This is a genomic window from Streptomyces sp. NPDC001714 (assembly GCF_042892755.1).
Taxonomy (GTDB): domain Bacteria; phylum Actinomycetota; class Actinomycetes; order Streptomycetales; family Streptomycetaceae; genus Streptomyces.
Genome location: NZ_JBIAUL010000031.1, coordinates 1 through 55,943, shown reverse-complemented (window position 1 = coordinate 55,943; position 55,943 = coordinate 1). Strand labels below are relative to the sequence as shown.

At 68.5% G+C, this 55,943-nt stretch carries 50 protein-coding genes and 6 pseudogenes; 27 read left to right on the top strand and 29 right to left on the bottom strand.

Features of this window, described 5'->3' with window-relative positions; genetic code table 11:
* Window positions 1-85 precede the first annotated feature (85 nt).
* The 4 genes from ACFY0P_RS46750 to ACFY0P_RS46735 form a co-directional block, all read right to left on the bottom strand.
* Entirely contained in the window at window positions 86-1,057 is a 972-nt protein-coding gene (locus tag ACFY0P_RS46750) for an STAS domain-containing protein (protein ID WP_388928505.1), read from the bottom strand.
* Window positions 1,058-1,363: 306 nt separating this feature from the next.
* Entirely contained in the window at window positions 1,364-1,633 is a 270-nt protein-coding gene (locus ACFY0P_RS46745) for a hypothetical protein (protein WP_388928503.1), read from the bottom strand.
* Window positions 1,634-1,721: 88 nt separating this feature from the next.
* Entirely contained in the window at window positions 1,722-1,967 is a 246-nt protein-coding gene (locus ACFY0P_RS46740) for a hypothetical protein (protein ID WP_388928555.1), read from the bottom strand.
* A 223-nt stretch (window positions 1,968-2,190) separates the two neighbouring features.
* A complete protein-coding gene (locus ACFY0P_RS46735) occupies window positions 2,191-2,739 on the bottom strand; it encodes a DUF5994 family protein (RefSeq protein WP_388928501.1) in 549 nt (182 codons plus the stop codon).
* Window positions 2,740-3,225: 486 nt separating this feature from the next.
* Here ACFY0P_RS46735 and ACFY0P_RS46730 point away from each other — a divergent pair, with 486 nt between their 5' ends.
* From ACFY0P_RS46730 to ACFY0P_RS46705, 6 genes and pseudogenes are all read left to right on the top strand, one after another.
* Window positions 3,226-4,200 (top strand): magnesium transporter CorA family protein, encoded by a 975-nt coding sequence (locus tag ACFY0P_RS46730; RefSeq protein WP_388928499.1) that lies wholly within the window; start codon window positions 3,226-3,228, stop codon window positions 4,198-4,200.
* A gap of 310 nt (window positions 4,201-4,510) precedes the next feature.
* Window positions 4,511-5,302, top strand: a complete 792-nt coding sequence (locus ACFY0P_RS46725) for a phosphotransferase enzyme family protein (protein ID WP_388928497.1) — start codon at window positions 4,511-4,513, stop codon at window positions 5,300-5,302.
* Between the two features lie 62 nt (window positions 5,303-5,364).
* On the top strand, window positions 5,365-7,242 hold the full coding sequence (locus ACFY0P_RS46720; RefSeq protein WP_388928495.1) for an ATP-binding cassette domain-containing protein: 1,878 nt from the start codon (window positions 5,365-5,367) through the stop codon (window positions 7,240-7,242).
* 623 nt (window positions 7,243-7,865) lie between these two features.
* Window positions 7,866-9,341, top strand: a complete 1,476-nt coding sequence (locus tag ACFY0P_RS46715; RefSeq protein ID WP_388928493.1) for a glycosyltransferase family 39 protein — start codon at window positions 7,866-7,868, stop codon at window positions 9,339-9,341.
* Between the two features lie 441 nt (window positions 9,342-9,782).
* Window positions 9,783-10,763, top strand: a complete 981-nt coding sequence (locus tag ACFY0P_RS46710) for a PQQ-binding-like beta-propeller repeat protein (protein ID WP_388928491.1) — start codon at window positions 9,783-9,785, stop codon at window positions 10,761-10,763.
* Window positions 10,764-11,188: 425 nt separating this feature from the next.
* Window positions 11,189-11,846 (top strand): annotated as a pseudogene (locus tag ACFY0P_RS46705) (transposase family protein); the annotation flags it as partial.
* Between the two features lie 35 nt (window positions 11,847-11,881).
* Here the strand turns inward: ACFY0P_RS46705 and ACFY0P_RS46700 are convergent.
* Both ACFY0P_RS46700 and ACFY0P_RS46695 read right to left on the bottom strand, forming a co-directional pair.
* Window positions 11,882-12,352 carry a GNAT family N-acetyltransferase gene (locus tag ACFY0P_RS46700; protein ID WP_388928489.1) on the bottom strand — a complete coding sequence of 157 codons (471 nt, stop codon included), beginning with the start codon at window positions 12,350-12,352 and terminating at the stop codon, window positions 11,882-11,884.
* Window positions 12,353-12,516: 164 nt separating this feature from the next.
* Window positions 12,517-13,095 carry a chloramphenicol phosphotransferase CPT family protein gene (locus ACFY0P_RS46695; RefSeq protein ID WP_388928487.1) on the bottom strand — a complete coding sequence of 193 codons (579 nt, stop codon included), beginning with the start codon at window positions 13,093-13,095 and terminating at the stop codon, window positions 12,517-12,519.
* 239 nt (window positions 13,096-13,334) lie between these two features.
* Here ACFY0P_RS46695 and ACFY0P_RS46690 point away from each other — a divergent pair.
* A pseudogene (locus ACFY0P_RS46690) lies at window positions 13,335-14,403 on the top strand (IS701 family transposase); the annotation flags it as partial.
* 234 nt (window positions 14,404-14,637) lie between these two features.
* Here the strand turns inward: ACFY0P_RS46690 and ACFY0P_RS46685 are convergent.
* On the bottom strand, window positions 14,638-15,042 hold the full coding sequence (locus ACFY0P_RS46685) for a type II toxin-antitoxin system PemK/MazF family toxin (protein WP_388928485.1): 405 nt from the start codon (window positions 15,040-15,042) through the stop codon (window positions 14,638-14,640).
* Window positions 15,043-15,463: 421 nt separating this feature from the next.
* Between ACFY0P_RS46685 and ACFY0P_RS46680 the strand changes: the two genes are divergently transcribed.
* On the top strand, window positions 15,464-15,694 hold the full coding sequence (locus ACFY0P_RS46680; RefSeq protein ID WP_388928483.1) for a hypothetical protein: 231 nt from the start codon (window positions 15,464-15,466) through the stop codon (window positions 15,692-15,694).
* Window positions 15,695-15,828: 134 nt separating this feature from the next.
* Here ACFY0P_RS46680 and ACFY0P_RS46675 read toward each other — a convergent pair whose 3' ends face one another.
* The gene (locus tag ACFY0P_RS46675) at window positions 15,829-16,614 is read right to left on the bottom strand and encodes an amidohydrolase family protein (RefSeq protein WP_388928481.1); all 786 of its coding nucleotides are present in this window, start codon (window positions 16,612-16,614) and stop codon (window positions 15,829-15,831) included.
* A 107-nt stretch (window positions 16,615-16,721) separates the two neighbouring features.
* Between ACFY0P_RS46675 and ACFY0P_RS46670 the strand changes: the two genes are divergently transcribed.
* The gene (locus tag ACFY0P_RS46670) at window positions 16,722-17,075 is read left to right on the top strand and encodes a MerR family transcriptional regulator (protein ID WP_388928479.1); all 354 of its coding nucleotides are present in this window, start codon (window positions 16,722-16,724) and stop codon (window positions 17,073-17,075) included.
* Between the two features lie 44 nt (window positions 17,076-17,119).
* On the opposite strand, the gene ACFY0P_RS46665 is transcribed toward ACFY0P_RS46670, so the two are convergent.
* Entirely contained in the window at window positions 17,120-17,497 is a 378-nt protein-coding gene (locus tag ACFY0P_RS46665) for a MerR family transcriptional regulator (RefSeq protein WP_388928477.1), read from the bottom strand.
* A 75-nt stretch (window positions 17,498-17,572) separates the two neighbouring features.
* Between ACFY0P_RS46665 and ACFY0P_RS46660 the strand changes: the two genes are divergently transcribed.
* Window positions 17,573-18,301, top strand: a complete 729-nt coding sequence (locus ACFY0P_RS46660; RefSeq protein ID WP_388928475.1) for an SDR family oxidoreductase — start codon at window positions 17,573-17,575, stop codon at window positions 18,299-18,301.
* 596 nt (window positions 18,302-18,897) lie between these two features.
* Here ACFY0P_RS46660 and ACFY0P_RS46655 read toward each other — a convergent pair.
* On the bottom strand, window positions 18,898-19,224 hold the full coding sequence (locus tag ACFY0P_RS46655; RefSeq protein ID WP_388928473.1) for a hypothetical protein: 327 nt from the start codon (window positions 19,222-19,224) through the stop codon (window positions 18,898-18,900).
* 422 nt (window positions 19,225-19,646) lie between these two features.
* Here ACFY0P_RS46655 and ACFY0P_RS46650 point away from each other — a divergent pair, with 422 nt between their 5' ends.
* Window positions 19,647-19,769 (top strand): hypothetical protein, encoded by a 123-nt coding sequence (locus ACFY0P_RS46650; protein ID WP_388928471.1) that lies wholly within the window; start codon window positions 19,647-19,649, stop codon window positions 19,767-19,769.
* Window positions 19,770-19,877: 108 nt separating this feature from the next.
* On the opposite strand, the gene ACFY0P_RS46645 is transcribed toward ACFY0P_RS46650, so the two are convergent.
* Entirely contained in the window at window positions 19,878-20,783 is a 906-nt protein-coding gene (locus ACFY0P_RS46645) for a LysR family transcriptional regulator (protein WP_388928469.1), read from the bottom strand.
* Between the two features lie 146 nt (window positions 20,784-20,929).
* On the opposite strand from ACFY0P_RS46645, the gene ACFY0P_RS46640 reads away from it, so the two are divergent.
* The 3 genes from ACFY0P_RS46640 to ACFY0P_RS46630 all read left to right on the top strand — a co-directional run bounded on the left by ACFY0P_RS46640 (window position 20,930) and on the right by ACFY0P_RS46630 (window position 24,069).
* The gene (locus ACFY0P_RS46640; protein WP_388928467.1) at window positions 20,930-22,048 is read left to right on the top strand and encodes a PrpF domain-containing protein; all 1,119 of its coding nucleotides are present in this window, start codon (window positions 20,930-20,932) and stop codon (window positions 22,046-22,048) included.
* Complete coding sequence (dctA, locus tag ACFY0P_RS46635; RefSeq protein ID WP_388928465.1) at window positions 22,045-23,442, top strand: C4-dicarboxylate transporter DctA; 1,398 nt, start codon at window positions 22,045-22,047, stop codon at window positions 23,440-23,442. Before ACFY0P_RS46640 ends, dctA begins: the two co-directional genes overlap by 4 nt.
* Before the next feature lie 408 nt (window positions 23,443-23,850).
* Window positions 23,851-24,069, top strand: a complete 219-nt coding sequence (locus ACFY0P_RS46630; RefSeq protein ID WP_388928463.1) for a transposase family protein — start codon at window positions 23,851-23,853, stop codon at window positions 24,067-24,069.
* Window positions 24,070-24,483: 414 nt separating this feature from the next.
* Here the strand turns inward: ACFY0P_RS46630 and ACFY0P_RS46625 are convergent, their stop codons facing one another.
* Window positions 24,484-25,290, bottom strand: a complete 807-nt coding sequence (locus ACFY0P_RS46625) for an HD domain-containing protein (protein ID WP_388928461.1) — start codon at window positions 25,288-25,290, stop codon at window positions 24,484-24,486.
* Window positions 25,244-26,443, bottom strand: a complete 1,200-nt coding sequence (locus tag ACFY0P_RS46620; RefSeq protein WP_388928459.1) for an RNA-guided endonuclease InsQ/TnpB family protein — start codon at window positions 26,441-26,443, stop codon at window positions 25,244-25,246. The genes ACFY0P_RS46625 and ACFY0P_RS46620 overlap by 47 nt, the downstream gene beginning before the upstream one ends.
* Window positions 26,444-26,494: 51 nt before the next feature.
* On the opposite strand from ACFY0P_RS46620, the gene tnpA reads away from it, so the two are divergent.
* Window positions 26,495-26,923: an IS200/IS605 family transposase gene (tnpA, locus tag ACFY0P_RS46615; RefSeq protein ID WP_388928457.1), complete on the top strand. Its 429-nt coding sequence runs from the start codon at window positions 26,495-26,497 to the stop codon at window positions 26,921-26,923.
* 189 nt (window positions 26,924-27,112) lie between these two features.
* On the opposite strand, the gene ACFY0P_RS46610 is transcribed toward tnpA, so the two are convergent.
* Window positions 27,113-27,445 carry a PadR family transcriptional regulator gene (locus ACFY0P_RS46610; RefSeq protein WP_388928455.1) on the bottom strand — a complete coding sequence of 111 codons (333 nt, stop codon included), beginning with the start codon at window positions 27,443-27,445 and terminating at the stop codon, window positions 27,113-27,115.
* Between the two features lie 577 nt (window positions 27,446-28,022).
* Between ACFY0P_RS46610 and ACFY0P_RS46605 the strand changes: the two genes are divergently transcribed.
* On the top strand, window positions 28,023-28,802 hold the full coding sequence (locus ACFY0P_RS46605; protein ID WP_388928453.1) for a methylenetetrahydrofolate reductase: 780 nt from the start codon (window positions 28,023-28,025) through the stop codon (window positions 28,800-28,802).
* A gap of 273 nt (window positions 28,803-29,075) precedes the next feature.
* Entirely contained in the window at window positions 29,076-29,567 is a 492-nt protein-coding gene (locus ACFY0P_RS46600) for a nucleotidyltransferase domain-containing protein (protein WP_388928451.1), read from the top strand.
* Here the strand turns inward: ACFY0P_RS46600 and ACFY0P_RS46595 are convergent.
* Both ACFY0P_RS46595 and ACFY0P_RS46590 read right to left on the bottom strand, forming a co-directional pair.
* Window positions 29,486-30,079, bottom strand: coding sequence for a transposase (locus tag ACFY0P_RS46595; protein WP_388928449.1), 594 nt, complete (start codon window positions 30,077-30,079; stop codon window positions 29,486-29,488). The two genes, ACFY0P_RS46600 and ACFY0P_RS46595, sit on opposite strands and share 82 nt — an antisense overlap.
* Window positions 30,080-30,626: 547 nt before the next feature.
* Window positions 30,627-31,349 carry a hypothetical protein gene (locus ACFY0P_RS46590; protein WP_388928447.1) on the bottom strand — a complete coding sequence of 241 codons (723 nt, stop codon included), beginning with the start codon at window positions 31,347-31,349 and terminating at the stop codon, window positions 30,627-30,629.
* 431 nt (window positions 31,350-31,780) lie between these two features.
* On the opposite strand from ACFY0P_RS46590, the gene ACFY0P_RS46585 reads away from it, so the two are divergent.
* Window positions 31,781-31,963, top strand: a complete 183-nt coding sequence (locus ACFY0P_RS46585; protein ID WP_388928445.1) for a hypothetical protein — start codon at window positions 31,781-31,783, stop codon at window positions 31,961-31,963.
* Window positions 31,960-32,301, top strand: a pseudogene (locus tag ACFY0P_RS46580) ((4Fe-4S)-binding protein); the annotation flags it as partial. The gene ACFY0P_RS46585 and the pseudogene ACFY0P_RS46580, both read left to right, overlap by 4 nt.
* Before the next feature lie 189 nt (window positions 32,302-32,490).
* Here the strand turns inward: ACFY0P_RS46580 and ACFY0P_RS46575 are convergent.
* The 3 genes and pseudogenes from ACFY0P_RS46575 to ACFY0P_RS46565 form a co-directional block, all read right to left on the bottom strand.
* A pseudogene (locus ACFY0P_RS46575) lies at window positions 32,491-32,706 on the bottom strand (transposase); the annotation flags it as partial.
* 112 nt (window positions 32,707-32,818) lie between these two features.
* The gene (locus tag ACFY0P_RS46570) at window positions 32,819-33,340 is read right to left on the bottom strand and encodes a VOC family protein (protein ID WP_388928443.1); all 522 of its coding nucleotides are present in this window, start codon (window positions 33,338-33,340) and stop codon (window positions 32,819-32,821) included.
* Between the two features lie 354 nt (window positions 33,341-33,694).
* Entirely contained in the window at window positions 33,695-34,444 is a 750-nt protein-coding gene (locus tag ACFY0P_RS46565; protein WP_388928441.1) for an SDR family oxidoreductase, read from the bottom strand.
* 421 nt (window positions 34,445-34,865) lie between these two features.
* On the opposite strand from ACFY0P_RS46565, the gene ACFY0P_RS46560 reads away from it, so the two are divergent.
* A complete protein-coding gene (locus ACFY0P_RS46560; protein ID WP_388928439.1) occupies window positions 34,866-35,447 on the top strand; it encodes a TetR/AcrR family transcriptional regulator in 582 nt (193 codons plus the stop codon).
* A 223-nt stretch (window positions 35,448-35,670) separates the two neighbouring features.
* Here the strand turns inward: ACFY0P_RS46560 and ACFY0P_RS46555 are convergent, their stop codons facing one another.
* Window positions 35,671-36,498, bottom strand: coding sequence for an alpha/beta fold hydrolase (locus tag ACFY0P_RS46555; RefSeq protein WP_388928437.1), 828 nt, complete (start codon window positions 36,496-36,498; stop codon window positions 35,671-35,673).
* Window positions 36,499-37,020: 522 nt separating this feature from the next.
* On the opposite strand from ACFY0P_RS46555, the gene ACFY0P_RS46550 reads away from it, so the two are divergent.
* Window positions 37,021-38,511 (top strand): FAD-dependent monooxygenase, encoded by a 1,491-nt coding sequence (locus tag ACFY0P_RS46550; RefSeq protein ID WP_388928435.1) that lies wholly within the window; start codon window positions 37,021-37,023, stop codon window positions 38,509-38,511.
* Window positions 38,512-38,562: 51 nt separating this feature from the next.
* Here ACFY0P_RS46550 and ACFY0P_RS46545 read toward each other — a convergent pair whose 3' ends face one another.
* Window positions 38,563-39,570 (bottom strand): TDT family transporter, encoded by a 1,008-nt coding sequence (locus ACFY0P_RS46545; protein WP_388928433.1) that lies wholly within the window; start codon window positions 39,568-39,570, stop codon window positions 38,563-38,565.
* 300 nt (window positions 39,571-39,870) lie between these two features.
* Here ACFY0P_RS46545 and ACFY0P_RS46540 point away from each other — a divergent pair.
* The 3 genes and pseudogenes from ACFY0P_RS46540 to ACFY0P_RS46530 all read left to right on the top strand — a co-directional run bounded on the left by ACFY0P_RS46540 (window position 39,871) and on the right by ACFY0P_RS46530 (window position 43,602).
* Window positions 39,871-40,547 (top strand): annotated as a pseudogene (locus ACFY0P_RS46540) (cysteine hydrolase family protein).
* Window positions 40,548-40,779: 232 nt separating this feature from the next.
* The gene (locus tag ACFY0P_RS46535; RefSeq protein WP_388928431.1) at window positions 40,780-42,225 is read left to right on the top strand and encodes an aldehyde dehydrogenase family protein; all 1,446 of its coding nucleotides are present in this window, start codon (window positions 40,780-40,782) and stop codon (window positions 42,223-42,225) included.
* Between the two features lie 371 nt (window positions 42,226-42,596).
* Window positions 42,597-43,602 (top strand): annotated as a pseudogene (locus tag ACFY0P_RS46530) (IS5 family transposase).
* 10 nt (window positions 43,603-43,612) lie between these two features.
* Here ACFY0P_RS46530 and ACFY0P_RS46525 read toward each other — a convergent pair.
* Window positions 43,613-44,026 (bottom strand): cytidine deaminase, encoded by a 414-nt coding sequence (locus ACFY0P_RS46525; RefSeq protein ID WP_388928429.1) that lies wholly within the window; start codon window positions 44,024-44,026, stop codon window positions 43,613-43,615.
* 153 nt (window positions 44,027-44,179) lie between these two features.
* On the opposite strand from ACFY0P_RS46525, the gene ACFY0P_RS46520 reads away from it, so the two are divergent.
* The gene (locus tag ACFY0P_RS46520) at window positions 44,180-45,376 is read left to right on the top strand and encodes an RNA-guided endonuclease InsQ/TnpB family protein (RefSeq protein WP_388928427.1); all 1,197 of its coding nucleotides are present in this window, start codon (window positions 44,180-44,182) and stop codon (window positions 45,374-45,376) included.
* 28 nt (window positions 45,377-45,404) lie between these two features.
* On the opposite strand, the gene ACFY0P_RS46515 is transcribed toward ACFY0P_RS46520, so the two are convergent.
* From ACFY0P_RS46515 to ACFY0P_RS46500, 4 genes are all read right to left on the bottom strand, one after another.
* Window positions 45,405-47,870 carry a SpoIIE family protein phosphatase gene (locus tag ACFY0P_RS46515; RefSeq protein WP_388928425.1) on the bottom strand — a complete coding sequence of 822 codons (2,466 nt, stop codon included), beginning with the start codon at window positions 47,868-47,870 and terminating at the stop codon, window positions 45,405-45,407.
* 46 nt (window positions 47,871-47,916) lie between these two features.
* A complete protein-coding gene (locus ACFY0P_RS46510) occupies window positions 47,917-48,630 on the bottom strand; it encodes an HD domain-containing protein (RefSeq protein WP_388928423.1) in 714 nt (237 codons plus the stop codon).
* 24 nt (window positions 48,631-48,654) lie between these two features.
* Window positions 48,655-50,478 carry a PEP-utilizing enzyme gene (locus ACFY0P_RS46505; RefSeq protein WP_388928421.1) on the bottom strand — a complete coding sequence of 608 codons (1,824 nt, stop codon included), beginning with the start codon at window positions 50,476-50,478 and terminating at the stop codon, window positions 48,655-48,657.
* Between the two features lie 93 nt (window positions 50,479-50,571).
* On the bottom strand, window positions 50,572-51,651 hold the full coding sequence (locus tag ACFY0P_RS46500; RefSeq protein WP_388928419.1) for a PEP/pyruvate-binding domain-containing protein: 1,080 nt from the start codon (window positions 51,649-51,651) through the stop codon (window positions 50,572-50,574).
* Between the two features lie 98 nt (window positions 51,652-51,749).
* Here ACFY0P_RS46500 and ACFY0P_RS46495 point away from each other — a divergent pair, with 98 nt between their 5' ends.
* Window positions 51,750-52,415 carry a PP2C family protein-serine/threonine phosphatase gene (locus ACFY0P_RS46495; RefSeq protein WP_388928417.1) on the top strand — a complete coding sequence of 222 codons (666 nt, stop codon included), beginning with the start codon at window positions 51,750-51,752 and terminating at the stop codon, window positions 52,413-52,415.
* Here ACFY0P_RS46495 and ACFY0P_RS46490 read toward each other — a convergent pair.
* The 3 genes from ACFY0P_RS46490 to ACFY0P_RS46480 form a co-directional block, all read right to left on the bottom strand.
* Window positions 52,363-53,325, bottom strand: a complete 963-nt coding sequence (locus ACFY0P_RS46490) for an RNA polymerase subunit sigma-70 (RefSeq protein WP_388928415.1) — start codon at window positions 53,323-53,325, stop codon at window positions 52,363-52,365. The two genes, ACFY0P_RS46495 and ACFY0P_RS46490, sit on opposite strands and share 53 nt — an antisense overlap.
* 41 nt (window positions 53,326-53,366) lie before the next feature.
* Window positions 53,367-54,107, bottom strand: a complete 741-nt coding sequence (locus ACFY0P_RS46485; RefSeq protein WP_388928413.1) for an SDR family oxidoreductase — start codon at window positions 54,105-54,107, stop codon at window positions 53,367-53,369.
* 536 nt (window positions 54,108-54,643) lie between these two features.
* The gene (locus ACFY0P_RS46480) at window positions 54,644-54,970 is read right to left on the bottom strand and encodes a hypothetical protein (RefSeq protein WP_388928411.1); all 327 of its coding nucleotides are present in this window, start codon (window positions 54,968-54,970) and stop codon (window positions 54,644-54,646) included.
* A gap of 255 nt (window positions 54,971-55,225) precedes the next feature.
* Here ACFY0P_RS46480 and ACFY0P_RS46475 point away from each other — a divergent pair, with 255 nt between their 5' ends.
* Window positions 55,226-55,765 (top strand): AAA family ATPase, encoded by a 540-nt coding sequence (locus tag ACFY0P_RS46475; protein WP_388928409.1) that lies wholly within the window; start codon window positions 55,226-55,228, stop codon window positions 55,763-55,765.
* Window positions 55,766-55,943 lie beyond the last annotated feature (178 nt).

The window sequence follows — 55,943 nt, the reverse complement described above, 5'->3', positions numbered from 1 at the left end:
CGGCAGACGGTGCGGCGCTCAACCGTCGTGCAGGTGGCAAGCGGCTCGGCCGTCCCGGCTGCCGGCGCATCGTCCCTGTGCTTGATCACCGGCTCGCCGGGGACGGCCTTTCCACGGGCAGTATCAGCACGCACGGGGCGACCGGGCCGGGCAGCCCGACGATCTCTCCGAGGTTCCGCCAGCCCCAGGACTCGAGGGCGGCTTGTCCGGCCTGGTCGAACGGATGGAGCAGGGCGACTCCCATGGCTGCATGCCGGTCGGTGAGCAGGCGCTGCTGCAGGCGGCGGGCGATGTCGCGGTACTGAAGGTGCGGATGGGCGACGACCTGAGTGAGTACGACGAATCGTGCGCAGGCGGTGAGCCGTTGGATGCTCTCCTGCAGCGTTCGGTCGAGCCCTCTGCGGCCGGGGCCGTCAGGGCCCACCGGAAATCCGAAGGAGCAACCGACCAGCACCGTCGTCTCGGCGACCAACAGGGCGAAGCCGGGACGGTGGGCACTGACCGCCAGGCGGTGCACGAAGCCCCCACGGTCGTGGAACGCCTCACCGGGGGTGCCCGCGACGGACGCCATGGCCAGGTCCGCGATGTCCTCCCGCACCCCCTCGACCTGCCAACGGGTCAGCCGGCGCAGACGGATCCCGTCCTCGAGGGCCGGCTGATCCGGCCCACGAGCGGGTTCATCAGGCGTCCGCGTCCCGGTACGCATGAGGTCGCCGACCAGCCCCGGTGGCGCGGGACTCGTGGGGGGCGCGAGGAGCAAAGTGGATCCGGTGGCGGAGAGGAGCCGGGTGATCTGTGCGCACGGGTGGTGCAGTTGCAGGGAGGCGTGCACCCGGCCGGCGCGGTGGGACGCCCCCAGGAAGACGTCCAGGCCCTTGGAGTCGCAGGAGTTGACCGTGGTCAGGTCGATGTCGATGATGGTGACTCCGTCGCGCAGACACTGCTCCAGTGCGGCCCGCAGCAGCGGCACCGTTGCCGGTCCGATCGTACCGGCGAGCGTGACGAGCGCCTGCTCCCCGCGGTTCCGCCGGTGGATGTCCAGCCGGGAAAGGACCATCACGCCTCTCCTCGGCAGGGGCACAGGCCAGCAAGGGCGCGCGGAGCGAGCGCGGCTATGGTGAACGTGCGCAAAGTTGCTTCGACCGCGGCGCCCATGATCGCGACCCGTCTCCGCACCGACCGCTCGGACGGCCCGGGGTTGATCTCTAGCCGAGGACGACCTCAGCGTGGCAGCTGGAGTGCGTGACGCCCTCAGTACCTCCACCGTACGCCGCCCGCAGCCCGCCTCGACGTGCCGCGAGCACCTCGTCACGGCCCCCACCACGCAGGAAACCAAATTCACGCACAGCACCTCCGCGCCGCGTCAGCCCCGCGCCTCCTGGGCCTCCATGAACTGAATCCCCTTGTGCGTCAGTGTGACCATCGCGGGTGTGTTTCCGCGTGCCCAGTCGACCTCGATCAGCCCTTCGACCGCCAAGTACGTGCAGGCCGCCGCCAGGTCCTCCGCGGGCATGGCGAGATCGTGGCACAGCTTCACCCCGGTGGTGCCGAGGAGGCGATTACCTTCCATGGCCTCATACAGAGTCTGCATGATCGCCTCGCGGTAGTGCTTCCGCTCTTGGAGTGTCGCCATGGCTGCCTGCCTTTCGTGCCGGCACCTCCGCACAACGTCTGACCTTCCTTGGCCTCCGTCGAGGGCCTTCGCCTCGGATTTCGTCCGGCTAAGTGTGATCGCCCGAGGAGGACCGGCTGGTCACCAGCCAGGAGCGCGCCGGCTCTGCCATGCGCGTGGTGTCCACCGTGAGGTGGAGACATGTTCCGCCGTCGGCGCCCGCTGGGTAGCTGCGCTGTTCGGTGGCGTCGAAGCAACGGCGGAGGACCTCCGCGACATGGCGAGCCGCCTCCGGGGTCGCGGCGAGGATCCGGACCTGCGCGTGCCCGGTCGGCGGCCGTTCCGGTGACTTCATGGTGCCCTCTTGGTCCTCACGGAGTGTGGCGCCGCCAGGGGGCCCACTCGAGGCGGCCGCCCCCGGGCTCTTCCGGTTCCGCCGACCGATTCCCGGTAGGGCGTCGCTGTAGTGGAAACCACCGATCCTTTCGGCATGCTGAGCGTTGAGCCGGTGGATCACGAACATTCCCGCGCTGATCACGACGATGAGCACGGCGATCATGACGACTGTCTCCACGTCCTCACCTCCTCGGGTCGGAACTCAAGAGCCCAGCCGCCGAAGCGGCTCCGCCGTCGGTCTCCCATTCCTCTTCCCGGCTCCGGACCTCTGCCGCGTTGCGGCTCATGGCCTCGTCGGCCATCAGACCGCTGGCGGTGCAGAGGCTTCCCGGAACGGCTGCTGCCGCCATCAGCCGGGCGGCGGCGGTCGGCTCCGTCTCCGGTGGGATCACCAGCAGGTCCAGGCGGCCCACCGTGTAGGAGAGGAGGATCAGTTTGTTCGGGTCCTGCTCGGCGGCGAACCAGCCGATGTGCACGATGTGCCCGGTGACAGGCACCTTGTGCGGGATGACGGGCCAGTGGGCTGGGTTCACGATAACGCGAGTGATTCGGCCCCAGCGCGCGTCCAGCGCGTCCGTCAGGCCGGGGATCTCCCGGAGGAGATCGCGGGAGCGGGGCCACCAGGCACCGTCCAGGAGACCTGGAGCCGAGGCCGGCGGGGTCAGGGACAGCCGGGTCGGCGCTGAGGACAGCCGCTCTTCGGTGATCGCATGGTCGATGGTCGCAGTCATGACGCGGACCTGTCCCCGGGGCTGGTCTTCGACGTCCCGGTGTTGTTGCTCGCCAGAAACGACACCGACATGGCGGCCGGTGTGCGAAGTACTCCCGGTGCTTTCACTCTACGCCGTTGCGAGGTCCCCAGACGTGTATGTGACCAGGCATTTTCCCGAGAGGGCGCTGTCCGGAGCCGCTGGTGAGCGGCGCCGGCGCGGCCCGTGCCGCGATGGCCAGGGCTCTGCGGACCGGCACCGTCATCCAGACCGAACAGATCCCGGCCGACTCCAGCAGTCATCAGCCACACAGGGGCCCACGAAAGCCCCTCGGACGGGCCGGGAACACCACACGCCCAGGGAATGACGTCTGGAGGTACGGCGCCCGTAGTGTCCTCCCGCTGGGAGGCGCCGATTTCAAGGCAGCCGAGGCCGTGCCGCCCGTGGGGGTGGATGTCCGGTAGCGATGCCCGCCTTTGTTCCACTGGTGCCGTTAGGGTGCGCGACATGGCCCGTACTCGGCTGTACCGCGACGGCATCCTGGTCGAGGAGGACTTCCCGGTCCGGGACATCTCCCGGCACCTGGCGGATCCGTCCTCGACCGTGTGGCTGGACCTGCGTCGGCCGACCCGCGCCGAGTTCACGGAGGTCGGCGAGGAACTCGGGCTCCACGAGCTTGCTCTTGAGGACGCGCTGCACGAGGGACAGCGGGCGAAACTCGACAGCTACCGCACCCACCACTTCCTCAGCGTCTACGCTGTGGCCGTCGACCCGGACGACGCCGCACTGACGATGAGGGAGCTCGCGGTCATCCTCACGCCGCAGGCGCTGATCACCGTCTGCAAGGACGTCGAGTTCGCCCTCGACGAGGTGGTCGCCCGCTGGGACCGTACCCCGGCTCTCGCGGCACACGGGGTCGCCTTCCTGTTGCACGGACTGCTCGACCATGTCGTCGACGGGCACTTCGCCGCGGTGCAACAGCTCGAGGAGCGTATCGAGGAACTGGACGATCTGCTTTTCGCCGAAAGCAGTCGGCAGATCCAGACCGTTCAGCGCCGTTCCCACGCCCTGCGGAAATCACTGGTTCGGCTTCGTCGCGTCGTGCTGCCCATGCGGGAGGTCGTCAACGCCCTCATGCGCCCCGACCTCAAGGTCGTCGACGGCCCCCTGCTGCCGTACTACCGCGATGTGTACGACCACGTGCTGCGTGCCAGTGAGTGGACGGAGTCACTGCGCGACCTGGTGGCCTCGGCGATGGAGACCAACCTTTCCGTGCAGGCCAACGCGATGAACCTGGTCATGAAGAAGGTGACGAGTTGGGCCGCGATCATCGCCGTGCCCACGGCCATCACCGGCTTCTACGGCCAGAACCTCCCCTACCCCGGCTTCGCACACCAGTGGGGGTTCATCGTCTCCAGCGCCGTTATCGCCGTTGCCTCTCTCATGCTGTATTTCGCTTTCAAACACTGGGACTGGCTCTGACCGCACACGCTCCTGCGCGCTCGTCGGCAGATGAACCACCACCAGGGAGCGTCTGCGTCCACAACGCCGGCCGCCCCCAGATGGCCGCCGCCTACCGTGTGCCGCGGAAGGAGTCCTCGGAGCGCGACCCCGGTATGCGAAGCGGATCTGAGGCGGTCAGCTCAGGGAATCCGATAAGGCGGTCGCGATCACCTTGGATCACAGCAGGCGGGGCGAGGGGTGAGGCAGCGTGCGGACCTTGGCCGTTGCGGCATCCTGTCCCGTGAGCGCGGCGTTCCTCAGGGCGAGCAGGTTGAGGGCGGTGGCGTAGGTGTGGAGCCGGGGAGCTTCCCGGAACCGGCAGTGCCCTTGCCTCGGTGCGGCAAGTGGTCAATGGTCTACGGCAAACCCTGTCCACAACCTCGCCCTGCGCCATGCGGTCCCCGCCCTCGGCGCCGGCCGCACGCCGCAGCTGCGCGCCTCCAACGCGGACCACCTGGCCCTGGTCCTGACCTCGGTCCCTGGACGGCCACTCAAGCAGCAGCCGCTGACACCCGCCGAGGAAATCCGCGCCCACCGGCAAGCCGGCGCCCTGCTGGCCCGCCTCCACACAGCCGGTGACCTGTCCGGCCCCCGGCGTGCCGAGGCCGAGCAGCCGCTGCAGGCTGTGGCGGACGGCGCCGACACCCACCTGTGGGAGGCCGGGGACCGGGTGAGTGCGGCGGGGCAGAAGCTGGTGCGCGAGCTGGCCGATCAGCTTCGCGGCCTTCCTCCACTGCCGCTCGCCTTCATCCACGGCGACGCCTGGGAACGCAACCTTCTGTGGTCGAAGGACCTGGGACAGGCCGGGTGGATCGACTTCGAGCGGCCCCGGTTCGCGGCCGCGGTGCAGGACCTCGTGCCGATGGCCTGCGGAACCTGGACAGATCGGCCCCATCTGCGGACCGCGTGCCTGCAGGGCTACGGCCGTGACCTCATGCCCGAGGAGCAGCACGCGCTGAGGTGCCAGGCAGCGCTGGACGCGGTGAGCTGCCTGATCTGGGGGCCGAAGCTCGACGACCCCCAGATCACCGCGCGCGGGCGGCGCACCCTGCACGGGCTCCTCGAGGAGGTGTTCGCGTGACGGCGCCACACGAGAAGACGGCCCAGGCGGAAACAGGCGAGGGGGATGCGTCCGATGCGGCAGTGTCCGTTCCCGCGGCCCGGCCGGGGGTTCCGCAGCCGTCCGCGCCGCCGGAGCTCGACTACAACGGGCGCAAGCACCGGCGGGCGATGGACGACGCCACCTTGTGGGACATGGCCCGCCGCATCCCGGCCGCGCTGACCCAGACAGCCCGACTGGCGTGGCGGGTCGACCGGCGCATGGCCCTCACGATCGTCGGGTGCCAGCTGCTGTCCGGCATCGGCACGGCCGTGATGCTCGGCGCCGTCGCTCAGGCCCTGCCGCAGCTCATGGTCGCCGATCCCCGTGCGGGCCTTGCCCGCGCGTGGCCGGCGCTGACCGTCGCTGTCGTGGCGATGGCCACGGGCGCAGCCATGTGGATCCTCGCGGACTGGGCGACCCGGCGCCTGAATCCGAAGATCGCCTCAGCCGTGGATCTGGAGCTCGTCGATCTCCACATGCGGGCCGAACTCGCCGCGTACGACGCGGAGGGCTTCGGCGACCGGAGCCAGGCAGCGGAGATCGGCGCGCTGCGCGCCGTCGACCTCGCCGACGACGCCAAGACCCTCACCAACGGGCTTGTCCAGCTCGCCTCGGCGGCCGCGGTGCTCACCTCCCTGCACCCGCTGCTGCTCGGTGTGCTGCTGCTGTCCGTCGTCCCCCGGGGGCTGGGCGGTGTGATCACCGCGCGGGTCGACTACCGAGTCCACGACCGGACGATCTCCGCCCGCAATGTCCGCGGGATGATGCGCTGGTGGCTGACGACGGCCGAGCTCGCCGACGAGCTGAGGGCCAACACGATGCGCGGCTACCTGCATTTCTGGTACCGGGCGATGTGTGACCGCGTCGAAGGACGCGAGCTGGAAGGGGCGAAGCCCTACCTGCGGATCACGCTGCTCGCCGCTTCGCTGGGCGGCCTGTTCACGCTCGGCATGTGGGCCTCGCTCGCCGGGCTGGTGCTCGCGGGCTCCATGTCGACGGCGATCGCCGGCACCGCTGTCGTCGCCTCCCAGAGCGCCGGCCGCGCCCTGAACTCGATCATCCGGTACAGCACGGTCATGTTCCACCACGGCCTCTACCTCTCCGACTACTACGACTTCACCGACGAGGTCCGTGCCATGACCACGACCCGGGGCACCGCCCAAGCCAGGGCCCCGCAGCAGATCCGGATGGAGAGCGCCTCCTACACCTATCCGGGCAAGGAGACCGCGGCCGTCCACTCGATCACCCTCACGCTGAACCGCGGCGAGGTCGTCGCCCTGGTCGGGGAGAACGGCGCCGGCAAGTCAACGCTGATCCGCATGCTCACCGGGCTGACCGTGCCCACCGACGGCACGGTGCTGTGGGACGACACCGATCTGGCCGGTGCCGACGCGGAGACGGTTTGGCGGCACGTGGGCCTGGTCCCGCAGAAGAACGGGCACTGGCCACTCGCCGCCCGGGAGAACATCACCCTGGGCCAGCCCCGGGAGCACGGCGACGAGCAGATCTGGGACGCGGCAGAGCGGGTCGGCATGACCAAGGCCCTGCGTGAGCTGCCCGATCAGCTGGAGACGCTGCTCGCCCGGTCCGTGTGGGGCGGCCACGAGCTGTCCGGCGGCCAATGGCAGCGACTGGCGTGCGCGAGGGCGATGTACCGGCAGCCGGCCGTGCTCGTCCTGGACGAGCCGACCAGCGAGATGGATGCCCGTGGCGAGCACCAGATCTTTCGTGAACTGCGGGCGATGGCCCCGGACCGGATCACTGTGGTGGTCACACACCGGCTCGACAACGTACGTATGGCGGACCGGGTCATCGTCCTTGACCAGGGCACCGTCCGGGAACAGGGTTCCTTTGATGATCTCGTGGCGACCGAGGGAAGTCTGCTCGGCGAGCTGTACGCCCTAGCCCAGGACCGCTGACTGGCGGCCACCCACAGCGGGCGCGGGGCCGCGCAAGCCGGCGCGGCCCTGCTTCTCCCTCCGGCGCCGCCTACGCCTGCACCGATGACTGGTCCGAGGGCTCATCGCCACGCCCATTCAGCCGCCCGTGCCCGACGTCGCACCGGTGGAGGGCGGCGCTGGCTGTCACGTTCCTGAGACGACGCAGTCCTCCAGTTCCGCGGCTCCTCGGCGTTTCTGGCATGGTCGAGAGCCGCTTGTGCCTCCTGTTGATGCGGACAGGCTCGGGGCCGGGGCTGCCGTCGTGGCGGGGCTGGCACGGCTGCACCCTCACCGGCGCACGGTCGGCACGGCCAGCGTGTCGGCCCGGGGCTCCACCGCAACCTGGACGGACCCTTCACCACGTGGTGCGCGGACGCGGCTCCGGCACACCGACGACCGCACCGCCTCCGCCGTGACGGTCACGAACACCCCACCTACCCAACCTCGCTGCCCCTCCCCGGTACCGCCGCTTCATCGACGACGGCGACACGCGAGGCAACAAGCCCGCCGGCCGAGCGGCACCGAGCAACAATTGACATTGCGTCATACCACTTACGCCATACGGCTTCCGTACCCGTGCGGTGCGCGGCTACGGTCGCGCCGTGACGGACACCGGCCCGCAGCGTCATGCGTTCGCCCGGCTCCCGGTCGGGGTGGTGGCATTCGCGGTGATGGCGGTGCTGCTGATGACCGCCTCGCGATACGGCTATCACCGGGACGAGTTGTACTTCCGGGTGCTGGGCCGCCATCCCGCGTGGGGGTACGTCGACCAGCCGCCCGCCACTCCGCTGCTCACCCGCGCGTCGATCGCCCTGTTCGGGGACACCGTACGCGGGCTCCGGGTCCCGGCGATCCTGGCGGCGGGCGCGGTGGCGTACCTGTGCGCGCTGGTCGCCCGGGAGACCGGCGGCGGGCCCGGCGCCCAGACGCTGGCGGCCGCGGCCTCCTCGGGGACGCTCGTACTGACCTTCGGTCACCTGTTCGTGACCACATCGCTGGACATGGTCGTGTGGCTGGCCGTCGCGTTGTTCGCCCTCCGGGCTCTGCTGCGTGACCGGCCGAGGTGGTGGCTCGCCGTCGGCGCGGTGGTCGGCGTGGGTCTGTACAACAAGCTGCTGGTTCTGCTGCTCCTGGCCGCGCTGGCCGCCGGCCTGCTCGCGGTCGGACCGCGCCGGGTGCTGTTCTCGCGGTGGCCGTGGGCGGGGATGGGGCTGGCCGTGCTGATCGGCGTACCGAACCTCGTCTACCAGGTCACCCACCACTTCCCGGTGCTGACCATGGCCGGCGCACTCCGCACGGACAAGGGCGCGCTGGGCGGCGTGCTGAACATCCCGTTCCTCTTCCTGACGGTCGGCCCGCCCCTGTCGTACATAGCCGTGGCGGGCCTGTTCCGGGTGCTGCGCGATCCGGTGCTGCGACCCGTGCGCGCCTTCGGTGCCGGATACCTGCTGCTGCTGGTGCTGCTCTGCGCCGTCGCCGCACAGCCCTACTACGCCATGGGCCTGGTGCTGACCCTGCATGCCGTGGGTTCCGTGCCGGTGGCGCGAGCGCTGGCCGAGCGGCGGCACAGCCGGGTGCTGTTCGCGCTGCTCCTCGGCCTCAACCTGGCGACCTCGGTGGCGTTCGCCCTGCCGGTGCTCTCTCTCCACAGCCAGCAGAGCCTGCGTCTCGCCGACGCCAACCAGGGCCTCGGGGACGAGATCGGCTGGCCACGCTATGTCTCCCAGATCGCCGCCGTCTACCGCCCGGGCGCGATCATCATCACCGGCAACTACGGCGAGTACGGCGCCCTCGACCGTTACGGCGCCGCCTACGGCATTCCCTCGCAGGCGCTCTACAGCGGCCAGAACGCCCTGCGCAACCTGGGCACCCCGCCCGACTCCGCCCGTACCGCCGTCGTCGTCGGCTACGACGACCGGGCCTGGCTGTCCGCCCAGTTCGCCGACTGCCGTATCGAAGGCCGGCTGGACAGCGGCTACCGCATCGACGGCGAGGAACAGCAACGCGCCGTCTACCTCTGCCACGCCCCGGTGAAGCCGTGGCACACGCTGTGGCACCGCTTCCTCCACTACGACTGACCGGACCGGCACCGCTTTCAGGTCACTCCGGCGGACCTGCGTGCACGGCAGTCGCGCCACCGGGTGACCACCCACAGCACGTTGACTCCGCCCAGGGTGACCGGCACCGCAACCGAGTCGGCGGTGAGATCGCATGAGAAGCGGCGGCTGCCATGATCGCGCACTGCGGTTCAAGTACCGTCTCCGCACCCGCCGTTCGGGGCGGCCTCTCCGAAAGCAACCTGGTCATCTTCGGTGCGTGCGGCTGGGAGGACGCGTGCGACTTGTCAGCCCGTGACGAGGGAAGACCTCTACTGACCAAAAACGTCGGACACAAGGCGTGCAATGACGAACAGAAAGCGCCTCCGGCGCAGAAACTGGCGCCCGGAGCAAGGGATACGGCTGCGCGTGCCGAGACCGTCGGCGGGCACGGCGGGGTCTGGCATCACAGGAACCGGAACCGTGCGCTGGCGGGTGCACGTCGGAAGCGTCTACTCGGCGCCGTGCGTCGCCGAGGGGACCGTCTATGTCGCCGGCAACGGGCTGTGGGCCATCGACACGGCTGACGGCACCGTTCGGTGGACCCGGCCCGACGCGGGGTTCATGAGCGCGCCCGCCGTGGTCGACGATACCGTCTACGTCGCGGGCCAGGACCGGTTCTTCGCCCTGGACGCCGCCGACGGCCGCACCCGCTGGCGCCGCCGGATGGACTGGTGGTCCTATACCCCGCCCGCGGTAGGCGGCGGCCTGGTCCACTTCGTCAACGGCAGCCGGTACCTCCGTACCCTCGACGCGGCAAGCGGGCGTCGCCGCTGGCGGAGGAAGTACCGTCGCGCCGGCTGGAACCACTCCGCCCCCGTGCTCGCCGACGGCACCCTCTACGCGGTCGACGAGCGAGGCACGATCCGGGCCTTCGACCCGGCCACCGGCAGGATCCGCTGGCAGCAGTCCACCTTCGCCCTTGAGTCCCGTACCCCACTCGTGCACGACGGCAGCCTTTATCTGGCAGACGGACTCGGCCATGACGTGTTCGCCCTCGACGCCGCCACCGGCGAGCACCGATGGCAGGCGTGGCCCGACGTCCAGAGCGTCAGCAGCATCGCGACCACGCCCGCGATCCACGGCAACACTCTGTACGTCGGCTCCCAGGATCACCGCCTCTACGCACTCGACGCGACCACCGGCAAAACCCGATGGCACGTCGTCACGGGCGGCTGCGTCGGCTCCTCCCCGGCGGTGGCGGACGAAACGGTGTACTTCGGCAGCGACGACGGTCATCTGTGGGCAGTGAGAGCGGAGAACGGCCGGGTCCGCTGGAAGGTACAGACCGGCGGACGGGTGGAGAGCCCTGTCGTCGCGGACGGCGTGGTCTACGTCGGCACCCGGGACGGATACCTGTACGCCATAGACGCGGTGCCGGCACCAGGAGCGGTGTCGTCATAGAGCACACAGAGCTCAGACCCGAAGAAACATGGGTTGATGAAGAAGTCCGCGGAGAAGTCGAACTGCTTCCAATCTCGTGCAGAGAAGTCGGAGCAGCTTCGAGACGGAAGTCGGGCGCCCCGACCTCACCGAAACCACCGAGTCCGGCGAAGAGATCAAGGAGAAGATGCTTCGTCTTCGGTGCTCCGCGAAGTTCTCGACTTCACTTCTGAGTTCGTAAAGGATTCTGCAACACAGATCCCGGACACGTTCAACGCCTTGTCGGCGCCATTCGGAATCGACTTCCCGCCGCCGTACACATCTGGCTCCCACACACCACATGCGGCATTGTCGCAGGTAGATGGCTTGCAACCGCGGTGATTGGACCACTTGAGGGCCCAGGGGTTGCCCCGTAACTGGTAGGGGCGGTTGGTGCGTTGGCTGAGCTGGGTGGGGTGATCTCAGCGGATGATCCGAAGTGGATCGAGACTTTCTCCGGGCTGGCCGAGGTGCAGTTCGCCAGACTGGTGGCGTTGGTACGGCGTCGGGGCGGTGATGTGCGGCGCGGTCGTCCCTGGCGGCTGTCGCTGAAGGACAGGGTGTTGCTGGTGGCGACGTACTGGCGCGCAAACCTCACGTCGCGGCAGGTGGCGCCGTTGTTCGGGGTCTCGAAGTCGGCGGCCGACCGCATCGTCGATCACCTGGCGCCCGTGCTGGCCATCTCACCGGGCCGCCGGCCGCGCAAGGACACGGTCTACATCGTCGACGGCACTCTGGCCCACCCGCGACCGCAGCGTGGCCGCCTCCAGCAAGAACTATCGGTACTCGACCAACCTGCAGGTCGTGATTGATGCCAACAGTCGCCCGGTGGTGGCGATCGGCCTGGCGTGGCCCGGCAGCCGCAACGACTGCCGGGCGTTCACGGAGTCCGGCGTCGACCGGGCCTGCCGCGGTGCCCCGGTCATCGCCGACGGCGGCTACCAGGGCGCCGGACTGCTCATCCCGCACTGCAAACGACGAGGTCAGACGCACCTCAGCCCGCAACAGGAAGCGGAGAACGCCGTCCACCGCCGGGCCCGAGCGCGCGTGGAACATAACCTCGCGTTGGCCAGTTGAGCAGCCTGCGTCGGCTGTCTGGCTCAACTCAGCGTCATGTGCACGAGATCAATCTCGTGCTCCCGAGCACGGGCAAAGCACCGGCTGTGCCCGGTTATGACGAAGCCGCACTTTTGCAGTACACGAATGGATCCAGCGTTGTCAGCAGCGGCGTCGGCGTGCAGTGGACGGCTGCCCTCCAGCTTGATCAGCTCAGCGAGCGCCCTGGATGCGATGCCTCGACCCCAGTGAGTTCGCCCGACGACATAGGTGACCTCACGCTCGGAGGGTGAACCGAATACTGCGGCATGCCCGACTACGACGCCGTCGGCGACAACGGTTCGCACGATGACTGCCGGATCGGACCGCACTTTGGCCCAGTGCTGGTCGAAGTGGCGGCGGTCGTAGTGGTACTTCCTGGTCACGGCTGCCATCTGCTGCAGTTCGGGGTCCGTCAACTGTTCCCAGAAGACGGGCAGGTCGCTGTCCTGAAGTTCGCGCAGGGATATCTCCATGAGTGAGGTGTCAGCCTCCGCAAGATCGTCACGAAAGGGGTCGGCTCAGCCTAGGACCAGCTCCCACTTGCGGAACAACCTTTAATACTCCAGCCGTAGATGTGGATCTTCACCCGGTGCTCGGGCGCCGGCCACGAGTGAACCAACGGCCGAGTCGGCATGCCTTACCCCGTCAGCGGTTCCCGGCCGTCAGTCAGGTGGCGTCGGCGGAGGCGGGTGAAGGCGGTGGGGCTGGGGCGGTGCGGGAGAAACTCCTTGATCTGCAGTGCGCATTCACGTGGGCTTGCCGAGCTGGTGTCGCACTCCAGGTCGTAGTCACCGTGGACGTGGACCAGGTCGTACTGGTGCGCCGCGAGGCCAGGCGGGCGGTCGCCCCGGGCCAGTTCGCGGCGGGCCAGCTCGTCCAACGGGCAGCGGACACCGACGAACAGCACGTCCTCAGGCCGCAGCACCGTCAGGCAGTCGAGCAGCCGCCACGGCTCGCTCAGCACATGGTCGACCACGATGTCGTTGCCCGCCTCCGCCATGGCCGCAATCGAGCGGTGGAAGCCCATCCTGGTCCGCCGTAGCGCGGCATCGAGTTCCTCCGCCCCGAGCTCCCGCTTACTGCGCATCGCGTTGAAGGCGTCGACTGCCAGGTGGAAGAAGACGCCGTCGTCCAGGATGTCTAGAAGCTCCCGTGCGATGCTCGACTTCCCTGAGCTGGAGGTGCCGTTGAGGAAGATGATCCGACCGGATGCCATATCGGCATGATCACATGGTGCCGACGCCGCGCTCAGGAGATCTCCAGCGGATGTCGGCGACCAGCGGCTTTCGCAAGAGACCCCGATCCTCACATGGAATGTGATCGAGTCGGTGGGACCTGGTGCGGAGACGGCTGCGGCCACTGGTGATCATCGTGAGGTGTGTGGACTGACGATGAAGCAGTGGCCGCAGGTCAGAGCGCAGTGCCTGCCGCTGGCGGGCGACGTTCGAGGGCCTGATGGAGCGGATCGCGGGACAATTCTGCCGGGTCGAACCCCCGGCTTCGCGCCAGGCAGTTGGTGCTCCGAATTGTTGGCGGACCTGCCGCGCAAGAACTGCTGGACGATCGCCGAGCACGCCGGGGACGCCACCCCGACGGCCTGCAGCACCTGCGCGGCCGCGCCAAATGGGACGCCGACCTCGTCCGGGACGACCTGCGGGCGTTCGTGCTGGAGCACGTGGCCGACGACCAGGCCGTGCTGGTGATGGACGAGACTGGCGATCTGAAGAAGGGCACCCGCACCGTCGGCGTCCAGCGCCAGTACACCGGCACCGCCGGGCGGATCGAGAACGCCAGGTCGCCGTCTACCTCACCTACGCCTCCCGCCACGGACACGCCGTTGTCGATCGCGCGCTCTACCTGCCCAAGTCCTGGACGAGCGACCTGGACCGCTGCGGAGAGGCCACTGTCCCCGACGACGTCGGCTTCGCCACCAAGGCGCAGCTCGCCCGACAGATGATCGAGCCACCCTGGACACGGGAGTTGCGGCCGCATGGGCGGCCGGCGACGAGGTCTATGGCGACAACCCGCACCTGCGCGCCGCCCTGGAGCGGCGGCAGCTCGGCTACGTGCTCGCGGTCTCCAGCACCCACCGCGTCCCCACCCCGGTCGGAGGACAGCGCGCCGACCACCTGGCCAAGAAGACCCCAAGCGGGCTGACAGAAACTGTCCGCCGGACGCGGTGCGAAGGGGCACCGCTGGTACGACTGGGCCCAGATCGCCATCACCGCCCCGGCCTTGGCCGCCATCAGCACCTGTTGATCCGCCGCAACCGTCGCACCGGCGGACTCGCCTACTACCGCTGCTATGCGCCCCGCCCGGTGCCGCTGTCCACCATCGTCAAGGTCGCCGGAAACCGCTCGACGGTGGAGGAGACGTTCCAGAACTCGAAGACCCTGGCCGGGCTGGACGAGCACCAGGTCCGCCGCTGGGACTCCGGCACCGCTGGGTCACCCTGGCCCTGCTCTCCCACGCCTTCCTCGCGGTCACGGCCGCCCACGAACGCCGCGACCAAGCCCTGGCCGACGCAGCCACTACCGACGCCAGGCCGCCCTTCAACTATGAAGATCACGTCTACGGCTGGAGTACCAGCACATCTTGATTGACTGCTCCGGGGTGTCTTCCCCCCGGCCGCCGATGGTCGGTACTCCAGCCGTAGATCGTGATCTCGGTGGTGAGGGGCGCCGAGGCAGCAGGTGGCCAGTGTCGATCATCTCGCCCGAGATCGCCCACGCCGTCCGGGCGTCGGCTCCTTCTCCGTCTACCCGAGTTCACCGAGACGGAGGGCATCCCTCATCTCGCTGAGCTTCGCGGTCGTGGCCGGGGTCCGCTCCTGCGCTTGTTCAGCGAGTCGGAGGGCGTCGTCAATCTCGCTGAGCTTCACGGAGGACAGGACGGCCGCCCGCTCTATCAGGTCGTCCCGGGACACAGTGGTCAGCCACGTGCACGGGGTGAAGCCTGGACGCGGGAACGCGAGCCGCAGCACGCCTTCGAACGGCAGTCCTTCACCGGCGCCGACCGTCACTTCGATACCCAGACCGCTGATGTCGATGCCCGCCGGAGCGACGACCTGCATCACCCGGATCCCGGACGTGTCGTCTCCCGACAGCAGTACGACCAACCTCCGCTCGTCGAACTGGACCCACCAGACTTCACCACGTTGCACAAGTCCTCCAGACACATGACGGCAGACAGACGCTGCGCGACCCTGACGCGTTGTGGAGACGGGTGCGGCCACCGTTGATCATCGGTGTGTGAAGACTGAAGATCATGCGGTGGCCGCAGGTCACAGCGTAGACCCTGCCCGCTGGCAGGAGGCGTTCGAGGGCCTGACGGCCCGGATCGCGGGCCGGTTCGCACAGGTCGAACCCCGACGTCGATTCGGGCGGTTGGTGCTCGGGCTGCTGTCGGACCTGCCGCGCAAAAACTGCTGGCTGAGGCAGGAAGGAACACCCTGTGCTCGGCTCCGGCCTGCAACCTGAGACACCGCCCTGAGTCGCTGCACCGGCGCGATCTCGGTTCGTCACCTGTACGTGGCCGGACTGAGCGCGCCCGCTCTGTCCGACCTTGTCGAAAGGATGGGACGGATGGACGAGGTCAGGATCGGTGTGCTGGCGCTGTTCGGTTTTCTCAGCATCGCTCTCACTCATGGCGGTGGCGTCGGCGGTGACGCGGCCGGCGCTCATGCTGCTGCGTGCCTGGAGTCAGCCGGGGTGCGCGGTTACCGGAAAACGGTGCTGTCGGGCGCGACGGCAGCCCACGGGTGGCTGCGGCCCGCTGGCACGCCGCCGGGAGTTCTGCTGTCCGACACCGGGTGATCGTCTGCTGGGGCGGCAATGCTCCGGGGGTCGAGGGGCGCTGGATCCGGCCGTGAGACTTGGCTCTGATCCACTTGGTGTGGTCCGGTCGCAGAGCGTCACGGTGGGCTCTATCAGTGAGGAGTGGGTGCTGTTCAGAGTCCAAGCAGCTCGGCGAGGGTGTCGCCGAGTACGCGGTCGCGCAGTGTTCCCGGACGAGTGACGCGTTCGACGGTCAGGCGGGAGAGAACCGGGTCGCCGTATGGGGCGTCCGAGCCGAAGAGCGTGCGGTCGGGTACTTCGTTGATCGCCAGTCGGACTGCGAAGATGATGTTGGCTGTGGACAGCTCGAGGAACATGTTCGGGGTGTCCCGTACCGCCTCGATTGCGGTCAGCCAGTGCTGGCCGCCGAGTTGGCTGATCACCAGGGGAACGGTCGGATAGCGGAGCGCGAGGCCGACCATGGTGGTCAGGTCGCCCTCGGTGGCCGGTGCGGCTCCGTGCACGACCACCGGGAGCCGCCCGTGATCGGCCGCTGCGCGCAGGACCGGCTCGATCCGGCTGGCCTGGCCGGGGGGTGGGGTCAGCTCACCGATGCCGTGGAAGCCCCGGCCGACGACGTCTCGTTCGACATCCACGGCGATCTGCTCGGCGGGCAGATCGAGCCTGACGGAACGGAAGCCGATGAATCGGTCAGGATGTGCTGCGAGAGCGGCGTCGAGTTCCTGCCACGCGGTCTGGTAACCGTCGAGGGCATTGGCGCGGCCACCGACCGCACCGGCCAGTACGTTCATCTCGCGTCGCAACGAGGCCAGGTCGCTGGCCCGTTCAGGATGTGGCCGGGTGGCGAACACCACAGCGCGATCCACGCCTGCTTCATCCAGCAGGGCAACTTGGCTGTGTAGAGGGTCGTGGACATGACTGTGCGCATCGATGATCACGGGGCTCTCCTGGTCATGGCAGCGACCTGGGGAAGTACGGCCGCGCGCCCAGTGTTGAACATTGACACCGTGGGAAGGTCAAGTGCACCGGAGAGACAAGGGTACGGATGCTGATCGGGCAGTTGGCGAGGCGGACCGGCACGAGTGAGCGCCGGCTCCGCTACTACGAACGCGTCGGGCTGCTGACCCCGAGGCGGCAGGTCAACGGGTACCGCGACTACGACGACGATGCCGAGCAGACGGTCGCGCAGGTCCGCGCCCTGTTGGCTGCGGGACTACCAACCCAGGTGATCCGGCAGGTGCTGCCTTGCGCACTCGCCGACGGTTCACTGCGGCCGTGCCCGGGAGTAGTGGACACCCTCCGCACCCAGCTTGCCCGTCTTGATCAGCGCGCGGACGAACTGGCCCAGGCTCGACAGACGCTGCAACGGGCCATTGCGCTCGCCGAACGCGCCGGCTAATACCCCCGTCGTAGATCGCTGGTGCGACGTCCGACCGACCGCGCCTACGGGTGCGTGTCCGTGATAGCGATGACCTCGTCGAGGCGCTCCAGGGCGGCCTGCAGGTCGTCGACCTTGGCCTGGATGCGGTCGCGCTCGGCGCGCAGCATGGCTCGTTGCTCGGCGTCGGTGTGCCCGGTGTCCCAGCATGGAAGGAGTTCCGCGATCCTTCGGCTGGTCAGACCGGCGGCGAACATCTGCTGGAAGAAGCGCACCAAGGTAACGGTGTCCTGCCGGTAGAGGCGCTGGCCCGACGGGCTGCGCTCCGCGATGAGCAGCCCCTGCTGCTCGTAGTAGCGCACGGCGCGTACCGAGACGCCGGCGCCCCGTGCCACCTCGCCGATGCGGACCAGCCGCTCGGCCGCAGCCTCCGTGACGGTCATGGTGATTCCTTTCGCCCCGGTCCTGACGGCCAGCACTTGCCTCTGACGCCAGCGTCAGGTTTTAGCGTACCGGGCATGGACATCAACAACTCCGTCGCCCTTGTCACCGGAGCCAACCGCGGCCTGGGCCGCGCCTTCGCCCAGCGCCTGCTCGAACGGGGCGCCCACAAGGTCTACGCGACGGCCCGCCGACCGGAGACCGTGGACCTGCCCGGGGTCGAGGTACTGCCCCTCGACATCGCTGATCCCGCATCCGTGAGGGCCGCCGCCGCGGCCGCCCCGGACGTCTCGCTGCTCATCAACAACGCGGGAATCAGTACGGGGACCGACCTGGTGACCGGTTCGCTGGACGCGGTGCGGCACGAGCTGGAGACCAACATGTTCGGCCACCTGGGAATGATCCGGGAGTTCGCGCCGGCGCTCGCCAGGAACGGCGGGGGCGCGATCGTCAACGTCCTCTCCGCCATGTCGTGGTTCGGGGGCAAGGGCGCCAATGCCTACCACCTGACCAAGGCCGCCGCCTGGGCCATGACCAACGGCGTCCGTCTGGAGCTCGCCGAGCAGGGCACGCTCGTCACAGCGGTACACCTCGGCCTGGCCGACACCGACATGGCGGCGGGCTGGCCGGTGGACAAGATCGCTCCGTCGGACCTGGCCGACGCGGCGCTCGACGGTGTCGAGGCGGGCTCCGCCGAGGTCCTCGCCGACCAATGGAGTCGGGACGTCAAGTCCCGGCTGCCGCTGACGCCGGAAGAGTTCAACGCCGCGATGGACCGCGCCCTGGCGGCGCTGATGGCGGCCTGAGGGGCCCTCGGGCCGCGCTGACTTCGGTCGGTTGCTTCTTACGGTCGGTCAAGAGCAAGCCGATGAAGTCAGCCCCGGCGTCTACCGGGTACGCAGCGGGCAGGCACGCGACCGATCAGGATCCGTGCACGTCTGACGCACCGCCCGCGAACTGCAGCCCACAGCACGGCGCCGAGTCGAACCGCGGCTACAGGACCGCCGCGCGTCCGGCAACACGCTCTGTCGTCGGCCTCAGACCGGCAGTCCGCAGGGCGTCGCGTGCACGCTGGAGCCGCTCCCGCCGACGACCTGGGCCGTCTACCGGGGACCTGTCTCGGGCTGTGCCGTCCCTACGGCTCCGCCCGCCCGAAGCCGAGCGAGCGGAGCAGCAGCAAGGCCCACCGGCACAACGGTGAGAGGCAGGCTCCGTCATCTCCCCGTATCCGGTGCGGGCGGCGCCGCCAGCGCCCACGGCACTCCCGAGGGTTCCTCGAGGCCCGCTGCCCGATCGCCGACGGCGTCGCGGACGCCTCGCTCACCACGCCGGCCCTCCTTGCCGACCGTGGGCTCTGAGTCATGACAGCCCGCAGGGACGCCGCGGCACGCGGGCACCTGTCTCACATCCCGCGTCTCTGCCGGCCCTCGAGTTCCCGCCGGGCAGCAAACGCCTTCGCCAGCACCCTGGCCCGGTAGGGATTCGCAGCGTCCAGGGCCGACGCCACCGCAACCGCCTCGTCCAACAGCGCCAGCCGCTGCCCGGGCAGCTCCCGCACCAACCACGACGCGCTGGCCTCCACCAGAACGTACGCCAGCTTCGACCCGTACACCTCCGGCTCCACCTGCGTCAGCAGGCGGTAGATCCGCAGCCCTTCGGCGCCGCGTACCACCCGCCGGTTGGCACCGAGCAACTCGACCCTCGCCCGCATGACCATGTCCTGATCCATCGATCCCCCTCCGTTCCCCCACCCCCACCGGCACCCGTCCCACCACGAGACAGCACGACGAACGCGTCGACACCCCACAGGGGATGCCGACACGGACGTCGGAGAGTGGATGACGACGAGTCTGCGGGCCGGCCATCACTCCGGACAAGCCTGAACGGACGTGCGCTCGGTCCTACCGCAAACCACGCCCGAGCAGGCATGATGGACCTGACACTCACTCAAACCCCCGGCCTGGGTGATCGAGGCACCTGCAGGCCGGGGCCGGGCCGGCAGCATGCGGCTGTCCCGGAAGACGACCGGGAGCTCGCACCAGCCCACGGTCTGGTCGATGGGCTCGTCCGGGAGGGTGGGGGTGCGGCGGCCCAGGCAGTAGCGATCTCGATGTTGGTCAATACGAGCAGGGCGCGCAGGAGCGTAGTGGCGTGACGGACGTGCAGGCGGAGCTTGGTGAGGATGCGCCAGTTCTTCAGGTGGGCCACCCCACGAGCGCCGTCAAGTACGTGCAAGCCGCGCACCCGGACAAGGCGCTGCCCCGGATCCGCTGACAGGGTTGCTTGGCGCCGCCCGTTGCCCACGTCCAACACCGAAGTGCGGGGGCCTGGGTTCCCCGTGGTGAGCGCGACGGTTCCATGACCGGCGGGCGTGGTTCGGTGTCAGAGGGTTCGGGCCGCAGCGGCGCCGCGGAGGAGTCCGGCGAAGGCCAGGGCGGCGGGGGTGAGCGAGTGGTCGGCCATGCGAACCAGGAGGATGCGGCGGATGGGGGCCGGCGGCTGGAGGGGCAGGACGTTGACGGCGGGTCGGATGCCCTCCAGGGCCAGGGTGGGGGCGAGGGCGACGCCGATGCCGGCGGCGACCATGGCCTGGGCCTCCTGGTAGTCGTGGGCCTCGTAGGCGATGTGGGGCTCGAAGCCGACGGCGCGGCAGCCGCGGACCAGGGCCTCGGCCACCGGGTGATGGTCGGCGCGGGTGATCCAGGAGTCGTCTGCGAAGTCGGCGAGTGAGGCGGCGTCACGGCCGGCGAGTGGATGGTGGTCGCTGACGAGAAGGGCAGGCGGGTCATCGAGGAGTGGGGTGACGACGATGTCCTCCCGGTCGATTCGGCTCCAGTCGTAGTCCCACATCAGCGACATTTCGACCTCCCGGTTCTCCAGCATCGTCCAGAGTCCGGCGATGCGGGCGCTGCGGACAGTCAGCCGTACGTCGGGGTGGGCGTCCCGGAAGGCGATCACGGCCTGTGGGAGGAGCGAAGCGCCGACGGTGGGGAAGGTGCCGATGCGCAGGGTGCCCGCGCGCAGGCCGGCGTAGTCGGCGAGTTCGTTTTCCGCGGCCTGCAGTTCGCGTTCGATCCGTTGCCCTCGTTCGGCCAGCGCCCGTCCGGCGTCGGTGAGGGTGACGCCCCGGGCGTGGCGTTCCAGCAGGGGCTGTCCTGCCTCCGCTTCCAGGCGGCTGACCTGCTGCGATACCGCTGACGGGGTGTAGTTGAGGGCACGGGCGGTCGCGGTCACCGAGCCGCGCCGGGCGACCTCCGTGAACAACAGGATGCGCCGGACGTCGAGCATGCCACCACCTCCAGCGTTCACTTGAGCTTAATAGCCATGCAGATTTCCGAGATTGTACTTCACGCTGCTGTAACCCACCGTGGAGGACACCACGCACGGCGAGACCGTCGGCGGGCTTTCCCTTCCACGTCTGTGAGGAGTCAGTTGTGCTGCGTCTGCAGGGCGAGATGATCCGCGGAGGAACCAGCAAGTGCTGGATCTTCGACCACCGCGACGTGGTCGCCACGGGCGTGGACGTCGATGCCCTGCTGCTCGCCGCCTTCAACGCCGCCGACCCCCGCCAGATCGACGGCGTGGGCGGCGCTTCCTCCACCACCTCCAAGGCCGCCGTCGTACAGGCGTCGTCCCAGCCCGGTGTGGATGTCGAGTACGCCTTCGCACAGGTCGGTATCGGCGACGAGCGCGTGGAGTGGGCCAGCAACTGCGGCAACTGCGCCACCGCCGTGGCCCTGTACGCCGTCCACCACGCTCTCGTGCCGATCGCGTCGGACACCACCACGGTCCGCATGCTCAACGTCAACACCGGGGCCCGCCTCACCGGCACGATCCCCACCCCGGCGGGCGTGGCACCGGAGCAGGGCACGGCCCTGGTGCCGGGCACCGCGGCGCCGGGCGTGCCGGTCCTGCTCGGGTTCCAGGACCCGGCGGGCTCTACGACCGGCAACGCTCTGCCGACCGGCCGGGCGCTGGACGAACTGACCGGCCCGGACGGCCCCGTCGAGGCGTCCCTGGTGGACGCCGGCGCGCCGGCCGCGCTGTTCGAGGCCAAGGCGTTCGGCCTCGACGGCACGGAATCCCTCACCGCGTTCGCCGCCGCAGTGCCCGCGCTGACCCTGCTACGCCGCCAGGCAGCGCTGGCCATGGGCCTGGCCCGCGAGGGCGATCCGGTCAGCCACGCGGTGCCGAAAGTGGGCATCATCGCCCGGCCTGCCCCCTATCGCACCACCCAGGGCATCCTCGTCGACCAGGACGAGTACGACCTGGCCGTGCGCATGGTCTCCATGCACGCCCCGCACCCGGCGATCGGCCTCACCTCCGCCGTGGCCCTGGCCACGGCCGCCGCCACCCCCGGCACCCTCGCCCACCGCGTCGCCCGGCAGACCGCCGACGGCACGCTGCGCCTGGGCACCCCCGCCGGCGTGATCACCACCCAAGCCGTCCCCGCACCGGACGGCGCGTCCCCCACGGTGCTGCTGCACCGCGCCGCCCGGCGCATCGCCCGAGCCGAACTCCTCGTTCCCGTCCTGGAAGGACGCCCCGCATGAGCCGCAACGACGCCGCCCCGGGTACCGTCACCGCACCACCGGGCCGCATCCGCCGGATGCTGTCCCACCTGTACATCCAGTGCCTGATCGCCGTCCTCCTCGGCGCCGCCGTGGGCGGGCTGTGGCCGTCGGTCGGCGCTGACCTCAAGCCGCTGGGCGACGGCTTCATCGCGCTGGTGAAGATGTTCATCGCGCCGATCATCTTCTGCACGGTCGTCCACGGCATCGCCTCCATGGGCAACGCCCGCGCGGTCGGCCGCGTGAGCCTGAAGGCTCTGGTCTACTTCGAGGTGCTGACCACCGTGGCCATGGTGATCGGCCTGGTCGTCGTCAACGTCGTCAAGCCGGGCAGCGGTCTGCACGTCGACCTCGCCACCCTGTCCACCAAGGGCCTGCCGCCGGAGGCGACCACGGCCCACGAGGGCTTCGCCGAGTTCGCCCTCGCCATCATCCCGGCCACCCTGGTCAGCGCCCTGACCGGCAACGAGATCCTGCCGGTGCTGCTGGTGTCGGTGCTGTTCGGCTTCGGCCTGCACGCCAGCGGGGAGGCCGGCCTGGGCATCGCCCGCGGCATCGAGAAGTTCTCCACGGTCCTGTTCACGCTCATCCGCTGGATCATGCGGCTCGCCCCCATCGGCGCGTTCGGCTCGATGGCCTTCACCATCGGCAACTACGGCCTGGGCACCCTGCGCCACCTGGCCCTGCTGGTCGGATCGTTCTGGCTGACCGCCCTCTTCTTCGTCCTGGTCGTCCTCGGGACCGTGATGCGCCTGAACGGACTGCGGCTGCTGCCCTTCCTGCGCTACATCAAGGAAGAACTGCTGATCGTCCTGGGCACCTCCTCCACCGAGCCCGTCCTGCCGCGCATGATGGCCAAGCTCCAGCACGCGGGCGCCTCGAAACCGGTCGTCGGCATCACGCTGCCCGCCGGGTACTCCTTCAACCTCGACGGCACCGCCATCTACCTGACCATGGGCTCGGTCTTCCTCGCCCAGGCCCTCGGCATCGACCTCAGCCTCACCCAGCAGCTGACCATGCTCGCCGTCATGCTGCTCACCTCCAAGGGCGCCGCAGGCGTCACCGGCTCCGGCTTCATCGCCCTGGCCGCCACCCTCAGCGCCGTGCCGCACGTCCCACCCGCCGCCCTGGCACTGATCTTCGGCGTCGACCGGTTCATGTCCGAAGCCCGCGCCCTGACCAGCCTGGTCGGCAACGGCGTCGCCACCCTGGCCGTCGCCCGCTGGGAGGGCGAGCTGGACGAGGACCGCGCCAAGGCCGTCCTGCGCGGAGAGATCCCCTACGCCCCCGCCCCCGCTCCCTCCGCGGTGACAGCCCAACCCGATCCGAAGGAGACACCCGCACCAACCCACGACCCCGTCCCCGCCGCACACTGATAGTGCGTGGGCGGGCCGGCCCGGAGCAGATACTCCGGGCCGGCCCGCCCACGTCTCAACAGGACGTCGTACTCGCCGCCCGGGCTGATCAGGAACGTTTGACCCTCCGGTACGCCCAGTCCTCCAACCACTGCTCAAGTCCGGCGAACGCCGCACTGAACTCCCGCATCGTCTGCCGTTCAGGTGATCAGAGATCCACGGATTCCCCGACGGAGTACCTGTCCGTACGATCCGGGCGGGAGGTGCGTCAGGTGGCCGGGGATACAGAACCGGACCTTCACGGACTGATCACGGCCCGCAAGGCCGAACTGCAGCTGCAGGCAGAGAAGTTGAGCCAGCAGCTTCATCCGCGCCCGGCGCCGCACAGGAGCGGACAACCGCCGCGACTACAGCGGGAGACACAACCCCGTGGTCATCACCGGCTCCAAAGCCGCCCGCACCAAGCCACTCATTCCTGCGAGGAAGCAGGTCAATAAGCTGATCGCGTCTGTCCGCGCGGCCTGCGAGCACGCCTTCGCGCACCTGAAGAACTGGCGCATCCTCACCAAGCTCCGCCTGCACGTCCGTCACGCCACCACGCTCCTGCGCGCCCTGCTCGCATTGACCAACATCGAGATCGCGCGCTGACAGACGATCTCGACGCCAGACAATCGCCCCCGACCAGCACGAGGACACAACCCACCACACACACCAGCCCCGTGACCAGCGAATCCAAGCTGGCAGACGTTCAATGCCACCAACGCGCCCAGTCACAGGGGGCTGCCTGCCGGCGAGGTCAGGAGCTGCCGTTCCGGGCAGGCGGAGACGACGCGCTGGTGGATGGGCCTGGGCGTGGACTGGCGGGGTTGCGCCAGGCCTGGATGAGTTGGACCAGGCGGCGGGCTGGTGTCTCGCTCGGGAGGAACAGGACGAGCACGAGCAGGACGAGCATGCTTGCCGTGAGTCCTGTGGCCATCCAGGCGGGTGGGCCTGCATCCACAAGGGCTGTCCCGAAGGCGGCCGCCGCCCCGAGCAGGCCGCCGATGCGGGCCGCCCAGCTCCTCATCGTGGTTCCTGGCAGGCAGGGCGGCGCAGGGTCAGGGACAGGCGGGGCGTGCTGAGCAGCACCCGGAAGGTGAAACAGGTGCGGGTGCGGCGGGTGGGCAGAACGGCCAGTTCCGCCTGCCATTCCTGCCGCCATCGGGCTCGCTGTGTGCCGGGCAGCAGCAGGGTGAGCAGGGACAGCACGCGGATGGTGACGGCGAACGCGGCGGGTGCCGGCTGGAGCACGGCCGCGGAAAGGTCGTCCAGTTCACGGCTGACGTCGGCCAGGCCTGCCGCGCGGGCCAGGGGTGCGAAGAGTTCGATGGTCTCGCGGGCTTTGCCGTGTTGCTTGGCCGGGTCGACGAATTCGATGGTGCGCATGTTGTGGAGTCGGTCGGCCAGGCGGATGACCAGTACCGCCTCGTCATGCAGCGGCCGGGCGGCCGGCTGTGCCGCGTCCGGGTGGAGCCGCCCGCGCGGGGGGATCGCACGCAGATCGACGGTACTGACGTCTGCCACCAACCGGGCGACATCCGATCCGAATTGCTCAGCCAGACGGCCCGGCGGACACGGTGTGTCATCGATGATGTCGTGCAGCAGGGCGGCGCAGACCACGGGCGGCGGCATGCAGGCGCCGGCGACGATGCACGCGACGGCAAGGCAGTGAGTCAGGTACGGGTCACCGCTGCGGCGGGTCTGTCCCGCGTGCCAGCGGGCGGCCGCCTCGTCGTGGGCGAGCTCGGTGACTCCTCCCCCTCGTGAACGAGGGGGCTTCTCGCTATGCCAGTGCGGCTTCGCGACGGACCAGCCCGGCCCGTAGGACATTGATGGCGCCCACCGTGTCAGCGTGCGCGTTGTGCCCGCACGAGACGCAGTGGAACTTCTCCTGCGTGGGCCGGTTCTCCTTGGCGGTGTGCCCGCATTCGGGGCACCGCCGGGAGGTGTTGCGGGGGTCCACCGCCATCACCTGCCGTCCGGCTCCTTCCGCCTTGGCGGCCAGGATCGCGAGGAACACCCCCCATCCGGCATCAGAAATCGAGCGGTTGAGCCCGGTCTTCGCTCCGGCCCCGTTGGGCAGGAAGTTGCCCGGCTGTTCAGGGTCCGGCTTCGGTGCGGGGGTCTTGCCCATGTTGCGGATCTTGAGGTCTTCGTGCGCGATGAAGTCGTGTTCCCGCACGAGACCGAGCGCAGTCTTGTGCGCGTGGTCCAGACGCTGACGGCGCACCTTGCGGTGAAGTCGGGCGACGGTCTCCACGGCCTTGCGGCGGCGCTTCGAGCCTCGCTTGCAGCGACTGAGGGACTGCTGTGCGGCTTCAAGCTTCGCGGAGGCCTTCCGGCCGTGGCGGGGGTTGGGTACGAACTCGCCGTTGGAGTCGGCAAGGAAGTTGGATATACCCATGTCGACGCCGACCACACTGCCGGTCACCGGAAGCGGCTCGGGTACGGTCTGCTCGGCGGTCAGGACGACGTACCAGCGGCGCCCTTCACGCTTGACGCTGATCGTCTTGACCTTGCCGATCACGGGCCGGTGCCGGTGCACCTTGACGTGCCCGATGCCCTGGAGCCGGACGCGGGTGACGGGGTCGTGCGGGGTGGAGTCCCAACGGCATCCGTCGCCGTCCTTGGGGAAGTCCACGGTGTCGAACCGCTTGCCCGACCTGAAACGCGGATAGCCCGGCGCGTCTCCTACCATCACCCGCCGGAAGAACGCAGTGAACGCCTTGTCCAACCGGCGCAAGGTGGCCTGCTGAGACGAGAACGACCAACGCCCGTGACGCTCCGGGTCGAAAGCGCGGATGTCCTTGAGCTGGGCGGACTGCTGCCCGTACCGGACGGTGGTCTTCGAGGCGTGTCGGTAGGCGTCGCGGCGTTCCTGCAACGCTCCGTTGTAGAGCGAGCAGTGATCGCGCAGCATCTCGGCGAGCGCGCCCGCCTGGCCCACGGTGGGCCGCATGAGGAACTTGTACGCACGGATCATCCGGCTCACCCCGTCCCTGGTCAGCTTCGAAGATCCTACTACGCTTGGCGTATGCCACCACGTTGGGAACCAAACCTCGATATCCGCACTGGCCGTCACGTCACCTACAACCTGCATGCACACTTGGTGTTCGTCACGAAGTACCGGCGCGGCGTCTTCGACGACGGCATGCTGAAGCGTTGTGAAGAGATCATGCGTGAGGTCTGCGGCAGTTTCGAGGTGGAACTGCGGGAGTTCAACGGCGAAGCCGATCATGTGCATCTACTGGTGCACTACCCGCCGAAGGTTGCCCTGTCGAAGCTGATCAATAGCCTCAAGGGCGTGAGCTCCCGGTATCTGCGGGCTGAGTACACCGGCCGCATCAACCGGATCGGGATGGGCTCCGTCTTCTGGTCCCGCTCCTACTTCGCCGGCTCCTGTGGCGGCGCACCGCTCACCGTGATCCGTCAGTACATCGAGCAGCAAAAACGTCCTCTGTGACCTGCGCGTCAGAGCGGTCCTGAGATGCGTTTCCCTCCCCGGCTGAAGCCGGGGATACCCACGCAAGATCAGGGATGGGAGCGAGGTCGGCATCGGGGTGGTGTGCACGCACGACGCCCAACAGCCCTGCGAGGGACGGCCTGTTGCCATGGCGCACGCTCAGCCCGAGCACTAACCGGAGTCGGGCTTTCATGACGCTCCCCCATCGCCGACCGGGTGCACGGCCGCCCAGCCCGGCAGCGGCTGCCTACGGGCGCGGTAGGCACGGGCGAGGGCCAGGCGGGCCTGTTCGGCGCCGTCCTCGCTGATCCGGTAGAAGCGGCGGCGGGGCCGGCCGGCTTCCTCGTGGACGGCCGGGTCCTCCCAGGTACTGTCCACCCAGCCGACCTGTTCCAGCCGCGCCAGGATCGGATAGATGGTGCCCGACGGCAGCCCCGCCAGCCCGCACAGCTCAAGGCCGTAGCGCTCCTTGGCGGGATCCTCCAGCAAAGCCCGCAGCACCAGTTGGGTCTGCAGGGTCATACGCGGACTCCCCATACTCGTACTCTACATAGCCTATATACGACACGTCTAGAGAACGTGACGGTCCCCCCTGGTTCTGCTCCCAGCAAGGCGGAGCGCCACCCCGACCAACAGCCGGCTCGCGCCGGCGCGGCCGTCGACGGCTGCAGTGCGCTCCTGACGGCCGTTGAGGACCGTCTTGGCCGCGACTACGCCGCATGGTTGACCGTGCTCGACAAACTCGCCATGTGGAGGGGACACGCGGGTGACCCGGCAGAGGCCATCCATCTCCTGACTCGGATGCCGGACGGCGCTCGTCGGCTGCTGGGTGACCAAGATCCCGTCGTCCAGTCGTTGAGGGCAACATCGCCCCCTGGTCCGGCCAGTTGCCGACGACTGCCGCATCGCTCCATCAGCCGCGGGAACATCAGATCTCCCTCGGCACTGAGCCCTTTCCAGTCCGGGAGGCAGCCGATCCGTGCCGTCCGCGTCGTCCGACGAGCCTGGGATGATGACGTCCCTGGCGGCGCTAGGGTCCCGTCCCACGCGCTGGCCCGAACTCTCTGAGCCTCAACCGAGGCGTCGATAGGATCCGGGCATGGCTGATCGTCGTTTCGAGCTGATCTGTGAGGTCGAGCCGCCCACTCGCCCCGACCTGACCCGCGTACGTCACCAGATCGGCGTATTGAGCCCGATCGCCGACTCGTTCCTGATCCCCGACAACCACATCGGCCGGGCGACCGTGTCGAGTGTCGCGGTGGCTCACGAAGTCCAGGCCATGGGCGCACGCTCGATCGCCTGTCTGAACTCGCGGGATCGTAACTTGCTGGGTTTCCAGCGCGACCTGTTGACGGCCGCCGCTTATGGGGTGGAGCGGTTCCTGTTCGTCCACGGCGACAAACCCAGTGCGGGAGGCCGAACCAGCGAGCTGACCGTCCGCGCCATGATCGAACAGGTGCGGGCAGCGGAGCAGGACCCGGCATTCGGCGGCTGCGGCCCCTTCCGGGCCGGGGTCACCTCCGGGCTGCGTCCGCTGCCCGGGTGGAAGAGCGCTGCCGACTTCGTCTTCGCCCAGGTCAGCTACTCGTTGGAGAGTCTGCTGCGCTGGCGCGACAGCGTCTCGCTGAGCGTGCCGGTGTATGCAGGGGTGATGGTACTGGCCAGCGCCGGCATGGCCCGCAACCTCGCAGCCAAAATCCCCGACATCGACATCCCCGGCCAGTTGGTCGCAGACGTGGAACGCGACCGCGACGCCGGCGTCGCAGCAGCATGCGAACAGATCCTGGCCATCCGCGACAGCGGCGCATTCGACGGTGTCCATCTGGTGCCGGTCAGCCGGTATCGGCAGGTCGCCGCGCTGCTGGAACGTGAACTGTGACCGGGGACTGAATTCTCAGACGAAGGCCGAGCAGGGCCGCGGACCGGACGCTGAGGACCCCTTTTCCCCGCAAGCCCCCCGGCGTCGCCGAAACTCGGCTCTGGCACAGATCTTGGGGAGCGGTCGCGGAGAGTAACTTGCCGAGCCCCGGCCAAGGGCCGAAGGCCGCTGAGTCGCAGACGTAGCGCGCCTCCCCTGCGCGGGACATGCCCTGCTTCTTCCGAGAGAATTGACTCGCTGCCTGACGCTGACGCTCCTAGCCTGCGTCGGGTGATGACAGCTGATGACGTGTTGTTCGTCCTGGCCCTGTTACAGCGAGCTGAGGCTGATGTCTGGGTCGGTGGCGGATGGGGAATCGACGCTCTGATCGGCGAGCAGACCCGAGACCATCGCGACTTGGACTTGATGCACCGGCAAGACCAGGAAGCCGCCGTGCTGACGGCCCTCTCAGCGGCAGGTTTCGTGGAGAGCCTGAACTGGAGGCCCATCCGGTTCGTCGTGAAGGCTCCGGACGGCCGGGAGATCGACCTTCATCCGCTGGTCTTCAGTGATGACGGCTCTGCGGTGCAGGCGTCACCTGACCCGCAACATCCCTTCGCCTATCCCTCGTCCTGCTTCTTGACGGGCACCATCCGGGGAACGCTCGTCCCGTGCTTGTCCGCCGAACAGCAGGTCTACTTCCATCAGGGGTACGAACCGACGGAACGCGACCGCCAGGACATGGCGCAACTCCGCCGCGTCTTCGGGATCGCCACGCACTTTTGATCCACGTCGAAGCGGGGGCAAGACAGGCAGTGCTCTGAGATCTTGGCGAGCGACAACGGAGGGTTATTGGAGCAGGATCGACTTGCGGAGTAGTTCGAATCCGGCGCGTCCGTAGAGCTGCCTTTGATCTTCTTGATGCGGTCAACGGCGCCTTCCGTACCGCCGGAGCTCCAGTGAAGGGTGAGGCCGGCGGTCACGGCGTCGAGGTCTCGGAGCAGGTGGAGTGCGCAGCCTGTGAGGCCGGGCAACTGGCTGGCTTCGACGGCGTCGATCCAGGCCGGGAGCGTGGAGCCGAGGCGGCAGGTGAGGATCTCGCCGAAGTTGCGGACGCCTTCGGCGGCGGCATCCAGTTCGGGGCAGCGGGCCAGTACGTCCTTCATCGCGGCGTGCTCGTGTTCGCTCAGGGCCGCGGGGTGGCGGGTGAGCCAGCCGGTGACCCGCCGCACGGTCGGCGGAGGCGGCGGCGCCTGCGGCGGTGCGGCGCGCAGGGTGGCGATGTAGGCGCGGACCATCTGGTACGTGACGGGGGCGTTCTCGGCGATCAGCTCGCGGTGCAGGCGGGTGACGTTCGTGCAGCCTGCGGTGAACCGCCGCTCCAGGCAGGGCCTGTAGGGGTCCAGTCGGCTGGGGCGGGGTCGGTTCTCAACATCGGGCGAGCACCCAACACGGTCGACGCGTACGGACGGGCGGTCGAGGACCACCTGCGGTTCTGTGCAGCTGAAGGCATGGACCCGCTGCTGGCCCGCGCGGACACCGTCGCCGAGCGTGTGGACTGTCCGGGCAGGACAGTTCGTTCGTGCCGGTGACGTCCCGGGCCTGAGCCGCCTGTGTGGAACGGGGTGAGCAGGTGTGAGGGGCCCGGCCCGGCGAGCGCCGGAACGCTCGCCGGGCCCTTGGTGCCGAAGCGTGAGTGAGCGCCACACGTATATCCGATTCACCGGGCGACCGGTTCGAACGCGGGCCTGCTCCGGAGGTCCTGTCCCTGCGCCACCCGAACGGTCGAACGCAGCACGAGTGGCAACACTGCTGTCGCTTTCGGACAGTAGGAACCATGAACCGTCACCGGCGCCCATCCCGGCGTGCCCCGTGGATCGCGGGCGGTGCAGCCGTGCTCATCTTCGGTGGCATCGGCATCTGGGCCTTGGTGACGCAGGAACACGGCACGCCCCGGCCGACGCCGTCGGGACTCACACTGCCCACGCCGCCCCGAACACCGACGCCCATCCCCACTCCGTCCAGCAGCCCTCCCCGGCAACCGGCGCCGTCCAGCAAGCGACCCCAGCCGACACAGGGCAGGACGACAGCCGCCCCGCAGCTCCCACCGAAGCCGACGCCGCCGAAGCCGGTGCCGACTCCGGCACGGTCCGCGGTGGCCGAGCCGCCGGTGACGACCCCGCCGACGGCCATCCGGGTGTCACCAGTGTCACCAGTGCCGCCGATCTCGCCAGTGACACCGACGGGGCCCCCGAGCGTGCCGTCCACGCCGCCTGCGACACCGCCCCCGGCATCGCCCGCGACGCCGCTTCCGAGACCGCCGTCGACACTGCCTGCGACACCGCCCGCGACACGGCCTCCGAGAGTGCCGTCGACACTGCCTCCTCCGTCGCCCGCGACGTCGCTGCCGAGGCCGGGCTCGACACTTTGGTACACGAGCCCGGCGGCGACGGCTGCCGCCAGGCGTATGGCGGCCGCCGGGGTGGTCGGGGACCCTGCCTGCTCCCTGTCGGCTTTCGGCCGGCCGGATCCGGCGCTGATCCCGAACGGCCTGACGTCGGTGGGCACCGGACAGGCCGGTGGCTACTGGTGCCTGATCTGGCACCGAGACCCGTGACGGTCAGCCCCGAGCGCCGGTGCCCGGCAGGGTGTCGTCCGCCACGTCGCGGAGCCGTGATGGGCGGTGACGCCCAGCTTGGGCAGCGCCTGTTCGGCGTCCCGGCGTGCGCCGGGCGGCTCGCCGAGCAGGGCAGCGCAGCGCAAAGACCGTCGCGTCGAGCGCACGAGCGGGCCTCGGCCCACCGGCCCTGCTCCAGCCAGGCCCAGCCGGCGGCACAGCCCAGTCCGGCGGGGAGGGGCCAGGGGCCTGCCAACGACCGAACGCCTCGCCGAAGCGTGCTTGCGCTTGCGCGTGGTGAAGGGCATCGACCTCGTCGAACTGCCCGCCGCCGAGTCCTGCTGCGGGCTTCGGCGGCATCTTCGCGCCGAAGAACCCGGACGTGTCCAGCGCGATGCTGGCCGACAAGATGCGCCATGTCCTGGACACCGGCGCCGCATACCTGTGCGCGGGCGACAACTCCTGCCTCACCGACATCGGCGGCGGCCTGTCCCGGCTGCGGACCGGCGTCGGCACCATGCACCTGGCCGAGATCCTGGCCTCCACCGAAGGGAACCTACGGTGAGCGGCGCCGACAACGTCGTATGGCTGGGCACCCCGTCCTTCCCCGAGGCGGCACGCGCCGCGCTCGCCGACACCCGGCTGCGCGCGAACCTGCGCCGGGCCACCGGCACCATCCGGGACAGGCGGCTGGCGGTCACCGCCGAGCTCGACGACTGGGAGGACCTGCGGGAGAGGGCGGCTGCCGTCAAGCGCCGCACCCTGCGCCACCTCGACCGCCATCTCCTGCGGCTGGAGGAGACGGTGACCGCCGCCGGCGGCACGGTCCACTGGGCGGCGGACGCAGCCGAGGCGAACGCCATCGTCACGCGGCTGGTGCGGGCGACCGGCGAGAGCGAGATCGCCTTGTTCCTCGCGCGCTCCCCTTTTTGCGAGGCTGCCTCCTCCAACGCGGCCAAGGTCTCTTCGCTGACCCGCATGCCGGCCGCGTCGTGATGCGCCCGCGTAGTCGTGGAGTGCACGCCGACCAGGGACATGTCGTCTCGTCCCTGCGGCGGCCTCGGCGATCGCCTCGTCCAGCAGGGTCCGAAAGACGCCCGCGTCCCGCCAGCGCATGAAGCGGTTGTAGACCGCCTGCCAGGCACCGAACCACTCGGGCATCTCCCGCCACCGGCTGCCGGTACGGAACCGCCAGATCACCCCCTCGAACCGCTCACGCAGCCGCTCCGGGTACGGGCCGAACCTGCCGACCGGCAGGAACGGCCCGATGAACTCCCATTCACCGTCGGTTAGTTGCGCACGCGTCACGCCACAGTCCTACCGGACCGACACCCCACCCCGGGCCTGATCACAACCACAGGCAGCCCATAGCGGGCAGGCTGCGCAGCAGTAGTGGACCGCGGTGCTGCGCGCACAGGGCTCAGGCGCGGAGCTGCATGTATTCGAAGACGGAACCGTCCGGGTGGCGAGCAACGACTCTGGTGCCGTTGGGTACTTCGTTGGGAGCTTCAAGGATTTCGGCGTTCGCCTTGCCGAGAGCCTCAAGAACGGGGGCCAGGGAGCCGACGATGACGGTTCCGTTCTGCGAGACATACTTCTCAAGGGGGCCGGAGTAGAGCAGGAATGGTCCTACCAGTGCCAACTCAAGCTCACGGTAGGGGAATCGACGGACTTCCGTTTCTCCGGTCAGTTCCTGGTAGAGCGGGATCGCGGTGTCAAGGTCATCCACCTCAACGTTTGCGACCATTGCATGGATATTGTTGCTCATTTCAGTGCTTCCTTTTGGGTTGCGGTTTCGGTATAGACGTAGTCGCCCCCCGCACGGCGTCGTGCGCCATCCCGTCCCGATGGAGTTCATCAGTCCAACGGCCTTCGCCGTGGCATCAGTGGCTTCCGCGCCAAGCAGGCCGGCAAACTTCTCGGCAATCTCGCGGGTGGCCATGAACCCAGATTCGTCGCGAGGGGCCGTAGCCCGTGCGCCGTCGTCCGAATAGGTGCGAGGTTTGGAGGCCGCATATTGCGACATATGAGCCGCAGTCTCGCCATCGATCCACAGACATATGAAACGAATGGACGATAATGTCGCGCAGGTCACCGTCACGGCCGTTCGTGGTCGTAACAGTGATTCCCGTCCTGGCGGACTGCTGTCACACTCATGCCGAGAATGCAGGAACGGAGGGGGGACCCTATTCGAGCAGTCTACTGATGAGGAGTGCGTGTTGCTCAAACCGACGATCACAGCCCGGGAACAGGGCGCGATCCTTCAGCAGAACCGAGCGGACCGCCAGTGATGCGATCAGATCTGGTTGAGTCCGCCGTCCACGAACAACTCCGATCCGGTGACGAAGCTGCTTTCGCTGCTGGCGAGGAACAGAGCGGCGGCAGCGGCCTCGTCGGGGTGTCCCATCCGGCCCAGTGGCACCTTGCTCGCGAAGACGTCCCGCATTCTGGCGGCCTCGGTGGCGTCGGCAGCCAGTCCATTGATGCCCGGTGTGACGATCGGCCCGGGTACCAGGGTGTTCACCCGGATGGCCCGGCCCCTGAGTTCGTTGGCCCAGGTGCGGGAGAAGGAACGGACGGCGGCCTTGGATGCGGCGTACACGCCGAAGGCGGCCTCGCCCGAAGTGGCCGCGGTCGATCCGGTCAGGATCACCGACGCGCCGTCGCTGAGGAACGGAATTGCCTTCTGGACGGTGAAGAGCATCCCCCTGACGTTGGTGTTGAACGTCGCGTCGAAGTGCTCCTCGGTGACCTGTTCGAGAGCAGCGAATTCGCCGCCACCTGCATTGGCGAACAGCACGTCGATGCTCTGCCCCCGCTCGGCGACGGCCGCGTAGAGGCGGTCGATGTCTCCGAGGTCGGCGACATCGCCCCTTACCGCGGTGGCCCCGTGGCCGATCTCGGCCAGGGCGGCGTCGAGGGCCTCCTGCCGGCGCCCGGTGATGAACACGTGGGCGCCTTCGCGCGCGAACCGCTTGGCAGTGGCCAGGCCGATTCCGCTGTTGCCTCCGGTGACGACGGCCGTCTTTCCGTCAAGCTGTCCCATGATCATTACTCCTGTTCGGCGCGGACGTCGTCCGTGCACCAAGCGCCGCTAGCACGTCACAGCCCGCACGCTAGGCAGGCCCAGTTATGGACTATACGGTAAAGAACTTCGTTATGGACCGTACGGGCAAAAACGGCAGTGCGAGGTACACCACTCGCCCCCGCGGGCGATGGCCGCACAGAGGCGGCCGCAGACGGGCGCTCTCAGTCCTGAGGCAGCCCCACACTGAACGGCAAGGCAGGCCGGCGCGCGACCCGCCCCCCTGGGGGCTGTCGCAGGCGATGGCAGGCTCGGAATCGCGCGAGCCTCTTCGCCACCCCCGCCCCGGGAGCCCGACCAGCTGCGCACCCGACTGATCACCTGATGGCCTCAGCACCGATAGATCTGGACCGATGAGTCAAGAAGGGCGTAGGCTCTCCTCATGGGACGGCCTCGAAAGTTCGACGAAAACCAGGTCCTGGAGTCCGTACGCGAGCAGTTCTGGAATCAGGGCTACGGGGCTACGTCGCTGCAGGATCTGACGGATGCCACCGGGCTGGGCAAGGGAAGCCTGTACGGCGCCTTCGGTGACAAGCGGCAGCTGTTCTTGCACGTGCTTGACAGCTACCGCACCGAGCAGCTGAACAGCATCCGGGCGATACTCGCCGGTCCCGGTGCCGCCGTCGAACGCCTGACTCTCCTCGTGGAGGGCGTAGCCAAGGGATTTGCGGAAGACCCGCTGCGGCGCGGATGTCTCCTGGTCAACAGCACGTCCGAGCTGCACAGCAACGAGCCCGATGTCGTCTCACGATCCAGAACCACGTACCAGGAGGTCGAAGACCTTCTGATCGCATGCGTGAAGGAAGCCCAGCAAGACGGATCCATCAAACCGAGCGCCGACCCCCAGGAACTCGGGCGCCTGATCCTTGCCGTGATGCAGGGCATCGAGTTCCTCGCCAAGACGGACATGGACGACGCGGCTCTTCAGCAGATTGCCCACGCCGCGCTCAAGCTCCTCGGCTGACATTCCAGGTGGGCGCATGCACCATCTGGTACCGCACGGCCCGCCCCAGGTCCGTGCGCCAGCTCGTGGAGAAGCGGCCGTGTCGTCGGTGCCGGCCCCCCTCTACCGATCCCGATGCGCCAGCCAGGACGTCGGCAGGTACAGACGCAGGTCGATCACGGTGCCGCCGCCACGCGGTGTTTGGTGAGCACCGCGGGCGGCAGACGCCCCCTGCGTCTCGGCGCTAACTGCGCGCGAACTCAAGCAGGTCCTTGTTGAAGGTCTCGGCGTACTTGGGCACCATCGCGAGGCCGTGCGGTGCGCCCTCGTAGACCTTGTACTGCGCGCCCTTGACGATCTTGGATGATTTTTCCCCGGCGGCGACGATGGGCACGATCTGGTCGTCGTCGCCGTGCACGATCAGTGTCGGCACGTCGACCTTCTTCAGGTCCTCGGTCGTGTCCGTTTCCGAAAACGCCTTGACGCAGTCGTAGGCGCCCTTGATTCCGACTGTCATGCTCCAGAGCCAGAACTCGTCACGCGTTCCCTGGGTGACGGTCGATCCCTCACGGTTTGCGCCGTAGAACGGGGCACTGAGGTCCTTGTAGTACTGGGAGCGGTCTGTAAGCACACCTTGACGGATCTCGTCGAACACCTCGATCGGCAGACCTTCGGGGTTGGTTTCCGTCTTGAGCATGAGCGGGGGGATCGCGCCGAGCAGGACCAGTTTGGCGACACGGGCCGTGCCGTGTCGGCCGATGTAGCGAGTGACTTCGCCGCCGCCGGTGGAGTGGCCGACCAGGATGACGTCGTGGAGGTCTTCGGCTTCGATGACAGCGGCCAGGTCGTCGGCGTAGGTGTCGAGGTTGTTGCCGTCCCAGGTCTGTCCTGAGCGGCCGCCGCCTCGTCGGTCGTGGGCGATGGCGCGGAATCCGTTGTCCGCCATGAGCTTCATCTGGGGGTCCCAGGCGTCGGCCGTGAGGGGCCAGCCGTGGGAAAAGACAACGGGTTGGCCAGATCCCCAGTCCTTGTAGAAGATCTGAGTGCCGTCCTTGGCAGTGGCGAAGGGCATGGTGTGCGTTCCTCTCGCAGCTCGCTCGCCGCTCCCTGTTTCACGCCGCCCGGGCTGTGACAGGAGAAGGCGCTGAGGTCACCATAATCACGAGGCATCGTTTCAGCGCGCTGGAAAGCACCGCACCGAATGTGAGCGGACTGGCAACGCCTGACAAGATGCGGAAGCACGCTGCGCATGGTGGACTGTAAGGCGTCATCGGCGTTTCCATGACCGCCCCGCTCCAGGCCGAGCCGAATGGGTGGGCTCTGGGACCTGTCAGATATCCCCGCCGTCTCGTGTCGACGGAAACACGTTCACCACCCGATCCGCTTTCTCGTGATGCGCTGATCCGCGAGTTTCGAGTGATCGTGGTGCCACATTGGGGTCAGGGAATCAGGTGCGGTTGAGGGTGCGTGATATCCGCCCGGGCAGGCGTGGGAAGGCGGACGAAAACAAGGCAATTCGTAACAGGATCAGCTGACCTGGACAGCCGGTGATCACCTGGCGTGCTGCTCGCTTGGGGGCACGCGGAGGAAAAGTATGGGTTCAGACATCGACGTACTGGTTGTCGGAGCCGGTCCAGCGGGGTTGTTGCTCGCGGGTGACTTGGCCGAAGCAGGGCTTCGCTGCACCGTCGTAGAACGGCGAGAAGGGGAGTCGAAGCTTACGCGTGCATTTGCCGTGCACGCACGGACAATGGAGCAATTGGACGCCCGAGGCCTCGCCGACGAACTGTTGCTGACCGGGATCCGCAACCCGGTTCTGCAGTTCTTGCGGATCGATCTGTCTCGGCTGCCGAGTCGCTACCCTCATGTGCTGGTGACCCCGCAGTACAACACTGAGCGCCTGCTCCTGTCTCGTGCCCAGGCGCACGGCGTGACCATCATGCGGGGCCACGAAGCAACCGGTGTCCAGCAGGACGAAACCGGCGTCGACGTAGCGGTGCGAGCGCCAGACGGAGCTGAGCGAAGCCTGCGTGCGGACTTCGTGGTCGGCGCAGACGGGCGCAACAGTTGCGTGCGCCGCTCACTCGGCCTTCCCTTCCCGGGCCGATCCGCGGTTCGCTCGATGATGCTTGCCGACGTGCGCCTGGCTGAACCACCGACGAAACCACCCACCGTGGGAGCGATCGGAGATGCCTTCGCCATTGTCGTGCCCTTCGGTGACACTTGGTTCAGGGTTATGGCGTGGAACCGCCGTCACCCGATGCCGGACGATGCGCCGGTCGACCTGGAAGAAATCCGTGAAGTTGCCCGCCGGGCACTGGGCAGTGACTTTGCCATGCACGACCCACGCTGGCTCTCACGATTCCACAGCGACGAGCGCCAATCGCCTCGCTACCGGGTGGGCCGGGTGTTCCTCGTCGGTGACGCCGCACATGTCCACTCCCCTGCCGGCGGTATGGGCCTCAACACCAGCCTCCAGGACTCCGCAAACCTCAGCTGGAAGCTGACAGCTGTTCAACGAGGCCGCGCACCGGACTCGCTGCTCGACAGCTATGAGAATGAACGGCACCCTGTGGGACGCAGGGTCCTGCGGATGAGCGGTGCACTGCTGCGCGGAGTCCTGACCACGCCGCGAGCACTGTGCGGAGTTCGTGATTTCTCAGCACGTACGGTACTCAAGACCCCTTGGGTGGCCCGACGGCTGGCCGGGGCGATTTCGGGACTCGACATTTCATACGCCTCCGCGGCCGACGCACATCCCCTCGCCGGAAAGCGGGCACCCGATGTCCCTCTGAGCGACGGGCGTCGACTGTACGAGGCACTTCGTGCCCGGCGGTTCGTGCTTGTCATCCCCAATGACTCCCCTCATCTCTCCTCGCTGATCAGCGAGTGGTCCGACGAAGTGGAGATCGTGTCCGCACGAGGCTCGACGAAAAAGAGTGTGCTGGTCCGGCCGGACGCCTACATCGCGTGGGCTGTCTCGGACGAGTCGCCTGAACGTCGCATCGACGCAACCCGCCATGCGCTGGCGGACTGGTGCGGCGGACAACCGGCGACCCCAGGAAGCAGGACTTCGCTCGTGTGACGCCTCCACCCGGTTTACGGTACGGCCGCAGGCGCGAGCCGAGCGCCTTCATCACTCCGCGTCCTCCTGTCGGTCCGCCCCACCGGAGCCCGGCCGGGCCGGCGCAGCGGGATACTCGGGAAGAAAAGTGCCTTGAACCATGCCCTTGACCGTGCGTGCAGCAAGTGCTGCATAGCCCATGGTGGAGAGTGCGAGGAGAACGTACACGATCACCTTCGAATGATCGACATCCTCGGCTCTCAGCCAGAGAATCACATCCGTGACAGCGGCGACATAGGTGAAAGCGAACGCCCAGTAGGGCGGCCCGAAAGGAGCCGTCCGATATGAGGGAATCATCGAAATCTGCACGAGTGCCATGAGCAGCGCGTAGCCTGCCAGCCCGCTCGCCACGAAATCCGCTCTTCCTCCGTTCATCGCAAACCAGACGTTCCCGGCCACGACAGGCGGAGCGAGCTCAATGGCGATGACGGGCAGCAGCCGGTTCGGCAGCGCGGGCTGCGTGAACAATCTGAGGAGAAGAATCGAGCCGAGGACGACCCAGCAGATGAACCCGAACCCGAACATGAGCTCGGAAAGCCTCACCCAGCCGAATGCTGCTGCCCCACCCGCCGCCAGCAGACCGCCGGCCACGGTAGGCAGAAAATAGCCCGGATGCCAGTCCACAAGTTTCATTTCGACGCGAATCCACGCACCGGTCAGCAATCCCCCTAGAATAACCGTGACGGCAAATGCGACGAGATAGATGTATTTACCGACTGTGTCCGCGTACGGCCTCAACGCGACACCGAGGAGCATGGGAACAATCGGCACCAGCGAAATGAACGGACCAGTAACCGGATGCGTGAACTCTGTCCCCAGATGTCCCCGAGAGCTGACATTCACCACGTAGGCCACCGTTGTCAGGAGCCACAGAAGACCGGCACCCAACCACAGAACGATTCCCGGCCATTCAGGCGTGCGCACCACGCTGTGCGCCACTGTCCACGCTTGAGCCAGCCCTGCCACACCAAAACTGATGCCGAAGAGATTCGGCGCCACCAGATACTTGCGGCCGGTCAAAGACATACTCCGTTCCGTGACCACCCTGCCCGGGTGCTGCCGTGCGTCTCCCCAGCGATCATCGCTTCCGCACGCACCCCACGCGAGGCGACGCTCTCGCTGGCAGGCGCGCGTGCAACTGATGCCTCACCGAAATCAGCTGCGCACGCAGCGCGCCAGGCACCTCTGCACGGGCCTTACCGCATGGAGTCAGCACCATTCGGGCCCTGCCCCGTCCACGATGATCAAGACCTCACAAAAATCTCGTGAAAGACGGGCCTCAGCATTTCAAGGACGGTCTGGCTGTCAGCGCGCGCCCAGATGCCTCGTCTTAGTATCTATACAAGCAAAGCGGCAAGGGAGGTCACGATGAACGCTCTGTCGTACGAACGGGGACGCGTAGGACTGCTGCTCATAGACACCGTCAACGACGTATTCTCCGAAGACGGGAAGGCATACAGGGTCTACAAGGAGGAATTCGAGCGAATCGGCACCCTCGAAAACCTCAAGACTCTCCTCGCGGGGGCCCGAGAGCAAGGTTTCCCAATATTCCATGCCCCCATGTCGTACACGGAAACCGACTACACGACCTGGAAGCACATCTCAGGCGTTCACCACGAAATGTTCGACAACCGCCTGTTCGTGGAAGGGAGCTGGGGAGCAGACTTCCACCCGGACCTCGCCCCCGCCGACGGCGAGATTGTCATCGCCCCTCACAAGAACATCGACGTTCTGGCCAATACGGACCTCGAAGTACAGATGCGGCAGCACGATGCGAGTACATCGCCGTCGCCGGCATGGTCGGAACTATGTGTGTGGAATCGACCGCCCGCAGTTGCATGGAACACGGCTTTCACGTCACGACCTTCACGGACGCGACAGCAGCCTTCGGCGGACGCCCTGCATACGACGCCATGATCCTGCGGTATCCGCTCATATCGCACGCGACTCTCAGCGTCGACGAATTCCTTTCTGCGACCAAGGCTGCGGGCACCTGACCCGCCGGCCTGCAGACAGCACCGGCTTCCAGGGGCAACGGCACGCCTACCGCGGTACCGGGAGCACGGGGAGTAGCGAAAGAAGCGGCCGGAAGGGAACCGGCCTTCCGGCGTCCGCAGATCAGACATCGCTACCTTTTGTACAAGTCGCCCCTGGCCGGGACGGTCCTACGGTGGGACCCGCTGACGGACACACGTCAGCACACCCCGAACGTTAGGGCCGTGACCGGACATGACTTCCCCCCGCGCCTTCTGGCTCGCCGGCCGCCAGGCCAGCGGCGAGACCAGACTGGCCGTGACCTCGCCCTGGACCGGCCAAGTGGTCGGCGAGCTCAGCATGCCGACCGATGATCAGGTCGAGGAGGCGGTGGCCGCCGCATACGCCGCTCGCGAGGAGTTCGCAGCAACCCCCGCCCACCTGCGTGCCGCTGCTCTCGACCACGTGAGCAAGCGACTCGTGGAGCGTACCGAAGAGATCGCACAGCTCATCTCCGCAGAGAACGGCAAACCGATCAAGTGGGCCCGCGGCGAGGTGCGCCGCTCGGTGTCCGTGTTCCGGTTCGCCGCCGAGGAGGCCCGCCGCTTCAACAGCGGCGAGGCTCAGCGACTGGACACTGACGCAGCAGGCCAGGGCCGTCTCGCGCTCACCCGCCGCTTCCCCAAGGGGGTGGTGCTGGGTATCACACCCTTCAACTTCCCGCTCAATCAGTGCGCTCACAAGGTCGCCCCTGCCATCGCGGCCGGCGCCCCGATCATCCTGAAGCCGGCGCCGAACACTCCCCTGTCCGCCCTGGTTCTCGGGGACCTGCTCGCCGAGACGGAACTGCCAGGAGGCGCGTGGAGCATTCTGCCGGTCGCCAACGACCGAATGCCTGACCTGGTGCAGGACGAGCGCTTGCCCGTCATCTCGTTCACCGGTTCCGAGAGGGTCGGCTACGCGATCATGGACTCGGTACCCAGGAAGCACTGCACGCTGGAACTCGGCGGGAACGGTGCGGCCGTCGTACTGGGCGACTTCGCCAGCGACGAAGACCTCGCCTATGCCGCCGACCGGATCGCCACGTTCTCCAACTACCAGGGCGGACAGTCCTGCATCTCCGTGCAGCGCGTCATAGCCGACGCCGCGGTGTACGACCGGCTGCTCCCCCGTATCGTCGCGGCAGTTGAATCGCAGATCACCGGGGATCCCTCGGACGACAGGACCGATGTGGGCCCGCTCGTCAGCGAGGACGCCGCGTGCCGCGTCGAGTCCTGGGTCGACGAAGCCGTCGTCTCCGGTGCCACCCTCTACACGGGTGGCAAGCGCGATGGCGCCTCGTATGCGCCTACGGTTCTCGCGGATGTTCCGGCTGACACAACACTGGCCTGCGAGGAGGTCTTCGGACCAGTTCTCACGGTGCTCAAGGTCTCCGGCGAAGCCGAGGCTTTCGCGGCAGTGAACGACTCCAAGTACGGCCTGCAGACGGGCGTGTTCACCCACGACCTACAGGCGGCATTCCGGGCCCACCGGGCTCTGGAGGTCGGCGGTGTCGTAGTCGGTGATGTCCCCTCCTACCGCGCCGACCAGATGCCCTACGGCGGCGTCAAGCAGTCAGGTGTCGGCCGAGAGGGAGTGAAGTTCGCCATGGATGACTACACCTACGAACGCGTGCTGGTCCTCACCGATCTCGCCCTGTAAGCCCACCGATTCGGCTTCAGGGAATGATCCGTGGGGCTTGCCCCGCGCGAGTCAGGGCAAGCGATCCGCCTACGACGCCGACGATGTGTGCGTCGCCACCGACGCACAGGCGGGAAGCGCATTCCTCGATCCAGACTCCACGACGCCCACCAGGCAGTACGGCGGCCCGCCACCACCGCGGATGTGGGTGACAGGCCGGACAACGGACGACGATACGCGGCAGCTCTCCAGCGGCACGCCAAGGACAGGCGCAGCCGCCGGAGTGCCGGTCCGGGGCGGCCGACACCCTCTCTCAGAGGGCATTTGATCTATGGGCTGCCTGTGGTTGTGATCAGGCCCGGGGTGGGGTGTCGGTCCGGTAGGACTGTGGCGTGACGCGTGCGCAACTAACCGACGGTGAATGGGAGTTCATCGGGCCGTTCCTGCCGGTCGGCAGGTTCGGCCCGTACCCGGAGCGGCTGCGTGAGCGGTTCGAGGGGGTGATCTGGCGGTTCCGTACCGGCAGCCGGTGGCGGGAGATGCCCGAGCGGTTCGGTGCCTGGCAGGCGGTCTACAACCGCTTCATGCGCTGGCGGGACGCGGGCGTCTTTCAGACCCTGCTGGACGAGGCGATCGCCGAGGCCGCCCGCAGGGACGAGACGACATGTCCCTGGTCGGCGTGGACTCCACGACTACGCGGGCGCATCACGACGCGGCCGGCATGCGGGTCAGCGAAGAGACCTTGGCCGCGTTGGAGGAGGCAGCCTTGCAAAAAGGGGAGCGCGCGAGGAACAAGGCGGACAGGACACGGAAAGCGATCCGGTCCGTGCCGAACGCCGACGTATCCGCCGCAGACGCAGGGCCCGGCTGAAATCTGCTCTACTCGGGCGGTCCCGCGGCGGGCTGACCAGCAAGATCCACTCGGCCGCCGACCCGCGCTGCCGGCCGATGGCGCTCCTTCTGACCGCCGGGCAGGCCGCCGACAGCCCCCAGCTCATCCCGGTCCTGAGCCGGGTGCGGGTCCGCCTGCCCGTCGGTCGTCCGCGCACCCGGCCCGCCGCTGGCGATAAGGCTCACTCCTCTCACTTCAACCGGGCCCACCTGCGCAAACGCCGTATTAAGGCGGTCATCCCGGTGAACAAGGACCAGGCCGCCAACCGCACGAAGAAAGGAAGCCGGGGCGGCAGGCCCGTCACCCACGACGCTGATCTCTACCGTGACCGCAACACGGTCACGCGGGCCATCAACAGGATGAAGGACTGGCGAGGCGTCGCGACCCGCCACGACAAGACACCCGAAAGCCACCTCGCAGGACTCCATCTCCGGGCAGCAACCATCGGTGCCGCGCATCAAGCAACGTTCGCGCCGTTGCCGGCCGACGGTGCCAGCTCGTACTGAGTGGCGCGGTCTACTCGGCTTCGAGCTGGTGGTCGGCCCAGACGTAGCTTTCGGGCAGCAAGTCGGTGACAAGGACAGTTCGGAGGCGATCGTCTTCGCCGACGATGACCTTGAGGGCGGGAAAGTAGTCGAGAAGGACCTGACGGCACCGGCCGCACGGGGGAACAACCCCCCGGTTGCGGTCGCCGACGGCGACAATCGTGTCCAGCTCGTAGGCGCCCTGCGCGGCTGCCGCGCCAATGACGACCAGCTCGGCGCAGGGGCCTCCCGTGAAGTGGTAGGCGTTCACCGCCGTGACGATCCGGCCGTCCCGGGCGCGGGCCGCGGCCGCCATGGTGTGGTTGTCGCCGCGGCAGCGAGTGCGCGCGATGTGCGCCGCGGCCTGGATGAGTTCGTGGTCGACGGGGTGGGTCTGCGCGGTCATCGGGTTTCCTCCGTGGATACTCCGTCCTTCAGGGCGGAGAGGAAACGGACTCCTGCGGAGCAGGGCAAGGGGCTGCGATTGGCCGCCAGGGCGGATCGCAGTGCTCTGACCGGCAGGTTCGATCTTCACGTATAGCCTCACTAGTTTGTGAGTGTGACCACAACGTGCGTGAAGCGGGCTTTCAAGTACCGCTTCTACCCGACCGAAGCGCAGGCGGCCGAGCTTTCGCGCACGTTCGGGCGCGTACGGAAGGTCTACAACAAGGCGCTCGCGGCCCGGACGGAGGCGTGGGCGCGTCAGGAGCGGGTCAACTACAACGCCACCTCGGCGATGCTGACGGCGTGGAAGAAGACCGAGGAACTGGCGTTCCTCAATGACGTGTCGTCGGTGCCGTTGCAGCAGTGCTTGCGGAACTTGCAGACCGCGTTCACGCACTTCTTCGGCAAGCGGGCCAAGTACCCGCGCTTCAAGTCGCGTAAGAAGTCCCGGAAGTCCGCCGAGTACACCGCCTCCGGCTTCCGGTTTAGGGACGGCAGGCTGACCCTGGCGAAGATGACCGGCCCACTCGACATCGTGTGGTCGCGTCCGCTCCCCGAGGGGGCGAAGCCGTCCACCGTGACCGTGTCGCAGGACAGCGCCGGGCGCTGGTTCGTCTCGATGCTGTGCGAGGATGCGACCGTCAGGCCGCTCCCGGCCACGGACGCGGCGGTCGGCGTCGATGTCGGACCGGACCACCTCCTGACCCTCTCCACCGGAGAGAAAGTCGCCAACCCCCGGCACGAGCGCCGTGACCGTACCCGTCTGGCCAAGTCCCGGCGGGAGCTTGCCCGCAAGGCCAAGGGTGATGGGGCCAATCGGCGCAAGGCCCGAGAGAGGGTCGCGAAGATCCACGCCCGGATTACCGACCGCAGCCGTGACGGCCTGCACAAGCTGACCACCCGACTCGTTCGTGAGAACCAAACGATCGTGATCGAGGACCTGACCGTGCGCAACATGGTCAAGAACCGAAAACTCGCCCGCGCCATCAGTGACGCGGCATGGGCGGAGTTCCGGAGCCTTCTGGAGTACAAGGCGGCCTGGTACGGGCGGGAAGTGATCGCGGTGGACCGCTTCTTCCCCTCCTCCAAGTTGTGCTCCGTCTGCGGCACCTTGGCCGACAAGATGCCGCTGCACGTGCGCACCTGGACGTGCGAGTGCGGCACGACCCACGACCGGGACGTGAACGCCGCACGGAACCTGCTGGCCGCCGGACGGGCGGTGTCGGCCTGTGCAGCTGGTGTAAGACCTCAACGGAGAACTCCGGGCGGGCAGTCGGCGACGAAGCAGGAAGTCTCATGGCGCGAGCCGTAAGAATCTCCCTCCTTCAGGAGGGAGAGCGTCAAATGGCGGCAGTTCCCTCCAGGGAGAGGAGCGGGCCGCCGGCCGCGGCCAGGGATTGCTCACACCAGATCGTCTTGCCGGCCGCCGTCTGCCGGGCGCCCCAGCGCTCCGTGAGCTGCGCGACCAGCAACAGCCCCCGACCGCCCTCGTCGAACACCCGGGCCCGGCGCAGATGCGGTGCGGTGTTGCTGGAGTCGGAGACCTCGCAGATCAGCCCGCGGTCGTGGATGAGCCGCAACTGGATCGGCGGGCCGCCATACTTGATGGCGTTGGTGACCAGTTCACTGACCACCAGTTCGGTGACGAACGCGGCTTCTTCCAGCCCCCACTCGGCCAGGGCACGGGCGGCGTTCGACCGTATCCGCGCCACCTTGGCGGGGTCGGGCTCCACGTCCCACACGGCGACCCTGCGCGCGTCCAGGGCCCGGGGCCGCACCAGGAGCAGGGCCGCATCGTCGGCGGGGCCCTCGGGCAGCAGCTTGTGTACGACGTGGTCGCACAGGGAGTCCAGGGTGCCCGTCGGAACGGCCAGCGCCTCCCGCAGGGCCTCAAGCCCCTCCCCGAGGTCGCGGTGGCCGGAATGGATCAAGCCGTCGGTGTAAAGGGCGAGCAGGCTGCCTTCCTGGAGGGTGAAGTCCATCGATTCGAACGGCAGCCCGCCCAGTCCGAGTGGCGGCCCCACGGGGACGTCCAGGAACTCAGCGGTGCCGTCCGGACCGACGACGGCGGGCGGCGGGTGGCCGGCAAGCGCCATGGAGCAGCGCCTGGAGACCGGGTCGTACACGGCGTACAGGCAGGTGGCCCCGATGTCCCCGGCGGCCTCCGCCCCCGGCGGCTCCGTGTCGGCCCCGGACTCCGCCGACAGCCGGAGGACCAGGTCGTCGAGGCGGGTGAGCAGTTCGTCGGGAGCGAGGTCGACATCGGCGAGGGTTTGTACGGCGGCGCGCAGCCGGCCCATCGTGGCGGCCGCGTGGATGCCGTGGCCGACCACGTCGCCGACCACCAGCGCGACCCTGGCTCCGGAGAGCGGGATCACGTCGAACCAGTCGCCGCCCACCCCGGAACGCTGTTCGGCGGGGAGGTAGCGGAAGGCGGCTTCCACCGCCGACTGCCCCGGCATCCGCTGCGGCAGCAGGCTGCGCTGCAGAGTGAGAGCTGCGGCGCGTTCGCGGGTGAAGCGCCGGGCGTTGTCCAGGCAGACCGCCGCCCTTGCCACCAGGTCCTCGGCGAGGGGAAGGTCGTCCTCGTCGAAGCTCTCCGGAGTCTCCCGCATGCGGGTGAACCACACCACGCCGAGGGTCGTGCCCCTGGCCTTCACCGGCACGATGATCCATGAGTGCGGGCCCATCCGCCGGACCCTCGCCCGCCGGTCGGGGGTCGCGTCGATCTCGTAGTAGGTGCGGATCGGCGGGGCGGTGCTGTCCCGGTACAGCGTCGGCCGGCCGGTGGCCAGGCACAGGGCGGCCGGCGAGTTCGCGAGGTAGACGTCCGTCTCGCCGACGGTGTGCTGTGCTGTGGTGACCCCCTCGCACAGGTACAGTTCCGCGATGCGCCGCAGCCGCACGGGGCCGGCCAGCGGCCCAGGAGGGGGTTCGTCGCCTTGGAGGATGACTTCCAGCAGGTCCACGCGGGCGAAGTCGGTGAACCTGGGTACGGACACCTCGGTGAGCTCCCGTGCGGTCTGTACCATGTCGAGGGTGCTGCCGATGTGCAGGCTCGCGTCGTTCAGCAGAGAGAGCCGCTCGCGGGCACGGCGCTTCTCGGTCACGTCACTGACGAGAGCACAGACTCCGAGGGTACGGTCCTCCGCGTCCCGCAGCGGCGTCGCCGAGACACTGAAGACACGGGATCCGAGGCCGGTCAGGCCGGTGCCCTTGAGCTCGCTGACCTGCTCTTCGCCCGTGGCCATGGCCAGCCGCATCCGCTCCTCCCACTCCACCGCGTCGGGGCCGGCGAAGATCTCCGTCAGCCGGTGTCCGCATCGCTCCTCGTCCGGCAGGCCGCTGAGGTGGTGCATCGCGGCGCTGCGCCACACGCTGCGCAGCTCGGTGTCGTACACCGTCAGGGCCAGGGGCGAGTCCTGCAGAACCCAGCCGGACAGCGACTGCCGCAGTCGTTCCGCCGCCGGCCCGGACGGCGGGGCGATGAGCAGGACGGTGCCGGGTTCTCCTCCGGTGCTGTCCGCCCCCGGGGCGAGGCGGTAGCGGGAGACGGTCACGGCCAGCCGATGGCCGTCCTTGTGGCGTACGCTCAGGTCCGGCTGCCGCTCACCGTGCTCGGCAGCCCCTGCACCTCGAGCAGGCTCCCCGTCCGGGAGTAGAGGGGCGTCCAGCAGCTCCGCCACGGACCGGCCGCGGGCCTCGGCGCTGGTGTGACCGAGCAGGCGTTCCGCTCCGGGCGTCCACCCGATGACCAGACCCTGCCGGTCGGTCACGACCACTCCGAGTGGCGGATAGGCGTCCATGCAGTCAAGACTTGCGCCGTAAATATCCATAATCAACCGAAATAAGTCATTCTTTATGTGAGGGTGCGTTCAGGCCGCTTCGCCGCACGCTGAGGTCGGTGCGGGCCAGCACGGTGAATGCGGCACCGACGGCACGGGCGGGTTCGGTGAGCAGCCGGTCGTAGGTGCGTGCCGCCAGGAACCGCAGTGTCCGGTCCGGGTCCAGGGCGAACCACGCACCGACGGTCCGCAGGCCGTGCGGGGTCAGCCGCCACAGCTTGTCGGCGTCTTTCACCACGGCGTCGTCCAGGTCGAGGGCATCCCTACGGGTGTCGTGCCCGTCGATGATGGTGACGATCCGCTCGGTGTCCCGCGCGGGGTAGCCGACTTCGGCGAGGATGCGGGCGGCGATGGCGGCGCCCTCGGTCTCGTGCTTGCGTATCGCCTCCTGCCCGGCAGGTCCGGCCCGCCCGGCGATGGCGGGCAGAATGTCCGCGGGGTCCACCGTCTTCCAGCCGGTGTCGTGCAGGAGGACGGCGGGCAGCACGACGTCCGCCCGTGCCCCTGGCAGGGCGTGCAGCAGCGCGGTCGCCAGCGCGAAGGCGTACAGCGAATGGGCGTCGTTGTCGCGCACGTCGAGGTAGGGAAGGGCGCGGTCCCATATCTCCCGCCGAACGCCGGTCAACGGCACGGGCCGGGGAAGGGGGTCGCTCAGGGGGATCTCCGAGGCTGCCAGCGGCAGCGTCGGCAGCGGAGTGCGGGCCGGCCGGTCGGAAGTCATGACGTCTCCTGTCGTGGGGGCCGGTCAGTCGAGAAGGGTGACCGTGCCGGCCGTGCCGTCCACACGGATCCGGCGGCCGGACGTGATGCGGGTGGACGCCGAGCCCGTACCGGTGACGGCGGGCAGGGAGTACTCACGGCAGACGATGGCGGCGTGGGACATGACTCCCCCGATGTCGGTGACGGTCGCGCGGACCTTCCCGAAGGCCGGCGTCCAGCTGGGCGCGGTGACCGGGGCGACCAGGATGTCGCCCTCCTGGAGGAGGTCCAGCTCGTCGGGGCTGCGGATCACCCGGGCCGTGCCTTCGGCGACGCCCGGCGAGGCGGCCATGCCGGTCAGGTCGCCCGGGTCGCCCGGGTCGCCCGACACTGCCAGCCACGACCGGATGCGCTCGCTGGTGATGCCCCACAGCATGACGCTGAACGGCTCGGTGATGGCTTGTGCCGGTTCGTTCAGCGCCGGTTCCGGGTGCTGCCGTGCGAGCGCGGCCACGATGCGGCGTCGCCGTTCCACCTCCGCCGGCCAGTGACCGGGGCCGGCCGGCTCGACGCCGATCGCCCAGCTGGACGCGTGGTCGAACAGCGCGGCCCGGACTTCGTCGCGCGTGAGGTAGAACATGTCGTTCGCGCCGGGCCAGAACCCCGCCCGGTGCAGCAGGGCGGACAGCTCCCTGGCCTTGCGCCAGAAGACGCCCATCGTCCAGTGCTCGATGTAGAAGTTGTGGTTCTCCACATACGGGTAGACCTGGCGCGCGAGGCCCAGCTTCGCCTCGAAGTCGGCACGTGCCGGGGCGTCGAGCAGCGCGGCGTACTCGGAGGTGATCCGCTCGCGCTCGGCGGCGAGTTCGGCGAGGCGCCGGTCGATGGCCTCACCCCGCCGCAGGCGCAGGATGTAGTCGCGGACATACCCCAGGGGAAGCGAGGGAGTGTCCCTCCAGTACCGGTCGTCGCTGTAGAGGCCATTGCCCGAGGTGAAGTTGAACCAGGGATCGCGGGCGGCGTTCCAGGCCTCGAGCCACTCGCGGCCCCGCGGCTCGCGACTGAGGGCGGTCAGGGTGTGCGCGCCGGGGTCGGGCACGGTCAGTGCCCTGTCGACGCCCAGTTCGACAGCGAGCCTTGCCAGTTTCCTGAGCTCCTCGTCCGGCCTGAACAGCTCCATGTCCACGCCCGTGACCATCGCCGCGATGCCCTGGTCCGGGATGTCCGGGAACCGTTGCTTGCAGAAGTGGAAGAAGTCCAGGTAGGCCGCGTAGCCGAGGTTCAGGAACTCGAAGTGGTACTGCCAGGCGCGGTGACAAAGGGCGAGGAGCCGGTCGTACCCGCCGAGCAGGCCATCGGCGGCGCCCAGGCCGGAACCCGCTTCGACGTCCTCGTACGGCTGGACCTCCGGCAGTTCGCTGAAGCTGATCGACTCCAGTTCACGGATGGTGCCGAGGACCTTGCCCTTCCAGTTCTCCAGCAGCCTGTCCCAGTTCGCGTAGTAGTACCCGGCGCGGTCCAGGAACTGCTGTGCTCGGGCAGGGATCCGGCTTTCCGGCGCGGCCACCGGGCTCAGGTAGACATGGCCCTGGTGGATGCGGAACATGACGCCGTACGCGGGCGGTACGACGAAGTGCCGGGTGTTGAACTGACCCAGGCACTTGAACGCGAACTCGGGGACGACCGTCTCGAACGGCTTGACCACGGTGGGCCAGTGCTGGCTGTCGCGGAACCAGAAGCGTTCCTCCTCGGCCGAGCGCCGCCAGGGCTGGAAGAGCGTGTAGTACGGGTACAACCGTTCCCACCCCTCCGCGGCCGCGGGGGAGGTCATCTCGTAGGGGCTCGGGAAGGCTGTGCGCGAGACCGTCATCTTGACGTGCTCCTTACAGGGCTCGCCGGCGGGCGATGCCGACCCGGCGTGGACGAGTCTTTCGACGGCGGCCGAGCCGAGGGGGCATATCGGCTACCTCCCAGGGCGAAGGAGGGTGTCGAGGATGCTGGAGACGCCCGCGCCGTGGCTGGCCCGGGCAGGTGTCCTCGGCCGACTGCTCCAGACCGTCTCGGGCCGCGTCTGGAGCAGTCTCACGGTGGCGCCCGCATCCGTGGAGCCGTTCGGGTGCTTGTCGACGGCCCACTCGATGTCCTGCGAGCAGCCGTATCGCCGCTCGGCGGTCTTGGCCAGGCGGGCGATCTCCACGACCTCCTCCTGGGTCAGGCAGGGGACCTGCTGACGGCCCTCCTCGACCACCCGCCGTGCGAGCCCGTGCCCGTCGGGGGCGGGAACCAGTTCCTGGTGCTTCGGCGACACCGTCGTCCGCACCGTCCTGAGCAGTACCTTGTCCACCAGGTAGGCGTCCGGGGTCACCTCGCCGGACACCATGAGCTGCCCCAGTCCCCAGATCGCCTCCACCCGTATCTTCGAAGGGTCGCCGTCAGCCGGGTTGACGGTCACGGCGGCGCCGGACGTACGGGCATCGACCATCTGCTGCACTGCGACCGCCATGCGCAGCCCCCGCTGCGGCAGCCCCCGGGCCACGCGGTAGATGATTGCGCGGTCGGTCCACAGGCTCGCCCAGCAACGACGGACGGCCTCGAGCACGGCGTCGGCGCCCCGGATCCACAGGAACGTGTCGTGCTGACCGGCGCAGCTCGCCTCGGCCAGGTCCTCCAGTTCGGCGCTCGACCGGACGGCCACCGCGACGTCCGGGCAGCCGACGGCCCGGCAGAGCTCCTCGTACGCCGTCGTCACCGCCGACGCGACCGGTGAGGGCACGGGCTGGTCAGTCACCATGCAGCGGATCTCGGCGCCGCGCGCCGCCACAGCACCCGGATCGGCGGCGAGCCCGGCAAGGGCTGCGTCGACGGCCCGGCGCAACCCGCCGCGGTCGAGCAGCGCCTCGAAGGCATCCATGGTCACCACGAACCCGGGCGGCACCGGAGCACCGGCCCGGGTCATCACGATGAGCGCGGCGCACTTGCCGCCGAGCCTGCTCGTCCCGGCCTCGGCAGAGCTGTCGAACGCGAGGGTGTACGGAGAGTTCACGGGCCTCTCACTCCCTGCCACGGACTTCACCGCATGGCCGCCAGGCCATTCCGGCCGTGCCCCGTTCCACGAAGGCACAGCCCCCTGAAGGTCAGCCTATGACGCCCAGTGCCCTCCCGCAGCGGGTCATGGTGCGCAGCGTATGCGGCGGGTACCGCGGTGCGGCCGGCGTCGGAACTGCGGGCGGCGCGCTGTGCTACTGGGACGCCCGGCGCGCCAGGATCTCCAGCAAAGGCCGCTGGCGGGTCGACGGCACGCCGGTCGCCCGCGGGGTGCACCTGACCGTGGTCGACGCCATGGGCCACGACCTGGCCGCGGGACTGGCCTCCGCCGTCGCTCTGGCCGGCTGCCGGTCCACCCGCCGCGCAGGCGGCACCCTGAGTGACATCGCCGACCGGATCGACGCAGACCTGCACCGATGGCGGCCCGGCGGCCTGCTGACCGGCGTCTTCGCACACCTGGACCTCGATACCGGGCGGCTGGCCTGGATCAACGCCGGCCACCCGCCGCCGCTCCTGATCCGCGCTCTTCACGTGGTCCCCACGCCCGCTGGCGCGGCGAGGAGGGCTTCAAGGCATGGATGGAGGGCCCCATGCAGGCCGCCGACTCCACCCTGTGGTTCTTCGAGGTTGTCCGGTCCGCCAGCCCGCATGCCAGAGCCGGGACTCGACAAATACCACGCCCTGGGCTTTGGGAACCCAGTGTCGCGCGTCAGTGCGTTTCGAGGTGGTGGTCGAAGGCCGCGACCAGGGACGGGTCGTTGAAGGCGGTGATTCGGGCGATGCGGTCTGCGCGCTGGGTCAGGACCTGGATGCCGTACGGTTCGTACCGCCCGCCGCCCGCGTGCTTGTGGACGACGAGGGCCGGCTGACCGTTGGCGCGGGTGGGGGCCAGCCGCCACAGGTGCGGGCGCAGGACGCGGGCGGACAGGAAGCCGATGACGGCCTGGCGGCCGGTGAACCAGGTCGGGGTCGGGGGCATCTCCAGCTCGACGTCGGCGCGCAGCAGGTGCACCAGTGCGTTGGGGTCGGCGCGGGTGAAAGCGTCGACATAGTCGTCGAGGAGGCCGCGCCGGGTCTCCTCGTCCGGCTCGGCCAGGTCGTCGGCGACCGGTCCGGCATCGGCCAGGCGGGCCCGGGCGCGGCGGAGCGCGCCGTCCACGGCAGCGGTCGTGGTGTCCAGGATCTCGGCCACCTCGGCCGTCCGGAACCCGAGCACGTCGCGCAAGGTCAGCACGGCGCGCTGGCGGGCGGACAGGAACTGCAGTGCGGCGATGAACGCGAGGCGCACTCCCGTCCGCGTGGCCACGATCGCCGCGGGGTCGCCGGCGCCGAACCGTGCGTCCGGCGACGGCTGGAGCCAGGGCACTGCCGGCTCGCGGGGAGCCACCGCCACACGGTGATCGTCCGACGGCGCGCCCAGTCCCGATGGAAGAGGCCGCCGGGATCGCGTCTCCAAGGCCGTCAGGCAGGCCATAGTGGCGATCTTGTACAGCCACCGCCGCACCGAGGAACGGCCTTCGAAGCCGTCGAGCGCGCGCCACGCCCGTAGATAGGTCTCCTGGACCAGGTCTTCGGCGTCGTGGATCGAGCCGAGGAGCCGGTAGCAGTGCGCGAGCAGTTCTGGCCGGAACTGCTCGGCCAGAGCGGTGAACTCGGCGTTCGACGGCATCATGGGTTCTCCTCGGACTGCGGCGGGGCCACCGTAAGCGTGGATCAGTCGATCGGACTCAGCCCTGCGCCGTCGACCCGGTACTCCGGACCGCTGTCCGGGGCCTGGGCGAGCTCCACCACAGCCTTGCCGATCTGTTCCAGGGTGAGAATCGGCTGCCGTCCTTCGACGAAGGTTTCACGGGCTACGCCGGCACGCGCGGCGTAGCCCGTGACCCCTGCGTCGCCCACCCCGCCGACCGGAGTCATGTTCGGCAGGAGTGTGACGAACCGGATGCCCAGCCCGGCCCGCTGCGACTCCTCGACGCCGTACTGGCGCAGGTACCGGATGGCAGCCTTGGCACTGGCGTATCCGCCGCTGAGCGGGGAGCCACCCAGCGCGGCTCCGCTGGACATAGAGAGGACGACGCTGCCCGGAGTCAGCGGCGCTCGCAGAGCAGCCCCGGTCCAGGCGAAAACGTGCCGCGCGTCGACCTCCCAATTGCGGCTGAAGGTCTCCCAGGTCTGCTCATGCACGGGCGCCATGTGGGGCGTTGCCCCGGCGTTGAGCACGAGCAGACCGGGCCGGTGGCCACGGATCACCTCCTCGGCGAGGGCTTCGCCGACGGCATCGGCGACGACGGGCGTGAACATCGGGCCGAGCTCGCCGCGTACGGCGTCCAGCTCCTGTCCGTTGCGGGCGATACCGATGACATGGGTGCCACGGGCCACGAGCGCGGCGGCGATCGCGCGCCCGAAGCCGCGGCTCGCACCGGTGACGACGGCGGTCTGAAGGTGATCTGGCATCGGAGGCTCCACGTGCTGGTCGGGTTCGGTCGCCAATCAAGACCAGCGGGAGGAGAGAAAACCGTCGTCCCAGCGGAAGAATCTTTCGACGGCGCGGACGGCTTACCTCCCGCGCCGTCCCCGAACGGGCACTGCTCGGCAGGCGACCTGCCCTGGCTGCGGGTACTTGTCGGGGCGAATGCACGGCTCCTATCTGCGGTTTCCTCACGATCTACCGACGGGGCGGCAAGTCCGTCGTGGTGGCCTTGAGGGTGCTCCGGTTCGTCTGCGCGGAGGGCTCTTGTTCGCGCAAGACTTTCGCCGAGCAGGTGCCGGGGCCGCAACGACCGGCACCGGCAGTGCGCCCAGCACAGCCATCCCCGCGAGCGCGGCCGGGAACCCGGTCAACGTCGGATCCCCCTCTGAGTTGTTCGCAGAGGCGAGCATCCACCCGTCGGCCGGCATCGCAGGGGTAGAAGCAGCGGGCGGTCACCGGGCTGTGACGGTCGTAGCGTGGTCGGCACCGGGGGTTCGAGACGGGCGAAGCGGCAAGCGGCTCAGGGCGTCCACCGTTCCGTGCAGGCCAGACAGATCCTCGTGTTCTCCCAATTCCTCCGTACCCGTTCCGCCTCCTGGTTGCGGCGGTGAGCTACCAGTCCCCACACCGCGCCTGCGCCCAGGAGGGCGACACCGGCCAGGATCTCCCCGCCCACCAGCAGCAGCACGCCCAGGACGACCAGTCCGAGGGCGGGCAGCAGGTTCCCGGCCGCAGGCGCAGGCCGGGCGAAGCGCTCCCGGTTCGGCGCGCCCGCAGGCAGGCCGTCCAGGTACAGCGACAGCAGTTGCACGTTTGACGAGCCGCAGTTGGAGCTCGGGCAATTCACGGTCAACCTCCGTGAGGAATGTGGGAGTTGACATGAGATTGCTCAGGGCGGAGATCCACGGCAAGGCGGCGAGGGGACGGTGTGGCGCAGGGCACAGCACGGGGGCATCAGGGGGCGCGGCAGCCCCACAGGTCCGTTGTGGAGGTGCCTGGCATCCGGGTGGCGGCGTATGCCGCTGGCCAGATCGCGGTCTTGTCGGCGACTTACTGCGGCTTCACCCCCCCTGTCCGGGGTGGACATGTCTAGGCTGGCGGCGTGACTTTGGTGTGGGTGACGGGTAATTCAGGGGCTGGTAAGTCCACGGTCTGCGGGGTGTTGCGAGCGCGTGGCTATGTTGCGCTCGACGCCGACGAGGACGGCTTCAGTCGCTGGGTCGACCGAGCCAATGGCGAGGTTGTGGTGGATCCTCCGTATCCGGTTCCTGGGGGCTGGCTCGACCGATACGGGTGGGCGATCGTCCGTGAGCGCGTTGAGACCCTCGTCGAGGAGTCTCGTTGCCGAATCGCGTTCTTGTGTGGGTCGGTGGAGAACGAGGCAGACGTCCGCGATCTTTTCGACGTCATCGTGTGTCTGGTGATCGACGAGGACACCCTCCGTCACCGGCTCGCGACCCGCACTGCGAACGCATTCGGTCAACATCCCGAAGAGCTCGCAGCGGCCCTGAAGTGGAATCCTCGGATGCGCGCGATCTACGAAAGCCTCGGCGCGACGATCATCGACGCGTCCAAGCCGGTGACCGAGGTGGTGGACAGAGTGATCGACGCGGTTCAGGGGCTGGCAGCGGCCACCCGATGACTGTCGAGCACCACCATGCTGGGGTCGGCTGATCGGTCCTTCTTCGAGGACAAACCGACTGGCACGCCGCAAGGAGGCGTCCTCACGCCTCCAACGCAATGGATAACACGGGCGCATGTCGCCCTCGGCGTCGGCGTCTGGTGACTGACCGTGATCGGCTGGGGTGTGCTCGCGGATC

Excerpts from the sequence above, each read along its gene's own strand:
- ACFY0P_RS46645 (WP_388928469.1), bottom strand. The coding sequence starts at position 20,783 with ATGCTCGACGTCCGGCGCATCCTGTTGTTCACGGAGGTCGCCCGGCGC.
- ACFY0P_RS46605 (WP_388928453.1), top strand. The coding sequence starts at position 28,023 with ATGGCTGATCGTCGTTTCGAGCTGATCTGTGAGGTCGAGCCGCCCACT.
- ACFY0P_RS46490 (WP_388928415.1), bottom strand. The coding sequence starts at position 53,325 with ATGATGCCGTCGAACGCCGAGTTCACCGCTCTGGCCGAGCAGTTCCGG.
- ACFY0P_RS46595 (WP_388928449.1), bottom strand. The coding sequence starts at position 30,079 with ATGGTCCGCGCCTACATCGCCACCCTGCGCGCCGCACCGCCGCAGGCG.
- ACFY0P_RS46665 (WP_388928477.1), bottom strand. The coding sequence starts at position 17,497 with ATGACCGTCACGGAGGCTGCGGCCGAGCGGCTGGTCCGCATCGGCGAG.
- ACFY0P_RS46610 (WP_388928455.1), bottom strand. The coding sequence starts at position 27,445 with ATGACCCTGCAGACCCAACTGGTGCTGCGGGCTTTGCTGGAGGATCCC.
- ACFY0P_RS46550 (WP_388928435.1), top strand. The coding sequence starts at position 37,021 with ATGGGTTCAGACATCGACGTACTGGTTGTCGGAGCCGGTCCAGCGGGG.
- ACFY0P_RS46695 (WP_388928487.1), bottom strand. The coding sequence starts at position 13,095 with ATGGCATCCGGTCGGATCATCTTCCTCAACGGCACCTCCAGCTCAGGG.
- ACFY0P_RS46620 (WP_388928459.1), bottom strand. The coding sequence starts at position 26,443 with ATGATCCGTGCGTACAAGTTCCTCATGCGGCCCACCGTGGGCCAGGCG.
- ACFY0P_RS46535 (WP_388928431.1), top strand. The coding sequence starts at position 40,780 with ATGACTTCCCCCCGCGCCTTCTGGCTCGCCGGCCGCCAGGCCAGCGGC.
- ACFY0P_RS46515 (WP_388928425.1), bottom strand. The coding sequence starts at position 47,870 with ATGGACGCCTATCCGCCACTCGGAGTGGTCGTGACCGACCGGCAGGGT.
- ACFY0P_RS46495 (WP_388928417.1), top strand. The coding sequence starts at position 51,750 with ATGACGCCCAGTGCCCTCCCGCAGCGGGTCATGGTGCGCAGCGTATGC.
- ACFY0P_RS46525 (WP_388928429.1), bottom strand. The coding sequence starts at position 44,026 with ATGACCGCGCAGACCCACCCCGTCGACCACGAACTCATCCAGGCCGCG.
- ACFY0P_RS46670 (WP_388928479.1), top strand. The coding sequence starts at position 16,722 with ATGCTGATCGGGCAGTTGGCGAGGCGGACCGGCACGAGTGAGCGCCGG.
- dctA (WP_388928465.1), top strand. The coding sequence starts at position 22,045 with ATGAGCCGCAACGACGCCGCCCCGGGTACCGTCACCGCACCACCGGGC.
- ACFY0P_RS46600 (WP_388928451.1), top strand. The coding sequence starts at position 29,076 with ATGACAGCTGATGACGTGTTGTTCGTCCTGGCCCTGTTACAGCGAGCT.
- ACFY0P_RS46565 (WP_388928441.1), bottom strand. The coding sequence starts at position 34,444 with ATGGGACAGCTTGACGGAAAGACGGCCGTCGTCACCGGAGGCAACAGC.
- ACFY0P_RS46555 (WP_388928437.1), bottom strand. The coding sequence starts at position 36,498 with ATGCCCTTCGCCACTGCCAAGGACGGCACTCAGATCTTCTACAAGGAC.
- ACFY0P_RS46745 (WP_388928503.1), bottom strand. The coding sequence starts at position 1,633 with ATGGCGACACTCCAAGAGCGGAAGCACTACCGCGAGGCGATCATGCAG.
- ACFY0P_RS46510 (WP_388928423.1), bottom strand. The coding sequence starts at position 48,630 with ATGACTTCCGACCGGCCGGCCCGCACTCCGCTGCCGACGCTGCCGCTG.
- ACFY0P_RS46560 (WP_388928439.1), top strand. The coding sequence starts at position 34,866 with ATGGGACGGCCTCGAAAGTTCGACGAAAACCAGGTCCTGGAGTCCGTA.
- ACFY0P_RS46735 (WP_388928501.1), bottom strand. The coding sequence starts at position 2,739 with ATGACTGCGACCATCGACCATGCGATCACCGAAGAGCGGCTGTCCTCA.
- ACFY0P_RS46680 (WP_388928483.1), top strand. The coding sequence starts at position 15,464 with ATGGACGAGGTCAGGATCGGTGTGCTGGCGCTGTTCGGTTTTCTCAGC.
- ACFY0P_RS46655 (WP_388928473.1), bottom strand. The coding sequence starts at position 19,224 with ATGGATCAGGACATGGTCATGCGGGCGAGGGTCGAGTTGCTCGGTGCC.
- ACFY0P_RS46750 (WP_388928505.1), bottom strand. The coding sequence starts at position 1,057 with ATGGTCCTTTCCCGGCTGGACATCCACCGGCGGAACCGCGGGGAGCAG.
- ACFY0P_RS46660 (WP_388928475.1), top strand. The coding sequence starts at position 17,573 with ATGGACATCAACAACTCCGTCGCCCTTGTCACCGGAGCCAACCGCGGC.
- ACFY0P_RS46485 (WP_388928413.1), bottom strand. The coding sequence starts at position 54,107 with ATGCCAGATCACCTTCAGACCGCCGTCGTCACCGGTGCGAGCCGCGGC.
- ACFY0P_RS46570 (WP_388928443.1), bottom strand. The coding sequence starts at position 33,340 with ATGGCCACCCGCGAGATTGCCGAGAAGTTTGCCGGCCTGCTTGGCGCG.
- ACFY0P_RS46700 (WP_388928489.1), bottom strand. The coding sequence starts at position 12,352 with ATGGAGATATCCCTGCGCGAACTTCAGGACAGCGACCTGCCCGTCTTC.
- ACFY0P_RS46505 (WP_388928421.1), bottom strand. The coding sequence starts at position 50,478 with ATGACGGTCTCGCGCACAGCCTTCCCGAGCCCCTACGAGATGACCTCC.
- tnpA (WP_388928457.1), top strand. The coding sequence starts at position 26,495 with ATGCCACCACGTTGGGAACCAAACCTCGATATCCGCACTGGCCGTCAC.
- ACFY0P_RS46625 (WP_388928461.1), bottom strand. The coding sequence starts at position 25,290 with ATGTCCTACGGGCCGGGCTGGTCCGTCGCGAAGCCGCACTGGCATAGC.
- ACFY0P_RS46740 (WP_388928555.1), bottom strand. The coding sequence starts at position 1,967 with ATGAAGTCACCGGAACGGCCGCCGACCGGGCACGCGCAGGTCCGGATC.
- ACFY0P_RS46730 (WP_388928499.1), top strand. The coding sequence starts at position 3,226 with ATGGCCCGTACTCGGCTGTACCGCGACGGCATCCTGGTCGAGGAGGAC.